We start from the raw sequence: 45,546 nt of genomic DNA on the forward strand, positions 1-45,546 counted from the left end.
GGGCGGGGGGGCATGGCGTCGAGCACGCTGCCAGGCCATTTCGCAATGCTGGCCGGAGAGGTGCGACTGGTCACAGTCAAAGTGCTGATGCCCGTGGAGCTGGCGTACCTGCCGGAGAACGGGACGCACGGTCGTGATGAGCTGCTGCGGCGCTTCGCCGAGAAAGGCCAAGAGCATTTGTCTTGCGCGTGGCGCAAGCCCGTAGTGTGACAACCTCATCCGGGGGGGACATGCGTCATGGCGCCTTTCCCCCGTGCAGCTCTGGGCCGTCACGCCACAGCGCTCAGGACTGTCGGCGAAGGTGCGCCACGCCATCGACGCCATCCGCACGTACCTGCGGTAGCAGCCGGGAATCTCCGCCTGATTCGCGCCCTGGTCCCGACAGTGCCTACCGGAACGGCGGTTCGGGCTGTTTCGCGAACCACTGCTTCGCGTTCAGCAGGTGCAGGTCCTGTCCGCCGGGTTTGAATTCGATTCCGCCGGTGAGGGCGCCCAGGGTCGCCAGGAGCGCGCCCTGCAGCTCTCCGCCTGCGAGGTCCAGGTGTCCTCTCAGGGAGAAGCCCTCTCCGTCCGCCTGCAGCTCGCGCAGTTGGAGCCCGCCCTCGTCAATCTGCACTCGGCCCGTTACCGAGACGTCCCGGATGTTGAGCAGGGACGTCAGGAAGCGCGGCAGATTCTTCGCGGACGTGAGCAGCGCGGCGACAGGCTGCGTGTCCGTGAGCTTGCTGGCGAAGCGCGCCGACAGCACTGTCGGAGACAGGGACAGTCGGGCCTGGGGCAGGGTGAAGACGCCGCTCCAAGCGCGGATGGGCACGGGGCCATTCGTGGACACATTCGTCAGCCGGAGCGTCGTCCCTGTCAGTGTCAGAGACTTCGTGTCCCATGACATGTTCCGGGCGTCCACGTCCGCCTCGGCACGCAACAGAACCTTGACGCTTCCCATGCGTCCGGAGACGAGGTCGGAGTCCACGCTCAGCCGCAGCGAGTCCTGAGCCTTCGCGGACTTCGACCGCTCCCGGCTCTGCACCGTCATGAACCCGGAATCGATTTCCATCGTCCGCGCCAGCCAGGGATTGAGCATCCTCAAGTCCAGCGGCCGGCTCCTGGCCACGCGGAGGTCCGGCTCCAACTCCCAGTCCGACTGCTCCGCGCTGCGACGCGCGAGGACGGTGAGGGTGATTTCAGGGACCTCTGCACCCGTGCCTTCGGGCCCGGACACCCGCACGGGCGCGAAGGTGAGCGTTGCCGTCCCTTTCCGCGTCTCCGGGCTCTCCGAAGCCAGCGAGGCCTTGAGGGCCCAGGGCGCACGCGCTCGGATGGGACCGGCCCGCACGTTCAACTCCTGGCCCCGGACGTCAATGCGGCTGTCATCGGCCAGCCCGCCGTCTTTGAGGTGGAGGTCCAGGTCCACCTTGCCTTCGCCCCCTTTCAGGGAGACGGCGTTGTTCGATCCCAGGTGCTCGTTCAGCCAGTCCAGTGGGAGCAGCTCCATCTGGCTCGTCACCTGTGCGCTGAGCGCCCGTGAGAGGTCCCAGCCCTGGTCGTCCGTGAAGGGGACTTCGAGCTGTGCCTTGGCCTCCAGGCGCTCCAGCCGGGCGACAGGTTTCCGGTCGAACTCCATGGCACCAGAGACCACGCGAATCGAAGGCGTCTCGACGTGGATGCGCTCCCGGCCCTTGATGTCCAGCGAGCCTTGCACGTCCAGGTTCCCCACGAAGCGGACCCGGCCGAAGTCCAACTCGCGAACCTCGTGGAGCGTCACGTCCGCCAACTGGATGACCCACGGGCGGTAGTCCGGGCCCGGTGGCGCTTCCTTCTCGATGCCGAATGACGGTTCAATCCGGAAGCGTGCGCCATGCCCGTCGATGCGCTGCACGTCCACGCGTTTGCGCAGCAGGGCGGTCAGCGACACGTTGGCCTCCAACGCGTCCATGTTCACCTGCCACCACTGGTTTTGATTCTGCTGGGTCAGCGTGAAGTCGCGGAGGTGGAGCTGTCCAAAGGGCCAGAGCCACCATGCGCGCTTCCAGGCGAGCTCGGTCCGGCTGGTGGACCGGCGCATGATGGCCTGGACGGCGCCCAGGTTGAGCGCCACGTTGATGGAGACTTCCAGCACCACGAGTGCGCCCAGGGTCCACGCGACGGCGCGCGGCCACCGTTTCTTGCGAGGGGCTGTGTCCTGGACCGCTGGCGGCGGGATGAGCGTCATGTCGCGGGTACCCGGTGGGATGTCCAGGGGGAGCGGCGCGGGCCGTTCCCGGAAGGCGCGGGTGCTGTTTCCCGCCTCTCTCCGGATGCCTCAGCCGCCGCGCGCAGACAAGGTGCGAGCAGGCTCGCGAGTCCGATTCGCTGCTGGAGTGTCCGCGGGTGAGCCGATACCAGAGGTCCAGGTTCTGGACTGGGAAGGGCGGGGGATTGATGGAAGGCTCGGAGCATGGGCTTGGCGCCGCGGCAGCTCCTCGACCGCGCTTCACGAAAGGTTCCTCGCCGTGCATCTGCTGTATGCCTTCGGGCTCTTTGTCGTCACCGCGGTGGCCGAGGTGGTGGGCTGCTATCTGCCCTACCTCTGGCTCCGTCAGGGGAAGTCGCCACTGCTCCTCGTGCCCGCGGCGGGGAGCCTCGCGGTCTTCGCGTGGTTGCTCACGCTGCACCCGGCGGGCGCGGCCCGGACGTATGCGGCCTACGGCGGGGTGTACATCGCCGTGGCGCTCGTCTGGCTGTGGCTCGTGGAAGGGGAGCGACCCACGATGTGGGACCTCGTGGGCGCGCTCGTCGCCATCCTGGGGATGGCCATCATCGTGCTCGGACCTCGTAGGTAGCGAGGGCCTGTGCTTCATCAAGCCGCGCGGGACGGACTACGCGGCCCAGAGCTGGAGGCTGCCCTCCACGTACTTCGCCCGGCAGGCGCGCCGCTGGACCTTGCCGCTGGACGTCTTGAGGATCTCACCCTGCTGGAGCAGGACGACCTCATGGACGTCCACGGAGTGCGCGGCGGCCACGGCCTGCCGGATGGTCTTCTGGAGCGCGCTCCCGTTCAGGGCTTGGGCACCATCACCCTGTTCAGAGGGCACGAAGCGGGCGCTGACCTCCACCAGCACCACCAGCCGCTCGCCCTCGGGATGGTCGACGGAGAACGCCACCGAGCAGCCAGGACGGAGCGCCGGATGCTGACTCTCGGCCGTCAGCTCGAGGTCCTGCGGGTAGTGGTTCCGGCCGTCGAGGATGATGAGGTCCTTGATGCGGCCAGTGACATACAGCTCGCCGTCAATCATGAAGCCCAGGTCGCCGGTACGCAGGAAGGGACCTTCCTCGCTGCCTTGGATGCGCGCCTGGAAGGTCTCCGCGTTCGTTTCCTCGCGTCCCCAGTAACCGTGAGTGACGTGGGGACCGGCCGTCCAGATTTCGCCCACCTCGCCCGGTGCGCACGCCACCAGCGTCTCTGGATTCACGATGCGGATGAGGCTGCCTCCCCAGCTCCGCCCGGAGCTGACGAGCGTCCGCGCGGACGGGCCCGGCGGTGCGGACACGGCGCGGTTCTGCTCGAGCGCCGCCGAGTCCACGGTGAGGTGGCGTGGCAGCTCGGAGGTGATGCCTCCCGACACGAAGAGCGTCGCCTCCGCGAGCCCATAGCAGGGATAGAAGGCCTCCCGGCGGAAGCCGGCGGGCGCGAAGGTGTCCGCGAACTCCGCCAGCGTCTCCGCCCGCACGGGCTCCGCGCCATTGAAGGCAACGCGCCAGGAACTCAGGTCCAACGAAGCGAGCTGCTCCGGCTTCACCTTTCGCGTGCAGAGCGCGTAGGCGAAGTTGGGCCCGCCGCTCGTCGTTGCACGGTACTTCGTGATGGTGTTCAGCCAGCGGATGGGGCGCTGCAGGAAGGACCACGGGGACATCGCGATGGAGTGCGCGCCCAGGTACATCGGCTGGAGCACCGCGCCGATGAGCCCCATGTCGTGGTACAGCGGCAGCCAGCCGCATATCGTCGGCTGTTCGTCGTGGCTGAAGGCCTGCCGGATCATCTCCTCGTTCGACATCAGGTTCCGGTGCAGCACCATCACGCCCTTGGGCGTCGACGTGGACCCTGACGTGTACTGGAGGAAGGCCAGCGTGTCGCCGGTGATGGCGGGACGCTTCCAGCCGTCCTCCAGCCCTTCCTCCAGTGCGTCCGTGGCAATCCAGCGGATGTCCTTCAGGATGGGGTAGGCCTCGGCCAACGCGTTCACGCTCTCCAGGATTTCGCGCGTGGTGAGCGCGAAGCGCGGCTTCGCATCCTGGAGGATGGAGAGGATGCGCGTGACGGCCTGGAGCTGCGCGGGAGGATAGGCAGGCACCGCGGCCACGCCGGCGTACAGGCTGCCGAAGAACGCCGCGATGTAGTCGAGCCCCGGTGGATACAGCAGCAGCGCTCGCTCGCCAGCGCCCTTGTGCTCCTGCAGCGCCGCGGCAATGGCGCGGGCCTGGCGATCCAACTCGCCATAGGTCCAAGTGGTCTCCTGGCCTTCACCATCCTGGAGGAACGTATACGCGCGGGCCTCGGTCTGGTTCGAGGCGCGCCAGCGCAGCAGGTCGGTCAGGGTCTGTACGGAACGGCTGGGACTCGGCATGGCGGGTCTCCTTGGGAAGTCGTGGGAAGAGGGGAGGGGTCAGGGGCTCGCCGCGGGTTCGGCGGAAGGCGTGTCCTGAGGGGGCGCCTCCAGCTCACGCAGCGGGCGGTAGAGCGCGGACAGCAGCGTCATGAGGACTGCCAGCACGCCCGCGATGAGGAACATCAAGGCGATGCCTCGGCCCGGGCCCTCGCCGACGAACGCACCCAGCAGGGGGACGAGCTTTCCTCCGGAGGCCATGGCGGGCTCGAAGGCGTGGTCCGCCAGCGGCCCGGCGATCGTGTACGCCAGCGGCAACATGGCCCCGGTGATGGTGCTGGTGAAAGCGAAGACACGGCCGCGCAGCGCCAGGGGCACGATGCGCTGGAGGAGCGTCTGGCTGGAGCCGTTGATGATGGGGAGGCCGAAGAAGAACGCGAAGGCGACACCGGCCAGCACGGGAACGGAGGTGGCCAGCCCGACGCAGATGAGCGCGAGCCCACAGGTGAGCTGGAACCCGAGCAAGCCATTCATCAGTCGCTTGGGGCCGCCCCAGGCGCTGATGACCAGGCTGCCCGCCAACATGCCCACGCCACCCGCGGTGGTGAGCGCGCCCAGGGTGCGTACGTCCGCGAAGGACAGGACCAGCGGGGTGACGAGGACCTCGACCGTGCCGGTCAGGAAGTTGCTGGCCGCGAGGAAGCCAATGAGCGCCAGGAGTCCTGGAGTGGCCCGCAGGTAGGCACCGCCAGCCCGAATCGACTCGAGCAGCGGCACCCGCTCCTCGCCGGACGACGACACGAGGTGCTCCCGGGGGATTCGCGCCAGGAGCAGGGGCAGCGCGCCGAGCACGAGCGTCGTCGCGTCGATGAGCAGGATGCCCTTGAGTTCGATGAACTCCATCAGCGTGGCGCTCAACATGGGGGCCACCAGTTGGGAGAACGCGAGCCCGACCTGCACCAATCCGTTGGCCCTCCCCAGATGTTGCGGCGGCACCACCGTGGAGACGAGCACGGCGAAGGCCGGCTGCTGGAACGCGCTGGCCGTCGACACCACGGCGGTCGTGACGTAGGCATGCCAGGGTTGGAGCAAGCCATTGAACAGCAACAGCGCCAGCACGAGGCTCGACAGGCCGGCGGCCGCGTCGCTGAGCACCAGCACCCAGCGGCGGTTCCAGCGGTCCACGAGCGCGCCGGCCACCGGCCCGAGCAGGATGGCGGGCAGCGTCGCGGAGAGCATGACCAGCGCGTACTGCGTCACGTCGCCCGTCGTCTTGTACGTCCAGACGCCGAGCGCGAAGCTCGTCAGCCCCGAGCCCAGCAGTGACAGGACCTGTCCCAGCCAGATGACGACGGCGGACTTCATGGGGAAGGACGGCGCCGCCGTCATCGAAGGGCTCCGGCCCGGACGAGGCCCTGCCGCACGTGCTCCGCCAGCACCTGGACGTGCGGTGCGGCCAGCATCGTCATGTGGTCTCCCGGCACCGTCACGGGCGTGACGGCCGTGGAGGCGTGGCGGCCCCAGCCCCAGCTCGGGTCGTCCGCGAAGGACTCGGGGACGATGCCGTCTTCCTCGTGCCGCTCCTGGGCCCGGAAGAGGGCGACGGGAATGGGGAGCGTGTTCCGGGGGACGTAGTCAATCGCGTACGCGGCCTTGTAGACGTCGATGAACCCTTGGACCTGTTGGCTGTCCGCGCCGTCGGGGAGGAGTCCCGCCTGGACCAACCTGCGGGTCAGGTACTCTCGGCGCGCTTCGGCAGACAGCGGCCGGAGCGCCTCGGCGGAGATGCCCAGGTCCACGCCGTAGAGACGGCCCGCCGTGCTCGCGACGGAGGCCATCCAGTCCGCGTCGTCGAACGGGGGCGCCTCGCTCGGCGAGGCTTCGTTCACCGGGACAGTGGTGTTGAGGATGCCCAGGAAGGCAATCGACTCGCCCTGCTTCCGGAGCTGCTGCGCCATCTCGAAGGCGACCCAGCTACCGAAGGAGTGGCCCAGCAGGTGGTATGGCCCCTGCGGTTGCACCTGCTTGAGCGCTTCGATGTAGCACGCGGCCATCTCCTCGACGGAGCGATGCGGCTCCGCGCGTCCATCCAGCCCGCGTGCCTGGAAGGCATGCACCGGCAGGGTGGGGCCCAGTGCCTGGGCCAGCTCGCGAAGGTAGACGGCGTTTCCACCGGCGCCCGGGACGCAGAACAGGGCGGCGCGATTGGCTCCCGGCTGGAGCGTCACCAGCGGCGACCATGGCGCGGGCGACGCCTCTTCGTGCAGCGCCTTGGCGAGCTGCTCCAGCGCGGGGTTCTGGAAGAGGACCGACAGCGGAAGGGCGCGGCCGAACTGCTCGCGGATACGCACCATCAGCCGGACGGCCAGCAGTGAATGGCCGCCCTGGTCGAAGAAGTTGTCGTGCACGCCAATGGGGCGCACTGCCAGCAGCTCCTCCCAGATGGCCGCGAGCCGGGTCTCCACCTCGTCGCGCGGAGCGACGAAGCCATCCTGCGCGTCGCGGCGGACGCTCTCTGGGGCGGGCAGGGCCTTGCGGTCCACCTTGCCATTGGGGGTGAGTGGGAAGGCGGCAAGGATGACGAAGGCCGCGGGCACCATGTACGGCGGCAGGTGCTTCTTGAGGTGCTGCCGCAAGTCATCGGCCGTGGCCACGTCTGGCGCCGTGAGCGTGAGGTAGGCGACGAGCTGCTTGTTGCCAGCGTCCTCGTGGACGAGCAGCTCCACGGCCTGGACCGCGGCGTGCTCCAGCAGCTTCGCCTTGATTTCATCCAGTTCGATGCGGTGTCCGCGAATCTTCACCTGCGTGTCGTTGCGGCCGATGAAGGCGAGGGTGCCGTCCTCCGTGTAACGGGCCAGGTCGCCCGTGCGGTACAGGCGGGCGCCCGGTGTGGCGCTGAAGGGATTGGGCACGAAGCGCTCAGCGGTCAGGTTCGACTGGCCCCAGTAGCCACGCGCGAGTCCGTCACCGCCCACGAAGAGTTCGCCCGAGATGCCGATGGGCACCGGCTGCATCGCGCTGTCCAGCAGGTACATCTGCGTGTTGGCGAAGGGCCGGCCAATGGGGACGATCTGCTCGCTGGGCGTGGGCTCGGGCTGTTCGAAGTACGTGCTGTCGATGGTGGCTTCGCTCAGGCCGTAGGAGCTCACCAGCCGCGTATCCGGTCCGCACAGGCCGCGGAGCTGGTGGTACTCGCGCATGTCCCAGGTGTCCGAGCCGACGATGAGCAGGCGCATGAAGTCCAGCCGGAGATTGTGCTCCTGGAGGTACCCCATCAGCAGCCGGACCACGGCGGGGACGAACTCGCCGCTGTCCACCTGCTCGCGCTGCATCAAGCCGTAGAGCTTTTCGGGCTCGAGCAGCCATTCCCGCGGGCAGAGGACCAGCGTCTTCCCCGCACCGAGCGCCCGGGCCAGGTCGCCGGAGAACACGTCAAAGGAGAAGCTCGCCATCTGAAGGTGGGCGCGCAGCTCGGGCAGCCGGTAGTCGCGCTCCCAGGCGAGGTAGGCGTTGACGAAGCTCCGGTGCGAAATCATCACGCCCTTGGGGCGGCCCGTGGAGCCTGACGTGTAGACGACGTAGGCGAGGTGCTCGGGGCTGGCGCCGCCTTCGGGCTTCGTCGTGGGCATCGCGGTGATGGCGTCCGCGTCCGTGTCGATGCCCACCACGGGCGGCAGTGGCGCGGGCAGGAGGGACGCCAGGCCCTGGCGGGTGATGAGCACTGCGGGCCGGCTGTCCGCAAGCATGAGCGCTGTGCGCTCCGGCGGATACGACGGGTCCAGCGGCACGTAGGCACCGCCCGCCTTGAGCACGGCGAGCACCGCGACCACCATGTCCACGGAGCGGTCCAGGAAGACGCCGGTGATTCGCTCGGGCCCCACGCCCACGGAGCGCAGGTGGTGCGCCAGTTGGTTGGCCTTCGCGTTCAACTGTGCGTAGGTGAGCCGGCGTTCGGGGTCGGTGACGGCGATGGCGTCGGGTGTGCGCGCTGCGTGCGCCTCGATGAGGTGATGGATGCACGTGCCCGGCGGCACGTCGAGCCGGGCCTGGTTCCAGTCACGCAGGATGCGCTGACGCTCATTCGCCGGAAGCACCGGCAGCTCGATGAGCCGCTGTGCCGGGTTCGCGGCGATGCCCGCGAGCAGCGTCTGGAAGTGGGCGACCATCCGCTCGACGGTGGAGGCGTTGAAGAGGTCCCGGTTGTACTCCCAGATGCCTTGCAGGCCACCAGCCTCCTCGGAGAACCACAGCGTCAGGTCGAACTGCGCGAAGGCTTCGCCCGAGACGCTGAAGGACTCCATGCGCAGCCCGCCCAGCTCGGCTGGGGGCGTGGGCGTGTTCTGGAGCACCAGCATCACCTGGAAGAAGGGGGAGTGGCTGGTGTCGCGCGATGGCGCCAGCTCCTCCAGCAGCTTCTCGAAGGGGATGTCCTGGTGCCCGTAAGCCCCCAGCGTCACGTCCACCACGCGCCGCAACAGCTCCCGGAAGGTGGGATTGCCTTCGAGCCCCGTGCGCATGACGAGCGTGTTGAGGAAGAAGCCGATGAGCGGCTCCACCTCCGTCCGGTTCCGGTTCGCGATGTACGTGCCGACGCTGATGCGCGGCTCGCGCGTGTAGCGGTGGAGCAGTGCCTGGAGCGCCGCCAGCAGCACCATGTAGAGCGACGCCTTCTCCTGCGTCCCCAGCGTCTTCAGTTGCTGGGCTACGTCAGGGGCGACCTGGAAGCTCCGCTTGCCACCCGCGTAGGTGCGCACGCGCGGGCGCGGCCTGTCGGTGGGCAGCTTGAGCGCGCTGTCGCTCCCTTCGAGCTGCTGACGCCAGTAGTCGAGCTGCGACGCCAGCACGTCGCCCTGCATCCATTGCTGCTGCCACGCCGCGAAGTCCGCGTACTGGAGCGGGAGCTCCGGCAGCGGTGACGGCTTGTCCTGGGAGAAGGCGGCATAAAGCGCCGTCAGCTCCTGAACGAAGATGCCGGTGGACCAGCCGTCCGAAACGATGTGGTGCACGACGATCAGGAGGACGTGGTCCTCGTCGCCCATGCGCACCAGCCTCGCGTGGAGCAGCGGGCCCGCCGCGAGGTCGAAGGACGTCCCCGCGAGCTGAAGCGCCAGCTCCTCGCACAGGGGATCGCGCTGGGGGCCTGGCAGGTAGCTCAGGTCCAGCACGCCCAGCGACAGCAACAGCTCCGGGAGGATGCGCTGCTGGGGTTCGCCGTCCTTCGCGACGAAGGTCGTGCGCAGCACCTCATGGCGCCGGATGACCTCGTTCAGCGCACGCTCCAGGGAGGGGACGTGGAGCGGCCCGGTGAGGCGCACGAACTCCGGGATGTTGTACGCGGGCGTCCCGGGCTCGAACTGGTCCAGGAACCAGAGCCGGCGCTGCGGGAAGGAGAGCGGCAGCGGCTGCTCCCTCGAGACGCGCGGGATGCCGGGCGTGCGTGCCTCTTCCCTCGGCGCGGCGACCACGTTCTGCTGTCGCAGCTTCTTGAGCACCGCCTCGCGCTTCTCCGGGGAGAGGCCCGCGAGCTTCTTGAGCAGGTCACTCATTCGTCCCCTCCAGGAGCTTCTCCAGGTCCGCGTCCGAAAGGTCGCCGACTTCCTCCATGGCGGAGGCCAGCGCGGCTTCGTCCACGCCTTCCAACTGCGCGAGCACCACCTGCTCCGCCATCCCTGCGATGGTGGGGTGCTCGAAGAGGGCGCGCAGCGGCAGCGTCACCTGGAACATCGCGTTGGTGCGCGAGATGATTTGCGTGGCCAGCAGCGAGTGCCCGCCCACGTCGAAGAAGTCGTCCGTGACGCCCAGCGACGTCTGGCCCAGCACGTCCTTCCAGAGCGTGAGCAGGCTCGACTCCGTCTCCGAGCGCGGTTCGACGAGCCGCTGCTCGCCCGTGCGCTGAGTTGCGTCCGGCGCAGGGAAGGCCTTGCGGTCCACCTTGCCGTTCGGGCTCAGGGGGAGTGCCTCCAGGCGCACGAAGACGGCCGGCACCATGTAGTCGGGCAGTCTCTCCCTCAGGTGGTCGCGGAGCACCGCCGTGTCGCGGATGTCCGAGCCCACCACGTAGGCGACGAGCCGACGGGGTGTCCCCGGGTCCTCGCGCAGCAGCACCACCGCGCCCTGGACGGCCGGGTGCTTGCCGAGCGCGGATTCGATTTCGCCCAGCTCGACGCGGAAGCCGCGCAGCTTCACCTGCGTGTCTGCCCGGCCGAGGAACTCCAGGTCGCCTCCCAGCAGGTACCGCGCCCGGTCTCCCGTGCGGTAGAGCCGCGCACCAGGCTCGGTGGCGAACGGGTCGGGGACGAAGCGCTCCGCGGTCAGGTCGGGGCGGTGGCAGTAGCCGCGCGCCACACCCTCGCCGCCAATGAAGAGCTCGCCCGCGATGCCGGCGGGCACCGGCTGCTGGTGCGCATCCAGCACGTAGAGGCGGTTGTTGGCGAAGGGACGGCCAATGGGGACCAGCTGCGTGTCGCCGGGGCCCAGGTCGCCGCTTTCGAACCACGTGCTGTCGATGGTCGCCTCGCTGACGCCATACGAGTTGATGAGCCGCGTGTCGTCGCCGATGACGGCCTGGAGCCGGTGGTACTCGTTCACGTACCAGGCGTCGGAGCCGGCCACGAGCACGCGCATGAAGTCCAGCGTCTGGCCCGTCTCCTCCATGTGCTGGAGAAGCCCGCGCAGCACGGCGGGGACGAACTCGGCGCAGTCCACGGCCTGCTCCTTCATCAGCGCGAGCAGGCGGGGCGGTTCGAGCAGCCACTCCCGCGGGCAGAGCACCAGCTTGCCGCCCGAGCACAGTGCTCGGGACAGGTCTCCCGCGAACACGTCGAAGGAGAAGCTGGCCATCTGCAGATGGCCGCGGCAGTGCTCCCGCAGCCCGTAGCTCCGCTCCCAGCCGAGGTACGCGTTGGTCCAACTCCGGTGGGAGATCATCACGCCCTTGGGGGTGCCCGTGGAGCCGGAGGTGAAGACGACGTAGGCCAGACCGTCCAGCGTGGTGAGCCGCGTGGGGGCCTGGGTGGACAGCGCAGCGCGGGCTGGTGCCTCCGTGTCCAGCAGGTAGAGCGACACCTCCGGGTTGGCGAAGGTCTCCACCAGGGACTGCTGGGTGAGCAGCAGGGAGATCCGGGCCTCGGAGGCCATGCGCGCCAGTCGCTCGGCCGGGTAGGTGGGATCGAGCGGGACATAGGCGCCGCCCGCCTTGAGGATGCCCAGCAGCGCCACCAGCAGCTCCGGCGTTCGCTCCAGGCACACGCCCACCAGCACTTCGGGGCCAATGCCCCGGGCGCGCAGGTGGTGCGCGAGCTGGTTCGCCTTCGCGTCGAGCTGCCCGTACATGAGCGAGCCCGCTTCCGGCGCGACCACGGCGACCGCGTCCGGCGTCCGCTGGGCCTGTGCCTCGAAGAGCTCGTGGAGACACGCGCCCAGTCCAGGGACCTGCGTGTCGTTCCAGTCGAACAGCACCTCGCGACGGGCCTCCTGTGTGAGCAGCGACAGCTCCCACAGGTGCTTGTCCTCCGCGTCGAGGATGCCCACCAGGACCGTCTGGAGCTGCTCCAGCAGTCGCTCCATGGCCTCCACGCCGAGCCGCGGAGACTCGAAGTCCAGGTTCAGCATCAGCTCCTTGTCCGCATGTGCGGAGAGCGTCAGCGGATAGTTGGTGCGCTCCTGCGCGGTGACGTCGCGCACCTCCAGCGCGCCCGCGCCCTGCCGCACCGAGTCCTCCACGGGGTAGTTCTCGAAGACGACGAGGCTCTCGAAGAGAGGAGTGCCACGCGGCACGGGGCTCCAGCCCTGGACCTTCACCAGCGGCGCGTACTCGAACGGAGCCCGCTCCACCTGCCACGCCTGGAGCGCCTTCAGCCAGTCCACCACCTTGCTCTGGGCCGGCAGCGACACGCGGGCCGGCAGCGTGTTGATGAACAGGCCCACCATCTGCTCCACGCCGGGCAGCTCCGGCGGACGGCCCGCGACGGTGACGCCGAAGACGACGTCGTCCTGGCCCGCGTGACGTCCGAGCACCAGGGCCCAGGCCGCCTGGACCAGCGTGCTGAGCGTCACCTGGTGCCGCCGCGAGAAGGCGCGGAGCTGCTCCGTCACCTCGGCGGACACGTGGACCTTGCGCTCGCCCATGACCTGCGCCGCGGTGCGCGCCTGGCCTCCCGTTTCACCGGGGAGGGGCGTGGGCTCGCCGAAGCCTCGCATAGCCTGCTTCCACCAGGTCTCCGCCTGCGACATCTCCCGGCTCTGGAGCCAGGCGATGTAGTCGCGGAACATGGGCGGCTGTTCCAGACGCACTGGCTGCTGACGGAGCTGCGCGTCGTAGATGGCCAGCATCTCGTTGAGGACGCGGCCCACGCTCCAACCATCGAGCAGCAAGTGGTGGAAGCTCCACACCACGCGCCACGTCCGAACGCCCAGGCGCAGGACGCCCACCCGCATCAGCGGCGCCTGCTTCAAGTTGAAGCCGCGTGCCCGGTCCGCGTCCATCCAGGCCGACAGCCGGGTCTGCTGCTCCGGCCCGGACAGGTGGCTCCAGTCCTGCTCCTCCCACGGCAGCACGGCCTTGCGGTTCACGAGCTGGAGCGGCGCTTCCAGTTCCTCACCCACGAAGCTGGTGCGGAGGATGGGGTAGCGCGCCATCACCTGCTGCCAGGCCTCGCGCAGCGCCTCGCGGTTGAGGTCCGCGTCCAGCGTCCACGCCGCGCGCTCGAAGTACATCCCCGAGTCCGGGTCGAGCATGGCGTGGAAGAGCATGCCCTGCTGCATGGGAGACAGCGGGTAGAGGTCCTCCATCTCCGGGTGTGACTGCATCAGGCCGTTCAGCGTGGCCTGCGTCACCTTCGCCAGCGGGAAGTCCACGGGGGAGAACCGCGCCGCGTCCTCGCCGCGCCGCTGGTCCACCAGGGCCCGGAGCGCGTGGACATAGCCCTGTGCCAGTGCGCCCACCGTGGTGCGCTGGTGCAGCGCCTCGCTGTAGGTGAAGGACACCTCCAGCTTGCCGCCCAGGACGTGTGCATTCACCTCCAGCACCTGCCGCCGCTGGCCGAGCGCCCCCTGCTGCGCGCCGAAGGGCTCGTCCGCGGGCGCCAACAGCGACGAGGTGGGCAGGGCCGAGTCGAGCTGGCCCAGGTAGTTGAAGGCTACCGGCGCTTCCGGCTGCGCACGGAGCCGGGTGCCTCGCTCGTCCTGGCGCAGGTAACGCACCAGCCCGTAGCCCAGACCCTTGCGCGGCACCTGCCGCAGGGAATCACGCACAGCGCGGAGTTCGTCACCCACGCTGCCATCCCGGGGCAGCTCCAGCGTCACCGGGTAGGCGCTGGTGAACCAGCCCACGGTGCGGCTCAGGTCCACGCCGTCGAAGAGGTCCTCGCGGCCGTGGCCTTCCAGTTGGACATGCAGCCGGCGCTGTCCCGTCCAGGTGGAGAGTGCCTGTGCGAGCGCCGTCAGCAGCACCTCGTCGATGCGGGCACGCCAGGCCGTCGGCACCTCCTGAAGCAGGAGCCGGGTCTCCTCGGCGTCCAACGCCACCGTCAACGTGCGTGCGGAGGTCAAGGTGTTGTCGCCGTCCGTGGTGTCCACGGGGAGCGGCGCTGTGTCTTCACCCTGGCTCAGCCAGTAGTCGGCCTCGTGCTCCAGCTCCGTGCTGGCCGCGAAGGAGTCCAAGCGGCGAGCCCAGGCCTGGAAGGACGTCGTCTTCGGAGGCAGCGCCACCGTCTGCCCCTGGCTGAGCTGCTGGCACGCCGTCTCCAGGTCCATGAGCAGCACGCGCCAGGACACGGCATCCACCGCGAGGTGGTGGATGCCGAGCAGCAACCGGTCACCCCGCTGCGGACCCAGGTGGAAGCGCACGGCCGCCACCAGTGGAGCCTCCTCCAGCCGGAAGCCCGCCTGGGCACGCAGGCCTTCTTCCTCCAATGCGGCGCGCTGCGCGGCCTCGTCCAGTCCGGACAGGTCCACCTCCCGCAGCGTCACGGTGCTGTCGAGCCCCAGGCTCTCCTGACGCCAGCCGTCGGGGGTCCGTTCGAAGCGCAGGCGGAGCGCGTCATGGTGCGCGACCAGGGCCCGCAGCGCGTCCTGGAGAACGGACGCGGCGACGGGCTGACGCAGTCCCAGCAACAGCGACTGGTTGTAGTGATGGAGGTACGGGAGCTGCCACTCGAAGAACCAGTGCTGGATGGGCGTGAGCGGGACGGGGCCCGTCACCGGTCCCTGCTCGCTCTCCACGACCTGGGCCTGACCCACGTGCGGGGCCAAGGCGGCGATGGTCTGGTACTGGAAGAACTGACGGGGGCTGATGTGAAGCCCGGCCTCCAGCGCTCGCGCGATGACCTGGATGCTGATGATGGAGTCGCCACCCAGCTCGAAGAAGTTGTCGTGGATACTGACGCGCTCGCGGGACAGCACCGTCGCCCAGATGTCCGCCAGCGTCTGCTCCACCGGGTTGCGGGGCGCGACGTGGACGTGCTCGCGCTTCACCTGCTCCTGCGCCAGCGAGGGCAGGGCCTTGCGGTCCACCTTGCCACTGGGCGTCAGCGGCATGGCCTTCAGCATGATGAAGGCGGACGGCACCATGTACTCGGGCAGGCGTGACTCCAGGGCCCGGCGCAGGGCGTCCTGTTCGGGCGGCTGCTCCACATCGTCAGCGACGACGTAGGCCACCAGTTGCTTGCGGCCCGGTGCCTCCTCCCGCACCAGCACCGCGGCGTCCTGCACCTCCGGGTGCTCGGTCAGCGCCGCTTCGATTTCGCCCAGCTCGATGCGGAAGCCACGCAGCTTCACCTGGTGGTCCAGGCGGCCCAGGAACTCCAGTCGCCCTTCGGCCAGCCAGCGCACCCGGTCTCCCGTCCGGTACAGCCGTCCTCCGGGCTCCACCGCGAACGGGTCCGGCACGAAGCGCTCGGCGCTCAGGTCCGGCCGGCCCAGGTAACCGCGAGCGACGCCCGCGCCGCCGATGAACAGCTCTCCTGGTACGCCCACGGGCACCGGCTGCATCTGGCCATCCAGCACGTAGAGCCGGACGTTGGCCCACGCACGGCCGATGCCCAGCCGGTCGGGGTCCACGGCCTCGTCCACCGATGCGCAGATGGTCGCCTCGGTGGGGCCGTACGCGTTGATGAAGCGGCGGGACTTCAGCCACCGGCGCGCCAGCTCCGGCGAGCAGGCCTCGCCCGCGGAGACGACGGACTCCAGCTTCGGCAACATCTCCGGCTCCAACTGCGCCAGCACCGACGGCGTCAGCGTGACGCCTGTTATCTCCTGCGCGGTCAACAGGCCCTGGAGCGGCGTGCCGGGCATGATGGCGTCCCGGGGAGCGAGGCAGAGCTGTGCGCCCGCGAGCAGTGTGGAGAACACCTCGCACACCGACGCGTCGAAGCCGAAGGCGGCGAACTGAAGCACGCGGCTCTTCTCGTGGACGCGGTGGGCCTGGATGGCGGCCAGCGCCGTGTTGCACAGGCCCCGGTGCGTCAGCAGCGTGCCCTTGGGGCGACCCGTCGAGCCTGACGTGAAGATGATGTATGCGAGGTTGTCCTCGGACATCTCCACCGCGAGCGGCGTCTGCGGTTGGCTGGCGATGAGCGGCCAGTCCGTGTCCAGGCAGACCAGCAGCCCGAGCGCGGGAAGCTCGTCCGCCAGGTGCTCCTGCGTGACGAGCACGGGGATGGCCGCGTCGCGCATCATCAGGGTCAGCCGCTCCACCGGATACGACGGGTCCAGTGGCAGCCACGCGCCGCCGGCCTTGAGGATGCCCAGGATGCCCACCACCAGCTCCAGCGAACGGTCCACGCACAGGCCCACGCGGACCTCGGGGCCCACGCCGGACGCCTTCAGGTGCCAGGCGAGCTGGTTCGCCCGCGCGTCCAGCTCGCGGTAGGTGAGCTGCTGTCCCTCGAAGGACACCGCCACCGCGTCTGGCGTCCGTGCCACCTGTTGCTCGAAGACGTGATGCGCGCAGAGGCCCCGGCTTCGGGGCGTGGCGGTGTCGTTCCACGCCAGCAGCGACTGCTGTCGCTCCGCCTGGGACAGCAGCGGGAGGCGGGAGACGCGCTCGTCTGGCACGGCCATGGCGCCCAGGAGCAGCTCACGCAGGTTGCCCATCATCCGGTCGATGGTGGCCGCGTCGAACAGATCGGTGCTGTACTCGCACAGACATTCCAGGCCCTGCTCGGTCTCCGTGGCCACCCACGTCATGTCGAACTTGGCGGCGCCGGTGGTGCTGGTCTCCTCGCGCAACGTCAGCCCGTCCAGGTGGAGGTCGGAGGATGGTGCGTTCTGGAGGATGAGCTTCACCTGGAACAGCGGCGAGTAACTGAGGTCGCGCTCCGGGTTGAGCGCCTTCACCAGTTCCTCGAAAGGGAGGTCCTGGTGAGCGTAGGCATCGAGCGCCACCCGCCGCGTCTGCGCCAGCAGGGCCCGGAAGCTGGGGTCCCCGCTCAGGTCGCCGCGCATGACGAGCTGGTTGACGAAGAAGCCAATGAGCCCTTCGGTGCCGGAGCGGTTGCGATTGGCGATGTCCGTGCCGACGACGATGTCCGTCTCGCCGGTGTAGCGGTGCATCAGCGCCTGGAAGGCCGCCATCACCGCCATGAACGGGGTGACGCTCTCCTTCCGGCAGAGCGCCTGCAACGCCTTGGCCGCGTCCACGGGCAGCAGGACGCCCTGGTGCGTGGCGCCGCGGAAGCTCTGCACGGGCGGCCGTGGACGGTCGGTAGGGAGGTCCAGGTTGGGCGGAGCCCCGGCGAGCCGCTGCTTCCAGTAGTCGAGCTGCCGCTCCAACACGGGGCCGGATAGCCACTCCCGCTGCCACCGCGCGTAGTCCGCATACTGGACGGGCAGGGCGGCCAGCGGCGGCGGCTGGCCCGCGGACAGGGCGCCGTAGAGCTCGGCGACCTCGCGGACGAGCACAGACAGCGACCAGCCGTCGGCGATGATGTGGTGCAGGGTCAGCAGCAGCAGGTGTGCCTGGTCATCCAACTGGATGAGCCCCATCCGGCAGAGCGGGCCGCGAGTCAGGTCGAAGGGACGACGGGCCTCTTCGTCGGACAGGCGGCGCGCTTCGACTTCACGGCGCTCCAGCGGGAGGCCGCGCAGGTCGATGGTCTCCACCTTCGGTGCCGCGGGCGGGTGGATGACCTGGACGGGCGTCTGGCCATTCATCCGGAACGTCGTGCGCAGCGACTCGTGGCGGCGGATGAGTGCCTCCAGGCAGCGCTGCACGGTGTCCGGGTCCAACGCGCCCGTCAGCCGGATGACGGCGGGCATGTTGTAGAAGGGGCTGTCCGGCTCCATCTGGTACAGGAACCAGAGTCGCTGCTGTGCGAAAGACAGGGGCAGCTCGCCGTCGCGAGAGGAGGGCTCGAGCGGCGGGGGCGGTGCTTCACCGGCCTGCTGGGCCTGGAGCACCTGGACGCGCTCCGACAGCGTGGCGATGGTGGGCGCCTCGAAGAGCGCGGCGATGGGCAGCTCCACGCCGAAGGCCTCGCGAATCCGCGACACCACGCGCGTGGCCAGCAGCGAGTGGCCGCCCAGGTCGAAGAAGTGGTCGTGGATGCCAGCATGGTTCGTGCGCAACACGTCCGACCAGATGCTGGCCATCAGCTCCTCGGTGCCGTTTCGCGGCGCCGCGCGGGACTCGGAGGAGAGCAGGCCGTCGGGGACGGGCAGGGCCTTGCGGTCCACCTTGCCATTGGCTGTGAGCGGCAGGGCCTCCAGCGCGACCAGGGCGGCGGGCACCATGTGCTCGGGCAGCCTCTGCTGGAGGAAGGCGCGCACGCCGGCCGTATCCGCTGCCGTGTCTGCGTGCGGGATGACGTAGGCGGCCAGCCGCTGGTCCCCAGGGACGTCTTCGCGCACGATGACGACCGCGTCCCGCACGGACGCGTGCTGGCGAAGGGTGGCTTCGATTTCGCCCAGCTCGATGCGATAGCCGCGCAGCTTCACCTGTCCATCACGGCGTCCGAGGAACGCCAGCGTGCCGTCCGGCAGGAATCGGGCCTGGTCCCCCGTGCGGTAGAGGCGCTGTCCCGGACTCTGACCGAACGGGTCCGGCACGAAGCGCTCGGCCGTGAGGGCGGGGCGGCCCAGGTAGCCGCGCGCCACGCCGGTGCCTCCGATGTAGAGCTCGCCCGAGACACCCACGGGCACTGGCTGCATGCGCGCGTCCAGGACGTAGAGCGCCGTGTTGGCGATGGGCCGGCCGATGGGGACGATGCCGTCGGGCAACTCACCCGCGCTGACGTCATGGGTGGAGCAGCCGACCACCGTCTCCGTGGGGCCGTACTCGTTGATGAGCCGGACCTGCGGCGCGTGCTTCCGCCAGAAGGCGACGGTGGAGGGCGGCAAGGCCTCACCACCCACGACGAAGGTGCCAGTCAGCTTCGACAGTGCCTCCGGCGTCATCAGCCCGGACAGCACCTGGAGGTGCGCCGGCGTGAGCTTGACCAGGTCATGCCCGCTCGGCTGCTGGAGCGCGAGCGCGAGTGCTTCCACCTCCCGCCCCGACGGCACCAGGTGAACGGCTCCCCCCGCGAGCAGCGGCGTGAGGAGGCTGGTGATGGTGGCGTCGAACGCGATGGACGTGTGGACCAGCGAGCCCTGGCCCGGCTTCACCGCGTAGGCGTCCTGGGCCCACGTCAGGTAGTTGAGCAGCCCTCGCTGCGTGAGCAGCGTGCCCTTGGGCAGGCCCGTGGAGCCCGAGGTGTAGATGACGTACGCCAGGGAGTCCCCAGAGGCGGTCGATGCCGGCGCCTCCGTCGGCAACGTCGCCAGTCGGACCGCTTCCTGCTCCACCAGGAGCCGAGGAACGCTGGCGCCCGTGAACGTGGCCTCTTGCGTCTTCGTGGTGAGCAGCACCACGGCGCGCGAATCGGACAGCATGTAGGCCAGGCGCTCGGCGGGGTAGCTCGGGTCCAGCGGTAGGTAGGCCGCGCCGGCCTTGAGCGTTGCCAGCAGGCTGGTCACCAGCTCGACGGAGCGGTCCAGTCCGAGCGCCACCACGCGCTCCGGGCTCGCGCCCAGCGACCGCAGATGATGCGCGAGCTGGTTGGCGCGCGTGTCCAGCTCCCGGTACGTCAGCGTCCGTTCGCCATCGACTACTGCGAGCGCATCCGGCGTGGCGGCGGCGCGAGCCTCGAAGCGGGAGAGGAACGTGGGCTCCGGGGGCAGCGCTGCGGCGGTGTCGTTCCACTCCACCAGCATCCGGCGCTGCACGTCGGCGGGCAGCGGGCTGGAGGTGTGGTGCGGGGCCTCGGCCTCGAAGGCCAGCGCGTGGAGGACGCGCGCGAAGCACGCGCCAATCTGCTCCACCTGGACGTGGTCCAGCTCGACGGCGTTGTAGTCCAGCTCCAGCGTGAGCTCCTGCGTGTGAGGCTCGGTCTGGAAGTGGACGGCGAGGGTGACGTTGGTGCCCTCGGAGCGGAGGGTGCTCAGTGCCTCCAGCTCCGCGAGCGTGCCCGCGATGTCGTGGAGGACGTGGAAGTGCATGTAGTTGAACATGACTTCGTAGAGCGTCTCGCGGCCCCACTGCCGCTGAATCTCCGCCATGGGGTAACGGCGGTACGGGTAGAGCGCGCGCTCCGCGTCGAAGGCTGCGCGGACCAGCGACAGCCAACTGCCCGGGGCCAGCTTCAGGCGGAAGGGCACCGTGTTGAGGAAGATGCCGCGCAGCTTCGAGCCATCGCCTTCCTCGGGGCGGCTGTTGACGCCCGTGCCGGTGATGACGTCCTCCTGGCCGCTCAGCACGCTCATCACCTTGAGGTGCGACGCGAGCAGGATGCTCTTGAAGGGCACGCCCGCGGTCCGCGTCAGGGCGTTCAGGCCCTCGCTTACTTCGAGGGAGATGGGCACCTTCACCGTGGCGATGCGCGGCTCACCCTCCGCCAGTGGACGGCGCCAGCGCGGCACGCGCATGACCTGTCCGTCCTCCAGCAGCTCGCGCCAGTAGCGTTGGTGGTCCTCGGACGCGAGGGCCTTCCGCTCCATGGCCACAAAGTCGCGGTAGGTGATGCTCAGCGGCTCGAAGCGCGGCGGCTCCTGGTGGTTCACCAGCGCGTAGTAGTGGTTGAACATCTCCACCAACGTGGAGTGGAGGCTCCAGCCGTCGATGATGGCGTGGCACTCCGTGAGCGTGAACTGGAAGTCCCGTTCACCACGGATGTGGATGAAGAAGCGCAGCAGCGGAGGGCACGCGAGGTCGAAGTGTTGCTGCTTTTCGTCCTCCAGCAGCTTGCGGACCTCGGCGTCCTGCGCCTCGGTGGATAGGTGGCGGACGTCGGTGACCTCGACGGAGAGCTGGGCCTCGCGGTGCACCAACTGCAACGGCTCGCTGTACGACGTCATGTCGAACGCCGTCCGCAGCACGGGCTGCCGTGCCGTCACCACCTGCACGGCTTCCACGAAGCGCGCGGCGTCAAACGGCGCCTTCAGGCGCAGATGGAAGCTGTCCGTGTTGTGGTAGATGTTCGAGGTGGGCGCCAGCTCCATGTGGAAGAGCATTCCGGCCTGGATGCGGGCCAGCGGGTAGGCGTCCTCCACGCTTTCGGGCACCTTCGCCCGGTCCTCGGCGGAGATGAGGCTGAAGGGCTCGGTGCGCGGGAAGACCTCACGCGCGGGCTCCGCCTTCCCGGCGGCCTCCGCCAGCTCCGCCACCGTCTGGTGCTGGAAGAGCTGCTGCAATGAGAAGCGGATGTCCTGCTTCTGCGCCAGCGTGAGCACCTGGATGCTCAGGATGGAGTCGCCTCCCAGCGCGAAGAAGTTGTCATGGATGCCCACGCGCGGGACTTCCAGCACCTGCGCCCAGATGGCGCAGAGGGCTTCCTCCGCCTTCGTCCGGGGCGCGACGTACGGGTCGGCAAGATCCGCGCGGGCGCTCTCGGGCTCCGGCAGGGCCTTGCGGTCCACCTTGCCGTTCGCCGTGAGAGGGAAGCGCTCCATCATCACGAAGGCGCTGGGGACCATGTAGTCCGGCAACTTGCCGAGCAGATGCTGGCGCAGCTCGTTGACACTGGGTGGAGGCAGTTCGGACGACGCGACGTAGGCCACCAGGGACTTGTTCCCGGGCGAGCTCTCACGCACGAGCACCAGTGCCTCACGCACCGCCGGGTGCAGGCTGAGCACCGTCTGGATTTCGCCCAGCTCGATGCGGAAGCCGCGAATCTTCACCTGGTGGTCGATGCGGCCCAGGTACTCGAGCTGCCCGTCCGCGGTGAAGCGCGCCAGGTCGCCCGTGCGGTAGAGCCGGGCACCGGGCTCGCGGCTGAACGGGTGGGGGACGAAGCGCTCCGCCGTGAGCTGCGGCCGGCCCAGGTAGCCACGCGCGAGGCCCGCGCCACCGACGAAGATTTCACCCGCCACGCCAATGGGCGCCGGCTCCAGCCGCGCGTCCAGCACGTAGAGCTGGAGGTCGGGAATCGCGACGCCAATGGGGCTCTGCTGCGTGCGCTCGGCCTCGGCGGCATCCATGGGACGGTAGGTGACGTGCACCGTCGTCTCGGTGATGCCGTACATGTTGATGAGCCGCGGCTGGGTGTCCCCGTGCTTGCGGAACCAGGGTACCAGCGTGGCTGGCTCCAGGGCCTCGCCGCCGAATACGACGTAGCGCAGCGACAGGGGCGGCGCCTCCGCGCCCAGGCGCTCCTCGGCCTGGATGAGCTGACGGAAGGCCGCGGGCGTCTGGTTCAGCACCGTGACGCGCTCAGCGCTCAGCAAGCGGAAGAAGGCATCCGGCGAGCGCGAGACGAGGTAGGGCACCACGACCACCCGGCCGCCGTAGAGCAGGGCGCCCCAGAGCTCCCAGACGGAGAAGTCAAACGCGTACGAGTGGAACAGCGTCCACGCGTCGTTCTCGTTGAAGTGGAACCAGTGCTCCGTCGCCTCGAACAGGCGCATCACGTTGCCGTGCGGAAGCAGGGAGCCCTTGGGCAGGCCGGTGGAGCCCGAGGTGTAGATGACGTACGCAAGCTGCTCCCGCGTCGTCGCGAGTCCGGGCGCGTGGGTGGGCTGCCGCGCCAGTTCCTCGGCGGCTTCATCCAGGATGAGCAGCGCCGCGCCCTCGGTGGGCAGCCGGTCAATGAGGGGCCGCTGCGTCACCACCAACGACATCCTGCTGTCCGACACCATGAAGGCCAGACGGTCCGCGGGATAGGTCGGGTCGAGCGGCACGTAGGCGGCTCCCGCCTTCAGGATGCCGAGGATGCCCACTACCGTGGCCAGGGAGCGCTCCACGCAGAGGCCCACCAATCCCTCGGGCTGGACGCCGCGTGCGATCAGCGCATGGGCCAGTTGGTTGGCCCGCCGGTCCAGCTCCGCGTAGGTGAGTCGCTCTCCATCGGCGACCACGGCGATGGCGTCAGGGCGCTGGCGCACCTGGGCCTCGAAGCGGCCGTGCAGGGTGTCCGTGCCCGGGAAGGACTTCAGCGTGGGCCAGACATCGAGGAGCTGGTGCCGCTCGCGCGACGTGAGCAACGGCAGCGCGTCCAGGCGCAGCTCCGCGTTGGCCGCGACGCCCACGAGCAGCGTCTGGAAGTGCCCCGCGAAGCGCTCCATGGTCGCGCGGTCGAAGAGGTCACAGTTGTACTCGACGAAGCCGCGCAGGCCGTCTGGGGTCTCCTGGAGGTCCAGCGTCACGTCGAACTTCGACGTCCCCGGTTGCAGGTCCAGTTGCTGGATGGTGACGCCGGGCAGGGCCAGCGCCTGGCCCGCCATGCCCTGGAAGTTGAACGCGGCCTGGAACAGCGGCGTGTAGGCCAGGTTGCGGGCGGGCTGCACCGCCTCCACCAGCTTCTCAAACGGGATGTCCTGGTGCGCATAGGCGCCCAGCGTCGCCTCCCGCACGCGCTGGAGCAGCTCGCGGAAGGACGGGTTGCCGGACAGGTCCGCGCGCAGCACCAGCGTGTTGACGAAGAAGCCGATGAGGCGCTCCGTCTGGACCCGGTTGCGGCTGTTCTGCGGCGCGCCGACCAGGATGTCCGTCTGGTGCGTGTAGCGTGACAGCAAGGCCTGGAACGCGGCCAGCACCGTCATGAAGAGGGTGGCGTTTTCGCGCTGGCCCACCTGCTGAAGCGCCTGCACCAGCGCGGTTGGCAGGTGCAGGGGCAGGGCGTCTCCGCGCTGCGTCTGAACGGCGGGGCGCGGACGGTCCGTGGGGAGCTGCAACACGGGCGCGCCCGCGAGCTGCTGCTTCCAGTACGCCACGTGCGCGTCGAGCGCGCCTTCTGTCGCCATCCACTCGCGCTGCCACTCAGCGTAGTCCGCGTACTGGATGGGCAGCTCGGGCAGCTCCGGCTCTCGCTGGGCGATGAACGCGCCGTAGAGCTGCGTCATCTCGTGGATGAGGATGCCCAGCGACGCCCCGTCCGAGATGATGTGGTGCATCGTCAGCACCAGGACGTGGTCGGTGTCCGCCAGCCGCAGCAGCCGCGTGCGCAGCAACGGGCCTTTCATCAGGTCGAAGGGCTGGCGAATCTCCTCGGTGGCGAGCCGCCGTGCTTCCGCCTCGCGCCCGTCCCGCGGCAGTGACGACAGGTCGGTGACGGCGAAGGACGCGGTGCCTTCGGGCGCGACGACCTGAACCGGCTGGCCCTCTTCCTGCGCGAAGGTGGTGCGGAGTGATTCGTGCCGTTCCACCAGGGCGTCGAAGGCGCGCTGGAGTGCGGCCGTGTCGAGCGTGCCGCCGAGCCGGACCGCGCCAGCGATGTGGTAGCTCGGGTTCTCCGGCTGCATCAGATGGAGGAACCACAGCCGCTGCTGTGCGAAGGAGACGGGGAAGACGAAGGATTCAGCGGTCATGTCTGGGGGAGAACCGGCTGGCGAAAATTTGAGGGCGAGGAACGGGGCAGCGGCGGAACGGGCCACGCCAGTCGTGGCGTGGACCCGGGGCGCTACTCCTTCTTCGAAGAAGGCGAGTCAGGGAGGTTCAGCTCGGCGCGCGTCGCGGCCTGGACGCGGCGGGCCTGCCGGGGCCGGGCCACCAGCGGCGGAGGCGCGGCGGGCGCACCGGGCTGCTGGAGTGTCTCCAGGTGCTTCGCCAAGGCGTCGAGCGTGGGGTGCTCGAAGAGGACGCGGAGTGGCACGTCCACCTTGCAGGACTCCTGGATGCGAGCCACCACCTGGACGGCCTTCATCGACTGGCCTCCCAGGTCGAAGAAGTTGTCTCGCGCGCCGATCTGCTCCACCGCGAGGACGTCGCGCCAGATGGCCGCGAGCTGGACTTCCGTGGGCGTGCGCGGCGCCTCGTAGGCCGCCGAGGCGCGCTGGTTCGCCGACGGCGCGGGGAGCGACTTGCGGTCCAGCTTGCCGTTGGCCGTCCGGGGGAAGGACTCCAGCGTCACGAAGTGACTCGGCAGCATGTACGCCGGGAGGTGAGAGGCCAGGTGCTGGCGGATCGTCAGCGCCTCGGGGGCGGGCTCGGTGCCAGGGCGCACGTAGGCGACCAGCTCCGCGTGGCCCGCCACGTCCCACAGCTTCACCGCGGCTTCCAGGACGCCAGGCACCTGCGCCAGCCGGGCTTCAATCTCTCCCAGCTCGATGCGATAGCCGCGCAGCTTCACCTGTCCATCGCCGCGGCCCAGGTACTCCAGCGTGCCGTCTGGCAGCGCGCGCACCAGGTCCCCCGTGGCGTAGAGCCGCCCGCCCGGTACCTGTCCGAAGGGGTCCGGAACGAAGCGCTCCGCCGTCAGGTCCGGACGGTGGAGGTAGCCCTGCGCCACGCCGTGCCCGCCGATGTACAGCGCGCCCGTCACGCCCAGGGGCACCGGCTGCATGGACGCGTCCAGCACGTACACCTGCGTGTTGCCAATGGGACGGCCCACCGTGATGCGGCGTCCCGGCTCCAGGCGCGTGGTGGTGGACCAGATGGTCGTCTCCGTGGGGCCGTACATGTTCCACAGGGATGCGCCGCGCGAGCACAGCGGCTCGACGAGTTCGGAGGGAATCGCCTCTCCGCCGCAGAGGAGCTTCAGCGTGGGGCTGCCTTTCCACCCCAGCGTCAGCAACATCCGCCACGTGGAAGGCGTTGCCTGCATCACCGTGGCGCCACTCTCCACCAGCGCCCGCATCAGCCGGGTGCCATCCACGGCCGTCTCGCTACTGGCGATGACGACGTTTCCACCCACGCTCAGGGGCAGGAACAGCTCCAGCACGGAGATGTCGAAGGCCACCGTCGTCACGGCGAACAGCGTGTCCTGGTCGGTCATCCCAGGCGCCCGCTGCATGGACGCCATGAAGTTGACGACCGCGGCGTGCGGTACGGCTACGCCCTTCGGGCGACCCGTGGAGCCGGACGTGTAGAGCACGTAGGCCAGGTTCGTGCCCGCGAGCGTCACCTGGGGCGGCGTCGTGGGGGCGCCGGAGGCCTCGGCCAGCACCATGCGCTTGCCGCGATAGGCAGGGACCTGTGCGGCCAGCTCCGGCTCCGTCAATAGCAGTGAGACGCCGCTGTCATCCAGGATGTGCGCCAGCCGGTCCGGCGGATAAAGCGGGTCCAGCGGCACATACGCCGCGCCCGCCTTCAGGATGCCGAGCAAACCCACGAGCAGCTCCACCGAGCGCTCCAGGAAGATGCCCACGCGGTGCCCCGGCTCCACGCCGAGCTGGCGCAGGTGGTTCGCCAGCCGGTTTGCCTGTTCATCCAGCTCCCGGTAGGTCAGGGCATGCGCCTCGAAGCGCACGGCGGTGGAGTCCGGACGGCGCGCGGCCTGCCGTTCGAAGAGGCCGTGGAGGCTGCCGGGCAGGGGAAGGTCGAGCGCGGTGTCGTTCCACTCCCGCAGCAGTCGCAGGCGCTCGGGCCCGGTCAGCAGGGGCAGGTCCCTCACGGACCGGGTGGGGTTCTCCGCGATGGCCGCGAGCAGCGTGAGGAGGTGGCCGGACATCCGCTCGACGGTGGCCGAATCGAACAGGTCGGTGTTGTAGTTCAGCTCGCTGACCAGCCCCTGCGCCGTCTCCGCCATCGACAGGGAGAGGTCGAACTGTGTGGTGCCGCTGTCGAACTCCAACTGCTCCAGCGTGAGGCCGGACAGCGAGAGGACTTCGGACGGCGTGTTCTGGAGCGTGAACAGCACCTGGAACAGCGGGGAGTAGCTCGGGTCACGCGCGGGCTGGAGTGCTTCGACCAACTGCTCGAAGGGCAGCGTCTGATGCGCGTAGGCGCTCAGCGTGTCCTGACGCACGCGGGCCAGCAGCTCGGAGAACGGACGCGCGCCGTCCACCTGGAGCCGCAGCGGCAGTGAGTTGACGAAGAGGCCGATGAGGGGCTCCGTCTGGGGCACCCGGTTGGCGATGGGCGTGCCGATGACGAGGTCCTCCTGCCGGCTGCCGCGGGACAGGAGCACGCCGAACGCGGACAGCAGCGTCATGAACAGCGTGGCCTCTGCCTCGCGGCTCCGCTGCTTGAGCCGGGCGGTCAGCTCCGCCGGCACGGTGAAGCGATGGGTCGCACCGTGGAAGCGCTGGTTCGCGGGGCGCGGCCGGTCGGTGGGCAGCTCCAGCAGCGCAGGGGCGCCGGCCAGGTGGTCGCGCCACCAGGAGAGGTGCGGCTGGAGGTCGCCACGGGTGGCGCGCTCCTGCTGCCAGCGCGCGAAGTCACCGTACTGAAGGGTGGGTTCGGGAAGCGGAGAGGGCTCGCCCGTGCTGAACGCGCGGTAGAGCGCCGCCAGTTCGCGGATGAGGACGCCCAGGGACCAGCCGTCGCAGGCGACGTGGTGGAGCGTGAGCAGCAGCACGTGTTCGCGTGGGTCCAACCGCAGCAGCGACAACCGCAGGGGCAGGTCTCGTGACAGGTCGAAGGGCCGGCTGGCCTCCTCCGTCGCCCACCGCCGGACCTCGGCCTGACGCGCGTCGGCGGGGAGGTGCTGGAGGTCCACCTCGGGCATCGTCACGGAGGCGGGCGGCAAGACGCGCTGGAAGGGCTTGCCCTGATGCTGCCCATAGCTCGTGCGAAGCACTTCGTGACGGCGGACGATTTCGTCCAGGCTTCGCTGAAGCGCGGCGATGTCCAGGGCGCCTTCGAGCCGCAGCGCCGCGGGCATGTTGTACGCGCCGCTGGGCCCTTGGAACTGCTCCAGGAACCACATGCGCTGCTGGCCGGATGACAGCGGCAGCGCTCCATCGCGAGGGCCGGCGGGGATGAGTTCCGCGGCGTTCTGGAGTGACTGGCCCACCTGCTGGAGGAAGGAGACCAGCTCCTCCTTGCGGGACTTCATCTCTCCGAGCAGGTCGGGTGTCATCACACCCGGCGGGGCGTTGAAGCGCAGGCGCTCGCCTTCCATCCACAGCCGTACGTCGTGCTGGCGCAGCCGGGTCAACAGTCCGTCGATCGTGTTCACAGCTCCCCCTCTTCACGGCTCGCGCCGCTGACGCTGGTGTCGTCGGCTGTACGTGACGCCCACAGGATGGTGTCCACGTGCTCCGCGAGCCCGGCGATGGTCGTCTGCTTGAAGAGCCGCTCCAGCGGCAGCTCCACCTTGAGCGCGTCCCGCAGTCGCGAGGCCACCTGCGTGGCCAGCAGCGAGTCACCGCCCAGTTCGAAGAAGTCGTCGTGGATGCCCACGCGAGGCAGGCGCAGGGCCTTCATCCACACCTCCGCCAGCGTCTGCTCGGTGGGTGTGCGCGGTGCGACGAAGGGCCGCGTGGGCGCGCTGGCTTCCGGGTCGGGCGCGGGCAGCGCCTTGCGGTCCAGCTTCCCGCTGGCCGTCAGAGGCATGGCCTCCATGAGGACGAAGAAGGCGGGGACCATGTAGTCCGGCAGCTTCTCCAGCAGGAACTGGCGGAGCGCGGCGGGTGTCACGCTGCCCTGCGCGGAGGGCACCACGTAGGCCACCAGCCGCTTGTCATGTCCGGCCAGCGCGCCCGGCTCCTCGCGGACCGTGACGACCACTTCCTGGACGTGCTCGTGCGCGCTCAGCGCGGACTCGATTTCTCCCAGCTCGATTCGGAAGCCGCGCACCTTCACCTGGTGGTCGCTGCGTCCCAGGAACTCGAGCGTGGCGTCAGGCCGGTAGCGGACCAGGTCTCCGGTTCGGTAGAGGCGCGCCGCCGGGTTGTCGCTGAACGGATCCGGGACGAAGCGCTGCGCGGTGAGCTCCGGGCGGTTGAGGTAACCCGCCGCGACCAGCGGCCCGCCGATGTGCAGCTCGCCCGCCACACCGATGGGCACGGGCGCGCCATGCCGGTCCAGCACGTAGCAGGGGCGGTTCGACAGCGGCCGGCCGATGGGGACGCGCGTGGCGCTCCAGCCCTTGGGGATGTCAAAGGTGGTCGCGGTGATGAGCGTCTCAGTGGGGCCGTAGGCATTGAGCGTGCGCACGTTGCCCAGCGGGCCGTGCTGCCACAGCTCCAGCACCTTGGGCAGCACGGTGTCGCCGCCGATGATGACCAGCCGCAAGTCATGGTCACCGATGGTTGGCGGCGATTCGGCCCAGCTCTGCGTGAGCTGTTGCCAGTACGCCGTGGGGAAGTTCATCACTGACAGCCGCTGTTCGACGACGCGGCGGGCCAGCTCCTCGGGCGTCCAGACCTGGTTGCCGCGCAGGACCACCGTGGCGCCTGTCATGAACGTCGGGAGAATCTGCTCCAGGGACGCGTCGAAGTTGAACGAGGCGAACTGCAAAACGCGGTCGCGCTCGGTCAGCTCGAAGTGGAGCTGCATGTCCTGGAAGTGCACCGCCATCTGGCCGTGGCTGATGACGACGCCCTTGGGCTCACCCGTGGAGCCGGAGGTGTAGATGACGTAGGCGGGGGACGTGGCCGTCGCGGAGTTGGGCGGGTTCTCCGTGGGGCGAGACGCCAGCGTGACGGCGTCCGTATCCAGGTGGACGACCTTGGCGGTGTGTGCGGGCAGACGCTCCGCGAGGGACTGCTTCGTCACCAGCACGGCCGCGCGTGCGTCGTCCAGCAGGAAGCGCAGCCGCTCCACCGGGTGCGCGGGGTCCAGCGGCACGTAGGCGCCACCGGCCTTGAGGATGGCCAGCAGCGTCACCAGCATCTCCGGCGAGCGGTCGATGAAGGCGCCCACCAGCACGCCCGGTCCGACACCCAGGCCGCGCAGGTGGTGCGCGAGCTGGTTCGCGCGCCGGTTGAAGTCGGCGTAGGTGATGCACTGGCCGTCCAGCTCCACCGCGTGCACGGCGGGCCTGGCGGCGGCCTGCTGTTCGATGAACTGGTGCGTGAGGAGGTCCTCCCGGTAGCCTACCTGGTTCTGGTTCCACGCCACCAGGACCTTGCGGCGCTCGGTCGGGGTGAGCATCGGCAGGTCGGCGACGCGTGCTTCCGGCTGCTCGAGCGTTCCTGACAGCAGCGTGCGGAAGCCCTTCGCCCAGCGGGCCAGCGTCGCCGCTTCGAACAAGTCGGTGTTGTAGTCGAAGTCGAGGACGAGTCCGTCCTCGGCGTCGATGACGTTCAGGCTCAGGTCGAAGGCGGCGTAGCGCACGGGCTGCGGGACGAAGTGTGTCCGAAGGCCGTCCATCTGGAGGTTGCCCAGGGGGCGCTCCAGGTTGAACGTGACGCTGACGAGCGGGGTGTGGCTCGTGCTGCGCGGCAGTCCCAGGCGCTTGATGAGCAGGGCGAAGGGATAGTCCTGGTGCTCATACGCCTCCCAGAGCACTTGCTTGAGGCCCTGGACGTATTCGGAGAACGTCTGCTCACCCTGAACGTGGCTGGCGATGGGCAGCAGGTGCGAGCAGTAGCCCACCAGCCCCTCGCTGCCCTCCATTCCCCGGCCCGCGGTGGGGATGCCCACCAGGACGTCATCCTGGCCCGTCATGCGGTGGAGGAACGTGGTGTAGACGGAGAGCAGCAGCATGAAGAGCGTGGACTGCTGTTGCGCCGCCGCCTCCCGCAGGGACTGGGTGGTGGCGCGGTCCAGTCGCAGCGTCTGCCGGGCACCCCGATAGCTGCGGTGTGCGGGGCGGCCATTGTCGATGGGCAGCTCCAGCGCGGGCAGCGTCTCCACGCGCCGGCTCAGCCAGAAGCGCTCGTGGGCCGTCTGCTCCTTGGTTCCGGCCTGCTGCTGGAGCCACTGCACATACTCGCCCCATTGCATCGCGGGTGGAGGCGGGGTGCTCTTGCCTCCCCGGAGCTCGGTGTAGCGCGCGGCAATCTCGCGGACGATGACACCCAGCGACCAGCCGTCCACCGCGACGTGGTGCGCGGTGAGGACGAGGATGTGCTCCTGGGCACCCAGCTTCAGCAGGTTGACGCGGAAGGGCGCACCGCGGTGCAGGTCGAACGGCGTGTTGCTCTCCTGCTCGTACCAGGCGGAGAGGCGCTCGGCCTGCTCCAGCGCGGGCAGGGGGGAGAGGTCGTGCAATGCCAGAGAAAGCGACAGCGAAGCGGCCGCGGTTTGCTGCTCACCGGACGCGTGGACGTGGATGCGCAGGGCTTCATGCCGGTCGACGACGTGCTGGATGGCGCGTTGGAGCACCTCGGGCTGGAGCACGCCTTCGAGCCGCAGGCTCATCGACAGGTTGTAGGAGATGGAGCCGCCGGGGTTCATCTGGGCGAGCACCCATAGTTGCCTTTGCGCCTCCGTCATCGGCAGCGTGCGCGCTTCCACGCGAGTGGGCTCGGGCGCTGTGGTGCGTGGCCAGAATCCGCCCGCGCGCATGTCCGCCACCGTCTCGGTGACGGCGCGGACGATGGTGTCGAGGTCCTCGTCCGAGTGCGCGGTGGAGAGCATGCATGTGCGCCCCTCCCAGATGTAGATGCCGCGCTGGATGAGGTGGCAGAAGAACAGGTCCATCTCCAGCGACTGGTACAGGTAGCTGGTGTTGCCAGCGGCGGAGAAGCGCAGCACCGAGCCGCCGTGGACCGCCTCGATGGGCGCCTGCTCGCGCTGGAAGATGTCGTTGAGACGAGCGACCAGCCCCGCGGCGCGGCGGCTCAGATTCTCCTGGAGCGCGGGCCCCTGGACCTTGAGGTGGCTCAGCGTGGCCACCGTGGTCGCCATGGTCAGCGGGTGCTTGCAGAACGTGCCTGCGGAGAAGGTCGTCTCGACAGCGGGGTAGGACGCGTCGCCGTAGTTCCAGTCGCCTCCGTCGATGCGGTCCACGAATCCGCCGCGGTCCGCGACGGCGCCAATGGCCATGCCGCCACCGAGCACCTTGCCGTAGGTGACCAGGTCCGCCTCGATGCCGTACCACGCCTGAGCGCCACCCGGATGGAGCCGGAAGCCGGTGATGACCTCGTCGAAGATGAGGGGCACGCCTGCTTCACGCGTCATCGTCCGCAACGCCTGGAGGAAGGCCCGTGGCTGGAGATTGGGACGGCGGCTCTGCACGGGTTCGACGAGGACGCCCGCCAGGTCGTGAAGGTGCTCGCGGATGAGCTCCAGTGTGCGGTCCTCGCCGTAGGGCAGCACGAGGACGTCCTCGACGACCTTGGGAGACACGCCCGCAGCCATGGGCAGCGACTGGGGCTCGCCGTTGACCATGCGGCCCACCACCAGCGTGCCGTCGGAGTGGCCGTGGTAGGAGCCGGTGAACATCGCGATTTTCGTGCGGCCCGTCGCGGCGCGCGCCAGCCGGAGCGCCGTCATCACCGCCTCCGTGCCGGAGTTGCAGAAGGTGACGCGCTTCATGCCGGTCAGCTCGCAGAGCAGCTCCGCGGCTTGCCCGCCCAGGTCCGACTGGGGGCCCAACTCCATGCCCTCCGCCAGACGTTTTTGCAGCGCCTCCATGATGAAGGACGGGTTGTGACCGAACAGGTGCACCCCGAAGCCCATGGAGAAGTCGATGTACTCGTTGCCGTCCGCGTCCCAGACCCGCGAGCCCTTCGAACGCACGCTGACGATGGGGTAGCAGACCTCCTTCAGCTCGGCGCGGAAGTTCATCAGCCACCGCACGTCGCTCCACTTCGAGCGGTAGCGGACGGCTGCTTCCTTCGAGCGCTTCGTGCGCGCGGTGTACTTCGCGATGAGCGCGTCCAGGTGACGCTGCTGTACCGCGGGGAGCTCGCGCTCGGGCGTGCCGGACCTGGGCCCCGCGCCAAAGGGTGACGCGCCTCCAGCCTTCGCGGTGTTCGCGGGCACGGCCTTGGGGGCGGGGGCTTCCTGCGCCGCGACGGGAAGCTGCATCGGCGTTGCGGGACGTCCGCCCAGGAGCGCGAGTTGCTGCGCCATGAGCTGCAACTGCTGCTGGATGAGCTGCTCGACTGCGCTTCCCGGAGGTGCGGAGAGCGTGTTCACGGCGGCGGGAGGCGCGCTCATGGGGAGCGGCGCGGGAACGCTCATCGCGGCTGGCGCGGAGCTCAGCGCGAAGCTCGCGGGCAGCGTCTGGTCGAGGTGGCTCGCCAGGGCGTCCAGCGTCGTCAGTTCCTCGAAGAGCTGACGGATGGCCAGCTTCACGCCGAAGCGCTTCTCCACGTTGCGGATGGCGTCCAGCAACACGAGGGAGTCGGCGCCCATCTCCAGGAAGGACATGCGCGGGTCGAGCTTCTCGGGAGGGGCCTGGAGCAGCACGGCGACGACCGCGCGGAGCTCCGTGAGGATGCGCTCCTTGCGTGACACGACGGGCGCTGCGGCAGAGGTCTGGGTCATCATCGTCGGCCTGTGGGCAGGGGAGGGGAGCGCGGAGTCCAGCAAGTACGTCTGGCGCTCGAAGGGATAGGTGGGCAGCGGGACACGCCGTCGCGGACGGTCCGCGTCCACTGCGCTCCATGGGACGGCGACGCCGCGCGTGTGCAGCGCACCGAGGCTGTCGAGCAGCGTCTCCCAGGCATCCTGCTGACGCCGCAGGCTGGGGAGCCACAGGCTCGCGCTCTCGGGAACGCAGCGCTTCGCCATGCCGAGCAGCGTGTCGTGCGGGCCCAGCTCGATGAACAGCGCGGGGCCCGCCTGCGTCAGCGTCTGGAGGCTCTTGAAGAACTGGACAGGCGCGCGCGCGTGCCGTCGCCAGTAGGCGGCGTCGGGAGCCTGGGACATGCGCTCGCCCGTGACATTCGAGATGAGCGGGAGTCGCGGCGCGTGGGCGGGCAGGACGCGGGCTACCTGCTCGAAGCCATCGAGCATCGGCTCCAGCAGCGGCGAGTGGAACGCGTGGGAGACGGTGAGTGGTCGCGACTCGGCACCTTGCGCCTGTAGCGCCGCGGTGATGCGCTGGACCGCTTCACGCTCACCGGAGATGACGACGTGCCTGGGCCCGTTGATGGCGGCGACGTCCACCAGGGGCTCGCCCTCCAGCGCCGTGCGCACCGTGGCTTCATCCGTCAGGACCGCCGCCATGGCGCCGTTCTGGGGCAGTGCCTGGATGAGACGGCTGCGCGTGGCCAGCAGGGCCAGCGCCTCCTCCAGCCCGAGCGCGCCCGCCGTGTGCGCGGCCGTGAATTCGCCCACGCTGTGGCCCATCACGGCGTCGGGCACCACGCCCCACGAACGCCACAGCTCCGTCAGGGCATGGCCCAGCGCGAACAACGCCGGCTGGGTGTAGCGCGTCTGGTGGATGAGCTGCGCGGTGGCGTCCGTCGCCGGAAACAGCACCGACAACAGCGGGACATCCAGGTGTGGACGGAGAATCGCGTCGCAGCGCTCCAGGGCTTCACGGAAGACGGGCGCGCTGTCGAACAGTTGTCGGCCCATGCCGGGGTACTGGGTGCCCTGGCCGGGATACAGGAAGACGATTCGCGGCGCGGCGCCACGCTGCACCTCGCCCTGATGCAGCCTGGGAACGGCGTGCCCTTGGGCGAAGGACTCGAGCCGCGACGCCATCTCCGCATGGGAGTTCGCGGTGAGCGCGAGCCGATGTGGCCACGCATTGCGGCCGGTGTTCGCGGTGAAGCAGACATCCGCCAGCGCGGGGGCGTCCGGCCGTAGCAGGTGCTCCTGGTACTGCCGGGCCATGTTCCGCAGGGCCGCATCGCTCCGGGCCGACAGCGTCAGGACGTGGCTGTCACGCTCGCGGACGCGAGGTGTATCCGCGGGGCGCGGCGGAGGCTCGCTCAGGATGACGTGGGCGTTGGTTCCACCGAAGCCGAACGCGCTGACTCCCGCGACACGTGCGCCGGGCGCTTGGGGCCAAGGCTCCCGGCGGGTTGGAATCGGGAATCGGGACGCATCCAAGGCGATGTGCGGGTTGAGTGCGCGCAGGTGGACCTGCGGCGGAATCTCGCCGTGGCCCAGGGCCAGCACCGTCTTCATCAGCCCCGCGATGCCTGCCGCCGCTTCCAGGTGGCCGATGTTGCTCTTCGCCGAGCCGATGAAGCAGCGCTGCTCCGCCGTCCTCCCCGGAGACAGCACGGCGCTCAGTGCCGCCAGTTCAATCGGGTCGCCCAGCGGCGTCCCCGTGCCGTGGGCTTCGATGTAGCCAATCCGTTCTGGCGACAGGCGGGCCTGACGCAGGGCTTGCTGGATGACGTCCTGCTGCGCGGTGCCGCTGGGCGCGGTGAGCCCGTTGCTGAGCCCGTTATGATTCACGGCCGAGCCGCGGATGACGGCCAGGATGGGCGCGCCCGAGGCCAGCGCATCAGACAGGCGCTGAAGGACGACGATGCCGCAGCCCTCCGAGCGCACGTAACCATCGGCCGACGCGTCGAACGTCTTGCAGCGTCCATCCGCCGCCATCATCCCCGCCTGAGAGAAGGCGATGGTGAGCTCGGGCGACAGGATGAGGTTGACGCCGCCCGCCATCGCCAGGTCGCACTCTCGGCCACGGAGGCTCTGACAGGCCAGGTGCACCGCGACGAGCGACGATGAGCACGCGGTGTCCACGGCCATGCTCGGACCGCGCAAGCCCAACACGTACGACAGCCGGTTGGCCGCGATGCTGTGTGCGTTGCCCGTGCCCGCGTATGCATCCAACAAGGAGCGGTCGCCGAACTGTCGCTGCGCGTAGTCGCTGGTGCTGATGCCGACGAAGACGCCGGTGCGACTGCCCTGGAGTCCCTGCGGTGCCTGTCCCGCGCGCTCCAGCGCCTCCCACGCGACTTCCAGGAGCAGGCGCTGCTGCGGATCCATCCGCACGGCTTCGCGAGGCGAGATGCCGAAGAAGAGCGGGTCGAACGCGCCGACGTCTTCGAGGAAGCCGCCCCATCGCGTGTTCATCGTCGCGGGCGTGGACGCGTCCGACGCGTAGAGGCTCGCCGCGTCCCAACGGTCCGCGGGGACTTCGGTGATGGCATCCCCGCCGCGCTGGAGCAGCGCCCAGAATGCCTCTGGCGTCGGGGCTCCCGGGAAGCGGCACCCCAGCGACACCACCGCGATGGCGTCGTCCTGCGCGGCCTCGGTGACGGGCGTTGCGGGCGCATGCGCCACGGGCTCGGTGCCACGGCCGAGCGCCTGGCTGAGCGCGTCGATGGTGGGGTGCTCCCACAGGATGGTGGGCGACACGTCACGGCCCAGCCAGTCCGCCAACTCACCCGACAGGAACACCGCGTCCTTCGACGTCAGCCCGTAGCGAACGAAAGGTTCCTGGAGATCGACCTCTTCGGGCGTGAGCTCGGCGGACTCGGCGACGTAGGCCCGAAGCCACGCCGCGATTTCATCGCGCGTGCGGTCTTCGGACACACCGGAGACCAGAGGGGAATCCACAGGGGCCTGCGAGACACCGGAAGATGACTTCATGGAAAATCACGGACCGACAGTGTAATCCTGCAGATCTGGATTATTATGAAATCGTTTTGAATCCGACTAGTCTTGACGGAGTTCCGAGGTAAATTTCTGGTGCCAGCGCTCCGGCAGGGTTGGCGCTTTCCAGGTGGGGTCTCGGCGCCAGGAGTCTGGGCGGACTCACTGCTGTGACGACAGGTGCTTGCAGATGGCGTTCAGCGAGTTCGAGTGCTGGTCCGAATCAGGTCAGTTGGAGTGCGTGGCGGTGTTCCGGCCCGCGGCGCTGGACGTCACCAGCGCGGAGGAGGCGGCGGCGGTCGGCTTCATGCGGCCTGTCACTCGCAGTGAGGCGGAGGACGCCTTTGGCCGGCTGCGGGACTCGCTGACGCGCCTCGGTTGCCAGACGATTGACTTGTGGGAGTTGCTACCGGAGCGCGAGCGCGCGGTGAGCGACACCACGGTGAACCGGGTGTTTGTCCGCGATACCGCGGCGGTGCTCGGGCGTCAGCTCGTGACGGGCACGGCGGCCTTTCCCGTGCGGCTGGCGGAGTTCGACGTGGCGCACCGCGCGCTGTCGCAGCTCCAGCCGGAGCTGTCGAGCGACGAAGGCCCGACGTCCGCGCGCATCGAGTTCGGGGACGTCTTCGTGCTCGACGCGGAGCGGCTGCTGGTCAACGTGGGGCTGCGCAGCGACGCGCGGGCGCTTCAACCCTTCCTGGAGCTGGCGTGGCGTTCAGGCTTCCGCGAGGCCGCCGTCGTCCGCATCCCGGAGAGCCTGGGTATCATCCACCTGGATCTGGCCTTCAACGTGCTTGGGCCGCGGGCGGTGGTGGCGCGGGCCTTTCTGCGCCACACGCCCATCCAGGTGTTCACACAGGGCGTGGCGCCGCACTGGGAGCCCTTTGACGGCTACTTCGCCCAGCGGGGCCGCCGCGTCATCCCCTTCGAGCCGAAAGGGGAGAGCGGCTTCATGTCGAACTTCATCTACGTGGGGCCCGACCTGATTCTCGCCTCGGAGAGCGCCTCGGTGGGCCTTCGTCCTCTGGCGAAGGAGGCCGGCATCGAGGTGGCGAGCGTCGACATCGAGGCGCTGGAGCGGGGCAACGGCAGCGTTCGGTGCCTCACGATGCCCCTGCGCCGGCGCGCGGTGTAGCGAAGGACCGCCGGCGATTCGCGTTCAGGAAGGGCGGTTCACCGCGGGCGGGTGGGGCATGTCGCCTTCGCGCTCGTAGTAGAGGCTCGCGCAGCCCTGCTCGTAGACCACGAGCACCCTGTCACTTTCCTCCAGCAGGTCGGAGACCTTCTCCGTGGTCTTGCGGACGAGTACGTCGAACCTACCCGGGCGCTGTTTGTTTCCGGCCCGGACTGTCACGACTGGCATGCGGGGTTCAGCTCCTTGTGCCCCGCGGCGAGCGGTTCCGGGAGGACATCCCCGGCCTGGGCCCATCCGAAGGTAACAAAGGCGTGTCATAACCAAACGAACAGTCCGTTGACAAGCGGGCCGCGCCATGGCGGGAAGAGGCTCCCATGCTCCGCAAGCTCCCCGTTCTGCTGGTTGGTGTTCTTGGTCTGGCCTCTTCCGCGGGCGCGCAGGAGGCGCGGCGGCCTCCGGAGCACCGCTCTCCGACGCCCGCCTGGGCGCCTCGCGGCGTGCTCCTGGGTGTCAGCGCCCAGGATGGCCTGGTGGCTTCCCAGACGAAGGTGCAGTGGCAGCTCACCTTCTACCAGGACCGCAAGGACGCCTTCGCCTTGCTGCTGGAGGGCAGTCTGTCGTGGGGGCTCGCGTTCCCCGATGCCGAGGAGGGCAAGCCGCAGAACGCGGTGCGCTCATTCTACCAGCACAGCCCGCAGGTGGGTGTGGGCTACCGGAACCATCTGCCCGGCCAGGTGCACTGGGGCTTCCAGGTCACCGGCGGTCCCGTCTTCTACGGCGCGAACTTCGATGGTGGGTTGGAGAAGGACCGGCGCGTGGCGGGCCTCATCGAGGGCCGCGTCCACCTGGGCTACCAGTTCGGGGACATCGCCGGTGGGCTCGCTGTGGGGTATGCCGAGGTATTTGGCTACAAGCGCCGCAGCCTTGGCCGCTTCTTCGTAGGTGGCCCGATGGTCGGGTTGTTCGTGGATTGGCGCTAGGCTTTGCGTAGAGTGCGGCCTGCGAGCACCCTGTTCGCACGCCGCGTATGCCCGAGCCGCTCAGCGCCCATGTGTCGCGATACCTCCGCAACCGAGAAGTCTTCGAGCGGAACCTGCCAGCCGCGCTGCTCGTCTTCACTCCAGCGACGGAGGAAGGCAGCGGTGGGGACGGGGAGGAGTACCGTCTGAAGACGGTAACGAACGCGGGGAACCCCACGCTGGGGGCCAGCGGGCCATTGGTGTTTCCCGTCGTGAAATCGCGGACGAACGCCTTCGGGCGGGGCATCACCGTGGGGCGGACGGGCAACAACGACGTGGTCCTGGACGACGGGAGCGTGTCCCGGTTCCACGCCTGGTTCAGCCGGGAGGAAGGCCATGCGGGCTTCCTGCTGACGGATGCCGGGTCCAAGAATGGCTCCTGGGCGGGGGGCGTCCGCCTCGTGCCCCGGAAGGCCGTTCCGGTGGCGGATGGAGCTCGGTTGCGCTTCGGCCAGGTGGAGGTCGGCTTCTACACGACCAGCGGCTTTCTGCGGATGCTGGCCGTGAGGATGGCTCCCTGAGCCTTGCCACGTCTTCGTGGGCCTGCGTAACGTGCGGAGTCGCCCTCTGTCACACACGGGAGTGTTCGCGGTGGCCTTGACCACAGAAGCTTTTGGACTGACCGACGTCGGCCGCAAGCGGCAGCACAACGAAGACGCGATGCTGGTGGATGCGGCACTCGGTCTCTACGTGGTGGCTGACGGCATGGGCGGTCACGCGGCCGGTGAGGTTGCGAGCAACCGGGCCACGGAGGTCGTCAAGCAGCACATCTCCGCCAACCGCCATCTGTTGAAGGACCTGGGCATCAACCCGACGCCGGACAGTCGCTCCGCGGCGGCGGCGCTCGTCGAGGTGGCCGTCCAGCGCGCGTGCGCGGACATCTACCGGACGGCGATGTCGGACGCGACCAAGCGCGGCATGGGCACGACGTTCGTGTGCCTCGCGGTGGGCGGCAACAAGGGCGTCATCGGCCATGTGGGTGACAGCCGTGTCTACCTGGTGCGGCATGGCCAGTGTCACCGGCTGACGGAGGACCACACGCTGGTCGCCGCGCAGCTCAAGGCCGGCACGATTACCAAGGACCAGGCCGCCAACTCGCAGTACCGCAACGTGATTACGCGCGCGGTGGGCATCCAGGAGTCCGTCCAGGTCGACACGCTCATCGTGGACCTGGTGCCTGGAGACATGTTCATCCTCTGCTCGGACGGCCTGCACGGCTATGTCGAGGACGAGGAGGTCCTTCCGCTCATCGCCGGCATCGCGCCCGCGGACCTGCCCAAGCGCTTCATCGACGTCGCCAACGAGCGCGGTGGCAAGGACAACATCACCGCGGTGGTGGTGAAGGTCGCGGGCGAAGGCTCCAGCGTCAGCGAGGAGTCGAGCGAAGCGCAGTCGCGCATGGAGGCGCTGCGCAAGATTCCGCTCTTCCGCCACCTCACCTACAAGGAGCAGACGGCGGTGCTGTCCATCGCGACCACGCGCACGTATCCCGCGGGGCGCGAAATCGTGGTGGAGGGGCAGCCGGGCGAGGAACTCTTCGTCGTCATCCGGGGCCGGGTGGCCATCGAGAAGAACGGCGTGGAGATCGCCGAGCTGCGCGCGGGTGGCCACTTCGGAGAGATGGGGCTCATCGACAACGCGCCGCGTTCAGCGACGGTGCGGGCGACGGAGCCCACGCGCACCATGGTCATCTCGCGGCCGGACCTGATGGGCCTGATGAAGCGCGAGTCCATCCTCGCGGTGAAGATGCTCTGGAGCTTCGTCCAGGTGCTCAGCGACCGGCTTCGCGCCACCAACTCGGAGCTCAGCGAGGCACGGCAGGAACTGGCCGTGGCCCAGGCGATTGCTCCGTTCGCCGAGGAGTAGGAGGACGCGTCATGGCCCCTCGTCGACCGAAGCAACTCCGTCCGGAGTCCCAAGCACGTCAGACGTCCCAGGTACGTTCGCGCCGTTCCGTTGTCGGAGGGCGACGCATGGCGAGGGCGGTGGGCGGCGACGTGGTGGTGAAGTTCCTGGGCGAGGTGGTTGAGCTGCGCCATGAGCTGAGGGCGACGCAGGGGGACGTCGAAGGCATGGCGATGAGCATGGGGTCCATGCGCGCCGGTATGGCAACCATGCGGTCGAACATGGCGACCATGCAATCGAACATGGCGACCATGCAGTCGAACATGGCGGCCATGCAGTCGAACATGGTGGCCATGCAGTCGAACATGGACTCCATGATGGGCAACATGGAGACGATGATGTCGACCGTCGAGTCCATGATCGTGGGGCTGCGTTCCGTGTCGGGACGCATGAGCCGGATGGAGGCCCACGCGGGCCGCATGGCCCGGCTGCTGACTTCCATGGCGGATTCGACCCAGGAGCGTTTCGAGCGGGTCGAGAAGCGCCTGGATGACCTCGAAGACAAGCTGTAGGCGCGGCTCGCCCATGCGTTCGGGAAAGGACGCGTCCGGAATTTTCAGGGGGAATCGGCCGTTCCGCGCCCGGCCCCGGGCTAACGTCCGCGCCGTCTGCGCATGCGCAACTGGATTGTCATAGGCGTGATGGCGACCCTGCTCGCGGCAGGGGTGGTGTGGCTGTGGCCCGGCACGGAGACGGGGCCCGCCGCTCGCGACACGCACGCCTCCACTGGCAAGGCCCTGCCGGAGTTCGCCGCCGTGGACGTGGCCTCCGCGGGCGAGGGGCTGGCGCTCACGGGACGTGTGCTGGACGCCTCGGGTCGTCCCGTCGCGGGCGCGGAGGTGTTCCTGGCCGCCAGCGCGGAGCGGACGCTCCTGGGCGTTCATTGTGATGCGTGTGGCCAAGCGCTCCTGTCCTGCTCGGCGCGTGAGACGGCGCTGCACACGCTGGCGTTCTTCGAGCAACAGCAGGGCTTCCTGACGCCGCGGGCCACGGTCATCACGGACGCGGAAGGGCGCTTCCGCTTCGAGCACCTGGCTGGCGTGTCCTTCTCCGTGTGGGCCCGCGCGCCAGGGCTGGGCGTCGCGCTCCGCGAGCGGGCCGCGCCTGGGGACCCGGTGGAGCTGTACCTGCCGCCGCTGCGCACCCTGGTGGGGCAGGTGGTGGACGAAGCCGGCCGGCCCTTGGCCGGGGCTCACGTGCACGGAATGTCGCGGCGGGCGCCGCTGCCCTTCGAGTCCACGAGCGGAGCGGATGGCCGCTTCACCCTGACGGGCCTGGGCGAAGGGCCTTTCTATGTGCTGGCCACGGCGGAGGGGTACCTGCCCGCGGTGGGGGCCCAAGTGGAGGCGGGGCCACAGCCCGTGCGCCTGAAGCTGACGCCCGCGCGCACCCTGGAGGTCCGCGTCACCCGAAATGGTTCCCCCGCGGCCGCGCTCGTGCGGCTGCGCGCGGACCACCTGTCACGGGAGTTGCGCACGGACGGCACTCCGGTGCGCTTCACCGGCTTGTATCCGGACCAATTGGTGGTGACCGCGGAGGCCAAGGGCCTGGCGTCCGTGCCCCGCGTCTTGACGTTGGACGAGCGCGTCACCCAGGTGACGCTGGCGCTGGAGGAAGCGGGAAGCCTGCTCGTCACGGTGGTGGATGAAGATGGGCAGCCCGTGCCGCAACCGGAGCTGCTGTTGCGCATGCCGACGGGGGAGGTTGTCCGGCAGGAGCGCGGTGGCACCGGCGCGTTGGTGACGCTGGGCCCCCTGGCCGTGGGTAACTACGTGCTGACCGGGCAGGCCGAGGGCTTCCGTGATGCGCAGCTGCCCGCGAAGGTGACTTCAGGGGAGACGGCGCTCGAACTGGAGATGGAGCGCGCCACCGTCATCAGCGGGCAGGTGCTGGATGTCTATGGCCGGCCCGCGCCGGGCGTGTCCGTCTTGGTGCAGCCCACGGGCGCGTCGACGCTGGCGGACGCGGAAGGGCGCTTCATCGCGCAGGTGCCCACGCCGGGGCTCTACGAGCTTCATGCGCATCACTCGGAGTGGGGCGGTGGCCAGTTGAAGGTGACTGCGCCGGCCACCGACGTGCAACTGGCGCTGGAGCCTCGCGCGTCGTTGGAAGTGACAGTCTCCGCCGAGGGCCGCCGCGTGGAAGGCGCGGACGTGGTGCTGTGGGTTGAGCAGCAAGGCATCTTCCGGAGTGACCGGCCGTCCGGCTCGGATGGCATGGTCCCGATGCGCGGGATGCCCGCGGGCACGTATTCGATGATGGCGTCCCATCCCGACTATCAGCCGTCGGAGCGCCGGGAGGTGACGCTGACGGATGGGCAGACGCTGAAGCTGGAGGCGGAGCTGAAGCCCGGAGCGCCGCTCAGTGGCGAGGTCGTGGACGGGCAGAACGCTCCGGTAGCGGGCGCCACGTTGGTGGTGGTGCCCCGTGGCGCGGAGCCCGTGCAGTCCGACGCGAGCGGCCGTTTCGAGTTCCGCGCGCTGCGGCCGGACCGGGGCTACCGCTTGGAGGTGAGGCACCCGGGCTATGACCAGGTCGAGCGCGCCGAGGGCAAGGCGGGTGGCCCTCCGGTGCGAGTGGTGCTCAGGAAGCGCGACGTCTATCGCGGGCGCGTCATAGGCGATGACGGTGAGCCGGTGCGCCGCTTTCGCGTGGACGAGCACGATGTGAATGCACCGGATGGCCGCTTCGAGCTGCCGTTGCCCACGGCGGGCGACCGCGTCATCGCGTCGGTGGATGCGTCGGGCTACGAGCCGCAGATGGTGGACCGCCCGGCCTCGCCTGATCTGGGAGACCTGGTGCTGGAGAAGCTGCCGGGTGTCTCGGGCCGCGTGGTCGACGAGGGCGGCGGGCCGGTGCCAGATGCCGTGGTGTCGTGCGACGTCTGTGACGACTCCGTGCTCTCCGGGCCGGACGGCACCTTCACGGTGGCCAGCCCACCCTATGTGACGCGTTACTCGCTCACGGCGCGCAAGGGGCGGCTGAGCGCCACCCAGTCGTTGGAGCGGGGCTCGCGGGGCCCGGTGGAACTCAAGTTGCGGCAAGCCACGCGTTTGAGCGGCCGAGTGTACCGCCCGGACGGGAGCCCCGCGGCGGGCTTCGAAGTCGAGGCCGTCAACGCGGACCGCAGCGAACCGCTCACCATCGTCACCGGGCCGGATGGGGGCTACAGCGTGGAAGTCTCACCGGGCAACTACCGCTTCGCGCTGGGCGCGAACCGGGAGTTCTCTGGCGAGCCGGCGCTGGTGGTGCAGGTTGGCGGCTCGGATATGTCGCTGGACCTGGGCCCGGCGCCGGGCACCGCGTCGCTGGCCGTTCAGGTGAAGCCGGAGCGGGGCCGGGCGCTGTGGGTCGTCGCGGGAGAGCTGGGGGCGGTGGGCAATCCTCCGGCGGTGGCGTTGATGCGCTCGCGCTGGGCGCAGCTCGTGTACCAGCCCCGGTCGGAGCAGGTCCGCCTGAGCGGCCTGCGGCCCGGGCGCTACACGCTGGTGTGGGGCAACTTCCACGTGGAGACCCCAGGCGGACCGGAGGTCCGCGTCGTGGATGTGCCTTCGAGCAGTGACGTCGTGATGATGGCCCACTGAGGCCCTGCCGGGACGGTTGCGAGCCCGCCTCCCCGCGCATTAGGAAGCCGCATGGACGTGACGACTCTGAAAGGCCGCCGGGTGGTCGTTGGCGTGGGTGGCGGCATCGCGGCGTACAAGGCCTGCGAGCTGGTGCGGGAGCTGTCGCGTGCCGGCGCTGAGGTGCGGGTGGCCATGACGGAGTCCGCGCGCCAGTTCGTCACCCCGCTCACCTTCCAGGCGCTCAGCGGGCACCCTGTGCTCACGGACTATTTCGACCCTGCCCAGGAGGGGAACTTCGGCCACCTGGACCTTGCGCGTTGGGCCGAGGCGTTCGTCGTGGCGCCGGCCACCGCGGACCTGCTGGCGCGCATCCGCGCGGGTATGGGGAACGACGCCGTGACGACGTCGCTGCTCGCCTTCCGGGGGCCGGTGGTGCTGGCGCCGGCGATGAACGTGGCCATGTGGGACAACCCCCTGACGCAGGAGAACCTGGCGGCCCTGCTGGCCTATCCGCGCTTCTCGCGCGTGGGCCCAGGTGCGGGGATGCTGGCCTGTGGTGACGTGGGGGAGGGGCGGCTGGCGGACGTTCCAGCCATCGTCCAGGCGGTCGCGGCGCGTTTCGGCGCTGGCCCACTGGCGGGGAAGCGGGTGCTGCTGACGGCGGGCCCCACGCGCGAGTTCCTGGACCCGGTGCGGTTCATCTCCAATCCCTCCACGGGGAAGATGGGCATGGCGCTCGCGCACGCAGCCCGGACCCTGGGCGCCGAGGTGACGGTGGTGCTCGGTCCCGTGGGCACCGTGGAGCGCGGCGGCTTGGACGTCGTGGACGTGGTGAGCGCGGATGACATGGCGCGCGAGGTGCTCTCACGGGTGGGCACGGTGGATGCGTTCATCGCCACGGCGGCGGTCAGCGACTGGCGTCCGGAGACGCGCGCGCCGCAGAAGGTGAAGAAGGGCGCTTCGACGTCGCCCGAGGCGCTGACGCTCGTGCGCACGCCGGACGTGCTCGCGGAGGCCTCCCGCAAGGTGGCGGAACAGCCAAAGCGGCCGGTGCTGGTGGGCTTCGCGGCGGAAACGGAGCGCGTGGTGGCGCACGCGCGCGAAAAACTGGAGCGCAAGGGGCTGGACGCGATTGTCGCCAACGACGTGACGGCCCCCGGCGCGGGCTTTGGTGCGGACACCAACCGGGTGACAGTGCTCACGCGTTCGGGTGCGCAGCATGAATTCCAGGGCAGCAAGCGCGAGGTGGCGCAGGCCCTCATCGAGTTGCTGCTCGTGTCACCGTCCTAGCGGGGCTCCATCACCGCGAGGGTGACGGTGGTCTTCGACACGAGCCGGGGCGTTCCGCCGGAGACGGCGTGGACCTCGGACTCCGTGACGATGAGCCGGCGGCCGGCGCGCAGCACCCGGGCCTTGCACCGCAGTTCTTCACCGGACGCCGTCTGGAGCAGGTGGACGGTGAAGCTGGTGGACAACACCCGCTGACCCTTGCGGACCACGGAGAAGGCCGCCGCGCCCGCCGTATGGTCCGCCAGCGTCGCCTGGACACCCGCGTGGATGACGCCGTCCTGCTGCAGGTGTCGGGGCTGCACCACCAGCCGGGCCTCCACCTCGCCGGGGCGGATGGCCACGGGCTGGATGCCCAGGTCCATGACGAAGGCGGCCGATGTGAACAGGTCCTCCGTGTCCTGGCGGTAATCCGGGTTCTGGTGCTCCATGGCGGCTCCTCCCTGCGCGACACCGGGGTGGGGGCGGAAGATAGCGTGGGCCCGGGGCGTCTCCAGGGCGGATGACTGGGGGC

Annotated in this window: 17 protein-coding genes and 1 pseudogene; 9 read left to right on the top strand and 9 right to left on the bottom strand. The window is 69.4% G+C overall.

The window, feature by feature from the left end; genetic code table 11:
• Nucleotides 1-210 (top strand): annotated as a pseudogene (locus tag FMP39_RS26255) (hypothetical protein); the annotation flags it as partial.
• A gap of 178 nt (nt 211-388) precedes the next feature.
• Here the strand turns inward: FMP39_RS26255 and FMP39_RS26265 are convergent.
• Nucleotides 389-2,209, bottom strand: a complete 1,821-nt coding sequence (locus FMP39_RS26265) for a hypothetical protein (protein ID WP_228558347.1) — start codon at nt 2,207-2,209, stop codon at nt 389-391.
• Nucleotides 2,210-2,489: 280 nt separating this feature from the next.
• On the opposite strand from FMP39_RS26265, the gene FMP39_RS26270 reads away from it, so the two are divergent.
• A complete protein-coding gene (locus FMP39_RS26270; protein ID WP_141592909.1) occupies nt 2,490-2,819 on the top strand; it encodes a YnfA family protein in 330 nt (109 codons plus the stop codon).
• A gap of 36 nt (nt 2,820-2,855) precedes the next feature.
• On the opposite strand, the gene FMP39_RS26275 is transcribed toward FMP39_RS26270, so the two are convergent.
• The 6 genes from FMP39_RS26275 to FMP39_RS26300 all read right to left on the bottom strand — a co-directional run bounded on the left by FMP39_RS26275 (nt 2,856) and on the right by FMP39_RS26300 (nt 36,060).
• The gene (locus FMP39_RS26275; protein WP_141592910.1) at nt 2,856-4,601 is read right to left on the bottom strand and encodes a fatty acyl-AMP ligase; all 1,746 of its coding nucleotides are present in this window, start codon (nt 4,599-4,601) and stop codon (nt 2,856-2,858) included.
• A 39-nt stretch (nt 4,602-4,640) separates the two neighbouring features.
• Nucleotides 4,641-5,945, bottom strand: coding sequence for an MFS transporter (locus tag FMP39_RS26280; protein ID WP_228558348.1), 1,305 nt, complete (start codon nt 5,943-5,945; stop codon nt 4,641-4,643).
• Between the two features lie 20 nt (nt 5,946-5,965).
• Nucleotides 5,966-10,126: an amino acid adenylation domain-containing protein gene (locus FMP39_RS26285; RefSeq protein ID WP_141592912.1), complete on the bottom strand. Its 4,161-nt coding sequence runs from the start codon at nt 10,124-10,126 to the stop codon at nt 5,966-5,968.
• Complete coding sequence (locus tag FMP39_RS26290) at nt 10,119-24,359, bottom strand: non-ribosomal peptide synthase/polyketide synthase (RefSeq protein WP_141592913.1); 14,241 nt, start codon at nt 24,357-24,359, stop codon at nt 10,119-10,121. The genes FMP39_RS26285 and FMP39_RS26290 overlap by 8 nt, the downstream gene beginning before the upstream one ends.
• 92 nt (nt 24,360-24,451) lie before the next feature.
• A complete protein-coding gene (locus FMP39_RS26295) occupies nt 24,452-27,892 on the bottom strand; it encodes a non-ribosomal peptide synthetase (protein WP_141592914.1) in 3,441 nt (1,146 codons plus the stop codon).
• On the bottom strand, nt 27,889-36,060 hold the full coding sequence (locus tag FMP39_RS26300) for a non-ribosomal peptide synthetase/type I polyketide synthase (protein WP_228558349.1): 8,172 nt from the start codon (nt 36,058-36,060) through the stop codon (nt 27,889-27,891). Before FMP39_RS26300 ends, FMP39_RS26295 begins: the two co-directional genes overlap by 4 nt.
• A 250-nt stretch (nt 36,061-36,310) precedes the next feature.
• Between FMP39_RS26300 and FMP39_RS26305 the strand changes: the two genes are divergently transcribed.
• Nucleotides 36,311-37,255, top strand: a complete 945-nt coding sequence (locus FMP39_RS26305) for an arginine deiminase family protein (protein WP_141592916.1) — start codon at nt 36,311-36,313, stop codon at nt 37,253-37,255.
• Between the two features lie 24 nt (nt 37,256-37,279).
• On the opposite strand, the gene FMP39_RS26310 is transcribed toward FMP39_RS26305, so the two are convergent.
• Nucleotides 37,280-37,483, bottom strand: a complete 204-nt coding sequence (locus tag FMP39_RS26310) for a hypothetical protein (protein ID WP_141592917.1) — start codon at nt 37,481-37,483, stop codon at nt 37,280-37,282.
• 146 nt (nt 37,484-37,629) lie between these two features.
• On the opposite strand from FMP39_RS26310, the gene FMP39_RS26315 reads away from it, so the two are divergent.
• From FMP39_RS26315 to coaBC, 6 genes are all read left to right on the top strand, one after another.
• Entirely contained in the window at nt 37,630-38,235 is a 606-nt protein-coding gene (locus FMP39_RS26315) for a hypothetical protein (RefSeq protein ID WP_141592918.1), read from the top strand.
• 47 nt (nt 38,236-38,282) lie between these two features.
• On the top strand, nt 38,283-38,795 hold the full coding sequence (locus FMP39_RS26320) for an FHA domain-containing protein (protein ID WP_141592919.1): 513 nt from the start codon (nt 38,283-38,285) through the stop codon (nt 38,793-38,795).
• Between the two features lie 61 nt (nt 38,796-38,856).
• On the top strand, nt 38,857-40,140 hold the full coding sequence (locus tag FMP39_RS26325) for a Stp1/IreP family PP2C-type Ser/Thr phosphatase (RefSeq protein ID WP_090490810.1): 1,284 nt from the start codon (nt 38,857-38,859) through the stop codon (nt 40,138-40,140).
• 119 nt (nt 40,141-40,259) lie between these two features.
• Nucleotides 40,260-40,691: a hypothetical protein gene (locus FMP39_RS26330; protein ID WP_228558350.1), complete on the top strand. Its 432-nt coding sequence runs from the start codon at nt 40,260-40,262 to the stop codon at nt 40,689-40,691.
• A 102-nt stretch (nt 40,692-40,793) separates the two neighbouring features.
• The gene (locus FMP39_RS26335) at nt 40,794-43,763 is read left to right on the top strand and encodes a carboxypeptidase regulatory-like domain-containing protein (RefSeq protein ID WP_141592921.1); all 2,970 of its coding nucleotides are present in this window, start codon (nt 40,794-40,796) and stop codon (nt 43,761-43,763) included.
• Nucleotides 43,764-43,814: 51 nt separating this feature from the next.
• Nucleotides 43,815-45,035, top strand: a complete 1,221-nt coding sequence (gene coaBC / locus FMP39_RS26340) for a bifunctional phosphopantothenoylcysteine decarboxylase/phosphopantothenate--cysteine ligase CoaBC (RefSeq protein WP_141592922.1) — start codon at nt 43,815-43,817, stop codon at nt 45,033-45,035.
• Here the strand turns inward: coaBC and FMP39_RS26345 are convergent.
• Nucleotides 45,032-45,546: PaaI family thioesterase (locus tag FMP39_RS26345; RefSeq protein WP_228558351.1), on the bottom strand; the 515-nt coding region annotated here is incomplete at its 5' end. The two genes, coaBC and FMP39_RS26345, sit on opposite strands and share 4 nt — an antisense overlap.

The organism is Myxococcus sp. AB056, from assembly GCF_006547365.1.
GTDB classification, from domain to species: Bacteria; Myxococcota; Myxococcia; order Myxococcales; family Myxococcaceae; genus Myxococcus; species Myxococcus virescens.

What these genes read in the sequence shown, in the direction of transcription:
- FMP39_RS26265 (WP_228558347.1), bottom strand. Translation starts at nt 2,209, where the DNA reads ATGACGCTCATCCCGCCGCCAGCGGTCCAGGACACAGCCCCTCGCAAG.
- FMP39_RS26275 (WP_141592910.1), bottom strand. Translation starts at nt 4,601, where the DNA reads ATGCCGAGTCCCAGCCGTTCCGTACAGACCCTGACCGACCTGCTGCGC.
- FMP39_RS26280 (WP_228558348.1), bottom strand. Translation starts at nt 5,945, where the DNA reads ATGAAGTCCGCCGTCGTCATCTGGCTGGGACAGGTCCTGTCACTGCTG.
- FMP39_RS26285 (WP_141592912.1), bottom strand. Translation starts at nt 10,126, where the DNA reads ATGAGTGACCTGCTCAAGAAGCTCGCGGGCCTCTCCCCGGAGAAGCGC.
- FMP39_RS26290 (WP_141592913.1), bottom strand. Translation starts at nt 24,359, where the DNA reads ATGACCGCTGAATCCTTCGTCTTCCCCGTCTCCTTCGCACAGCAGCGG.
- FMP39_RS26305 (WP_141592916.1), top strand. Translation starts at nt 36,311, where the DNA reads ATGGCGTTCAGCGAGTTCGAGTGCTGGTCCGAATCAGGTCAGTTGGAG.
- FMP39_RS26310 (WP_141592917.1), bottom strand. Translation starts at nt 37,483, where the DNA reads ATGCCAGTCGTGACAGTCCGGGCCGGAAACAAACAGCGCCCGGGTAGG.
- FMP39_RS26315 (WP_141592918.1), top strand. Translation starts at nt 37,630, where the DNA reads ATGCTCCGCAAGCTCCCCGTTCTGCTGGTTGGTGTTCTTGGTCTGGCC.
- FMP39_RS26320 (WP_141592919.1), top strand. Translation starts at nt 38,283, where the DNA reads ATGCCCGAGCCGCTCAGCGCCCATGTGTCGCGATACCTCCGCAACCGA.
- FMP39_RS26335 (WP_141592921.1), top strand. Translation starts at nt 40,794, where the DNA reads ATGCGCAACTGGATTGTCATAGGCGTGATGGCGACCCTGCTCGCGGCA.
- coaBC (WP_141592922.1), top strand. Translation starts at nt 43,815, where the DNA reads ATGGACGTGACGACTCTGAAAGGCCGCCGGGTGGTCGTTGGCGTGGGT.